We start from the raw sequence: 57,671 nt of genomic DNA on the forward strand, positions 1-57,671 counted from the left end.
AGTCCTTGGCGAACTCCTCGTCGCTCAGCAGGTTCTTGATGAAAGAGGTCAGCTTCTCGTAGGCATCGACGGCCATTTGTTGCTCCTCGGTTTCGGTGGGGCCCGTTCCTCGTTGGGCGTGTCACAAGGTTGCGCCGGGTGGCCACATCCGGGCATCGGGGAGACCCCCGTCACGATGGGGGACCGCTAGGGGGAAGTCGGTGATCGAGGTCGCGTGCGTCGAGGGGGCGCCGAAAAACCCGTGCGTGCCCGGACGGTCACGCTTGGTCAGCGAGGATCTCGCGGAGCGCGGCGAGCAGCTCGGCCCGGGAGGCGGCGCCGAGTTTGGTCCGGATTCGCGCCACGTGGTGCTCGACGGTTTTGGGTGCGATGTAGAGCTGGGCGCCGATCTCGCGGTGCGTGCTGCCGGCGAGGACGAGCTTCCCGACGGCGAGTTCGCGCTCGGAAAGCCCACCGGTCTGCACCGCGCCGTCCGTCTGGGAGTCCGGGTCGGACAGTTCGCGGGCCCGTTCGAGGAGCCGGCGAGCGGTGACCGGGTCGGTGGTGTGGATGGCCGCCTGCCCGGCGAGTCGGGAGGCCTCCCACGGGAGCTGTGCGGCGACCAGTTGCTCGGTGACGGCGAGGACCTGGTCGGGTGGGACGGGGGTGCCGGCGAGCACGGCGGACCAGACGGTGGCGGCCGCGCACTGGGCCGCGGCCCGGTGCCCGATCGGCCCGGTGTCCGCGGCGAGCCGCCCGAGCTGGTCCGCGGCGGCGAGCTCCGCGGGGTCCCTGGCCTCGCCGAGCCGGTCGAGTCGGTCCGCGGCCGGGTGCCCGGACTTCTCCGCCGGCGCGTCAGTGGCGGGTTCTCCTGGTCGCGGGGCCGGGCCGGCGGCCATCTCCCCCCGCCGCCGGGCCTGCGCCGTGATCTCGGCGAGCCGCCGGGCCTGGGCCGCCGCGGTGTCCTGGTCGTCGCCGGCGACGGCCACCTGCACCCGGAGCCAGCCGAGCGCCGCCGCCCACGCCGGTGGCCGGCCGAGCTGGTCGACGATCCGTTCGAGCAACTCCAGGATCGGCTCGATGCGCCGCCCCTGCCGCAGCCGCGCGGCGGCGACCAGGAGTTCCTCCACGGGTTCCAGCTGCCAGAGATCGACGGCCCTGCGGGCGAGCACCGGCTCCACACCACCCCACACCGCCCGCAGCCCGGCGATGTCCCCGCGCCTGCGCGCCGCGCCCGCGGCGATCGCCGCGCGCAACAGCCGCTCCCGGGCGGGCAGCTCTCCGCTGACGGGCCGTGCCAGCTCGGCGAGTGCGGTGTCGTAGCGGCCGGCACGCATCCGTGCCCAGGCGAGCAGCAGCCGGTGACGTTCGACCGCCGCCGGCCCTCCGATACCCGCGCGAGCGGCCCGGTCGAGGAGGTGCTCGGCGGCCGCCGTGTCCCCGGCGAGCACGGCGACGACAGCCCCGATGGCGTGCGGCGTGTCCGGGAGCACGGCGACCGGCGTGGCGCGTTCGGCCACCTCGGCCGCCTCTATCAGCAGCGGCACGGCGGCGTCGGGGTCACGAACCGCGGTGAGCACGGCCTCGGAGAACCGCAGCGCCGCCGGTGCGCCGTCGGGTCGGCAGGTGGCCGTCCGCGCGTCCGCCAGCCGACCGGTGCCCACCAGGACCGGCACGGCGAGCAGCGGTCCCGGCGGCGGCGCGGCGAACAGCAGGTCGGCGGCGCGGTCCGCGCGGCCGTCGTGGGCCGCGGCCGCGCCGGCGAGGCAGGCCACGCGGGCCTCGGCGCCCGGCGGCGCCGGCAGGTCGGCGTCGGGTGGCAGCCCGAGCAGCGTGCCGGCCTCGGCCCGGCCGGCGGCCACCGCGGACGGCTCGGCGCCCGCCTCGGTCGCGTCGTCGAACCAGGCCAGGGCGGCCGCCGGGTCGGCGAACCGGGTGAGCTCCCCGGCCTGCCGGTACACCTCGGCGGCGGCCGGGGTACGCACTCTCGCCGCCCGCAGTTGTGCCGCGGTGATCAGCGGATCCGCCCCCGCCGCGGCGAGCGCCCCGGCCGCGGCGTCGTGCAGGCGGCGGCGCTCGGCCGAGGACAGCTCGCCGAGCACCGCGTCGGCCATCGCCGGGATCATCCGCTCGCCGTCGGGCACGAGCATCCCCTCGTCGCGCAGCACGCGCAGGACGCCGGGCAGCTCCTCGGGCGGGATTCCGGCCGCGGCGGCCAGCACGTCGTCGGACAGTCCGAGCCGCAGCGCCAGCACCCGTGCCACCGCCCCGACGTGCCGCGGCAGCACCGCGAACCGCCGCTGTACCCGGGCCAGCAATGCCGGCGCCGGGACGCCGGACGCGGCACGGCTGGTGCCGGTCAAGGTGGAGGCCACCGCCGCCGCCACGACGGGCAAGCCCGCCGACATCTCGTGCACCGCCGCCGTGACCACCGGGGATGCCGGGTGCCCGGTGACCGCGGCCACCAGCGCGCCCACCCCGTCCCGATCCAGCGGCCCCAGAACCTCCACCCCGTCGGCGGCCGCCGCCTCGTCCAGGTCGGCCAACTCCGGGCTGCCGATCGTCGGTCTGCGCGCCACCAGCACCTGAACCCCGGATCGCGCCGCGGCCGTCAGGGCACGCAACACCTCCGGGGAGAGCCGGTGCGCGTCGTCCGCCACGACCGGGGTCCCGGCTTCCCGTGCGGCGTCGAGCCCGGTGGCCAGGTCACCGGAGCCGACCCACCACGCCCGCGTGCCGGAGGCGTTCACGAGTTGACCGAGGCGATAAGTCCGCCCGGAACCGTCGACACCCACCACCACGGTCACTGCGCCTCCCGGAGACCGGGTTGGTGCCGGAACCGTACAAACCCGTCACTGCTGACCGGTCCGTGCGCCACCGTAGGCACTGACTCAACCAAGCATCGAGCTTGCGGCATCCCGGTAGACCCGGCAAGCCGAGGCCGCCGGTGGGGTGCCGAAGTGGGCGAGACATACCTAAGCGGCTGTGTTGCGAGCAGCGCCCACACGAACTGACTAACTAAGGTAGCCCGTTCAGGTGACAACGTGCGGATTCGTCACTCGAAGTAACGTGAGTGCGAGAACGTTCGATAACCGATCATGCGAAGCGTTCGAAGCCGGACATCACCGCTGTAGCATTGCCGACCTGTCGGTAAGCAGGAAGCTTCAGCCCACCACGCCAGCAGATCGACACCGCTTCACCGAATGGAGACATGCATGCCGTTCTCGTCGGCCGACCTCGCGACCGAGCTGCGCACGCTCCGGAAGGGCCGCGGCATGCAGGCACCTCGAATCGGCGACGAGGTGGGCCCGGCGTTGCGCGAGCTGTGCGCGATCACCGAATCGGACTCGCACGCCTCGATCAGGGACAAGGTCGGCAACAAGCTCCACACCCTCAGCGAGAAGCTCCCGGACGACCTGCGCACGATCTTCCGCACCACTCTCGCACTCCACGGCGACACCCAAGGTCAATTCCTCAATGACCGGGTCAAGCTCCTCGCCAACAAATTCACGCGCGATGTCCGCACAATCCGCCGGAGAATGGACGAGGCGTTCGACCTGCTCGCCGAGAACGCGATCGCGACCGAGCCGCGCGGGCAGCGGTCGTCAGCGGGTCACGACTGGTACGTCCAGCGGTTCGAGGCCGTCCTCCGCCTGGACCGGACGACGCCGGAGTGCTTCGAGCGGCGCACGATCGTGGCCGAGCACGACGGGCTGGACCGGATCCGCGTGTCGATCACCCTGCCCCTGCCCACCGGGACGCACGGTCACGGACTGCCCGAGCTCCACGTCGAGCCGTACTTCGGCGCCGAACTCATCGGCAGGCAGCGACACCCGGGCAACAGGTTCGTCTTCGAACTCCGCCTGCCGGTGACCCTGTCCGCGGGCGAGAGCCACGAGTACGGGTTGGTCATGCGCCTTCCCGACGGCCAGGGCATGCGGCCCCACTACGTCTTCTTCCCGGAACGCCCGTGCGAGGCGTTCGACCTCCGCGTCCGGTTCCCGCTCACGAACACACCCGCCGAGGTGCAGTTGGTGCCGGGCGTGTTCCACCGGGCGATCGACGATCCGGCGTCCTCCGGCGGCACCGTCCCGGTCGACGCGGTGCACGAGGTGCACGTGACGTTCTCCAACCTCATGTCCGGCTACGGGTACGGCCTGCGCTGGGCCGAGTACGCGTGAGGGTGGGCCCGGCACCCCTCGGCCGCCGGGCCCACCCGTCCCACTCAGCCCGCCAACGCGGTCAGGGCGAAAAGCAGCAGCGTGACGATCAGGTGCGGCTCCATTGTCGGTCACCTCCTCCTCGGCTAATCCGCGAACACCGGCCGCACGGAACGGGCATCAGCCGCCGACGATCTGCGCACCGAGGCAAAAACCGGTCATGACGCCGATCGCCAGGCACGCGGCAACCGTCTTCACCGCAGCGGAAAAAGAGCAGAAGAAACTCATCATCGTGTTCCCATCCTTCTGACGCTTCAGAAACAGGTTGACGCCGGCGACTGAATCGACGACCGTTCCGCACTCAATCGATCATCAGTCGCCGGCAGGCTCACGAGAAGGTGTTGCCAACGTGACGGAAGGGCTGGAAACAGGAAACGGAACCACCGCGCACCGGAATCGGGTCGACCGGGATCCGGCACCCACCTGTCCACGGTCCGCAGTTTTGCGGGTTGCCCGTTGCCAACCGGTCGCCACGCCTTGCCCGGCGCCCGGCAATCGTGTGCACTGGCGCTGGAACCCCTTTGGCGAACGATTTCCACAGGAGCCGACATGGACAACGGAGAACCGTTCGGCTCGCTGTTGCGCACGCTGCGTATGGCCAGGGACGTGTCTCTGGGTGAACTGGCGCGCCGGACGCACTACAGCAAGGGCTACCTCAGCAAGGTCGAGATGGGACTGCGGCCGCCGTCGGAAGGCCTGGCCAGGCAGTGCGACGCGGCGCTCGACGTGGAGGGCAGGTTGATCGCCGCGGTCGCGGACCGGAGGACCACGTCGTCATCGGGCCGCCGCGACCGCGACGACCAGGACGAAGGGCGTTGGGTGATGCAGATGGACGACGACGGCTCGGTGTGGTTCCAGCCGGTGGACCGCAGGTCCGTGCTGGCCCTCGGCGCGACGTCGCTGCTCGCGCTGCGCACGGGCGGTCGGTCGCCGGTGGGCAACGCGCGCCACGAGGCGGCGCTGACCACGTTCGGCGAGCTCTTCCCCCAGCTCCGGCAGCTCGGGCAGCAGGCGTCGCCGGAGATCATGCTGCCGACCCTGATCACCCAGACGCAGACGCTCCAGCAGATCGCGACGGGCTCGGGCGGGCGCACCCGGACCGCCGCGTTCACCCTGGCCGCCCGGTACGCCGAGTACACCGGGTGGATGGCGCAGGAGTCCGGTCAGGACCCGGCCGCGCTGTGGTGGACCGAGCGGGCGGTGCGGCTGGCAGCGGAAGGCGGCGACGCGGAGCTGGCCGCCTACAGCCTGGTGCGGCGAGCGCTCATCACCCTCTACACCCGCGACGCCCAGCAGACCGTGGAACTGGCACGGCAGGCCCAGCGGCACCCCGGGGCCGGCGCGCGCGTGCGTGGTCTGGCCGCGCAGCGCGAGGCGCAGGGACACGCGCTGGCAGGCTCCGCGACGGCGTGCCTGCGCTCGTTGGAGAAGGCCCAGGCGCTGCTGTCCGCGGACGAGCCCAAGCAGGCCGGGCCGGTGCTCGGCTCCGGCACCGTGCGCAACCCGGTCGGTCTGACGACGGCGTGGTGCCTGCACGACCTCGGCCGGCCGGAAGAGGCGGCGGCGGCGTTCGAACGCGAACTCCGCGCGGTGCCGCCCGCCTCCCGCCGGTTCCAGCTCCGGTGGCGGGTGCGGCAAGCGCTGTCCTACGCGACCTCCGGCGAGGTCGACCAGGCCTGCCTGCTCACTTGGGACCTGCTCGGCGACCTCGCGTCGGTCGACTCGGCGACCTCGCGGTCGGACCTGGTCGCGCTGGCGCGGACGCTGTCGAGGTGGCTGTCCCACCCGCGGGTGCGGGACCTCTACCCGGCGCTGTCGGCCGCGCTGCACCCCGGCGCAGGCAGGCCCGCCTAGCCGGTGAGCGCGATCTTCGTGAACTTCCGCAACGGCGACGACAACTACGCCGCCGCGCTGCTGTACGACGAGTTGGCGACCCGGTTCGGCGCCGACCGGGTCTTCCGGTCGACCAACTCGCTGCGCCCCGGTGAGGACTTCACGGTGGTGCTGCTGGAGAAGCTGCGGCGCTGCCGGGTGGTGCTGGTGGTCATCGGTCCGCGCTGGCTGGGGTCGACCGACAGCGCGGGGCGCCGCCGGCTGTGGCAGCGGAACGACTGGGTGCGGCGCGAGATCATGTTGGCGTTGCGCGAGGACAAGCACGTCATCCCGGTCCTGCTGCACGACCTGCCGAGGCTGGAGCCCGGACAGCTGCCACCGAGCATCCGCCCGCTGGCCAAGCGGCAGAGCGTCAAGCTCGACCACCGCAGCCTGCGCGCGGGCCTGACCGCGCTGGTGCGCGACCTGTCGGAGCTCGATGAGCTCGCACCACCGCGGCCGAGCCGGACCTCCCGGCTCCCGGTGCGGCTGTGGGGAGCGGTCGACCGGCCCGCGTTGCTCGCACGGGTGGACGACGCCATGGCCGACGGAGCCGTCGTCGTCCTGCACGGCAGGGCCGGCGTGGGCAAGACGCAGCTGGCGGCCGAATACGCCCACCGGCACGCGCACGAGCACCACACGACCTGGTGGGTGTCCGGCGAGCGGCCCGAGCTGATCACCGAGCAGGTCGGCGAGCTGGCACGAGCGGCCGGTCTCGACCCCAGGTCTGGCATCGACCACCTGTGCCGCGAACTCAACCGGCGCGGGAGGTGGCTGCTGGTGCTCGACGGCGTCGACGACGTGCACGCGCTGGGCGACGTGCTCGCCGGGTGCCCGGACCGCGTGCTGGTCACCTCGCGCGACCACCGCTGGGCGCCACCCGCCGTCGTGGTGGACACACCGGGCCTCACCAGATCGGAGTCCGTGCGGTTGTTGACCGAACGGCTCGACCACCTGCCCGAGGCGCAGGCGAGCGAACTCGCCGAGGCGCTGGACGACCTGCCGCTGGCGGTGGCGCAGGCGGCCACGTTCCTGCGCGGGTCGACCATCGGCGTGCGGCGCTACCTGGAGTTGCTCGGCACCCGCGTCGGCCCGCTGCTCGACCGCGGCGGGTCTCCCACGTACCCCCGGACGTTGGGCGAGGTGTGGTCACTGGCGCTGGAGTCGCTGGAGTCGACCGACCCGGCGGGCGCGGAACTGGCGCGGCTGTGCGCCTTCTTCGCGGCCACACCGATTCCCGTCGACCTGTTCGACGCGGCGGCCACCGCTCTCGCGACGCCGCTGCGGGAAATCGCGACCGACCCGATCCGGCTGGACGACGCGGCGGCCGCGGTCGCCAGATCCGGATTGGTCGACGTGCGGACCGGGCACCTGCGCCCGCACCACCTGTTCCAGTCCTACGTCCGCGACCGGATGACAGCGGAGCAGTCCGCGCGCACCCGTGACGCCGCGCGCCAGGTGCTCGTGGCGCGCCACCCCGGGGACCCGCGCTCGGCGGAGTCCTGGGGGCGGTACGCCGTCCTGCTGCCGCACGTACTCGCGCTCGACCTCGTGCGCGGCGCCGATCCCCGGTGCCACCGGCTCGTGCTGGATGCGTCGCACTACCTGGTGGTGCTGGGTGACGCGAAAACCGCGCGGGACCTCGTCTCCGCCGCCCTCGCGCACTGGACGGCCGAGTTCGGCGAGCGACACCCGACCGTCCTGGCGGCGACCAGCCAACTGGCCGGCGCGCACTTCCGGCTCGGCGACTACGACTCGGCACGCGAACTGGACGAGCGCGTGCTGGCGCACCGGCGGCAGGCACTCGGACCGGACCACCCGGACACGCTGGCCGCCGAGCACGACCTGGCCGCCGTCGCGTGGGCGCTGTCCCGGCAGGACAGCAGGCACCGGCACGAGGAGGTGCTGCGCCGCCGTCGCGAGATCCTCGGCGGCGACCACCCGGACACGCTGCGCACCGCGCACAACCTCGCGGTGCACCTGCGCACGGTGCGGTCGGTCCGGGAGGCGTTGGCGCTGGACCTGGACACCCGCGCGCGGTTCGCGCGGGTGCTGGGCGAGGACCACGTCGACACCCTGCGATCGACCCACGCCCTGGCCGTCGACCTGCGGCTGCTGGGCTCGGCGGCCGAGGCCAGGGCGTGGAACGAGGACACGCTCGCCCGCTGCCGACGGGTGCTCGGCGAGGACCACATCGAAACGTTGCGGTGTGCGAACAACCTCGTGCAGGACCTGCGCGCGCTGGGGGCGCACGCCGAGGCGGACCGGCTGGAACAGGACAACAACGCCCGGCTGCGCCACCTGCCCGGCTAGCCGGCTCCGCTGCTCAGTCGTCCTCGCGGATCGGGGTGCCTTCGCCGTCTCCGGGGAACGCCGGGTCGACCGCCCACCGCTCACCGTCGAACACCAGGACCACGCCCTTGTCGGTGAACCTGCGATCGCCCGGCTCGGGCGGCCGCTCGTGCTCAGCCTCGGCCGTCACCGCACCCGGCTCCCTTCCCGAACACCTCGTCCAGCACCCGCAGGAAGTCGTGGGAGCGCCAGTACACCGAATGCGTCCACAGACCCCAGGTCGCCAAGTGGTCCAGCGCCACGTTCCTCGGCGCGGAACCGTCGTGCAGCAGGTAACGGTCACCGGTGACGAAGGCCAGCGGGTCCAGCGGCTCCCACACGTTCGTCCACCCGCCGACCGCCGGGGGCAGCACCACCGGACCCGTCTCGCGGTGTGCGGAGAACCGCGGGTCCACGAGGTCGAACAGCGGCCACTGGCTGCCGAACGTGACCAGCGACCGGACCCACACGGGCACGGGCGCGGTCGCGAGGTCCATCGCGATCACGCCGCCGAGGCTGTGCGCGAGCACCCGGACGGGATCGCCCTCGCCGCCGAGCGACCGGCCAGCCGACCCGATCACGTCGCGGACCCGCTGCTGGATCGCCGCCTGATGTCGTTGGTACACCAGGACGTCACCGAGGAACCGGCCGATGCCGGGCAGCAGGTGCGCCCGCAGCGAGGAGTTCATCCGCCCCGCGGTCGCCGTCTGGGTGGCTCCCACCAACCGGTCGAACCGGCGCAGGCAGCGCGCCAGCACCCGCCGGTCGAGCCCCCGCAGGTAGCCGTCGGGCGACAGGTCCACCACGAGGTCGGCGATCGCCTCGCCCACCTCGGTCAGCACCACCACGTCGTCGACCCGACGGAGGTTGTCCGCCTCAGGCCAGCACTCCTGGACCTGTGCCAGCAGCAGCGGCGCCCACCGGGTCGAGCCCACCTCCTCCAGCCTGCGCAGGACACCGGCCTCGACCGGGTCGAGGCCGCGGTCGAGGTCGACGCCTCCCCGGTGCCACTGCGGCGCGTCGGGGTCCTCGTCGTCGCGCAATCCTCCGCGCCCACTCGTCGACGGCACGACCGACCGGACGGTGGCCTCCCGTGCCGCGAGATCTCCCCAGAACACCGGGTGCAGCGCCAAGCCCGACGCGTCGGCCAGACCGGCGACGACCGCACCGAAATCGTCCTCGCGCCCCCGGTAACCCACTCCGTGCAGCACGAAGACCAGGTCCGTCACGACGTCTCCGACCGCTCGACCGCTGCGGACGGGTTGCCGTAGACGGTGTAGGCGAGCCAGGTCGGGTCGCCCTCGTCGACCATCACGGACTCCCGCGCGGTCATCGACGCCCTCCCCAACGGCTGCCCGCCGAGCAGCGCGTCGTAGAACGACTCGGCGAAGACCCGCGCGGAGGAGGACCGGACCGCCCACAGCGCGCCGACGAACGCGCCCGCACCCGCTCTCATGAACCGGGTGGCCCACCCGCTGGTGCTGGTGAGCGTGCGCGCTTCACCCGCGCTGCGACAGGCGTTGAAGAACACCAGCGGCCCGGTCGCCGCCAACACCCTGCGCTGCACGCAGACTTCGAGATCGACCGGCCGGAACGTGCCGCCCAGCAGCTCCAGCGCGGAACCGCTGTCGACGTCGAAGGTGTTGTGGCAGGCGAAGTGGAGCAGGTCGAAGCCGCCGTCGACGACGAGATCGCTGAGCTCGCCCCACTTCTCCACCACACCCCGGTCCGCGACCCGGGGACCGAGCTTCGCGCGGATCGCCGCGACCTCGGCGTGCGCGTCGTCGGGCGACGTCGGCGGCACCACGTACCCGGCGTTCGACAGTCGCAGCGTGCGCGGGTGTTGGTCCTGGCCGTTCACCCGGCGCACCACGGGGAACCACTCGACCAGGAACTTCCCCCGGTCCTGGTCCACGGGGTGCAGCAATTCCCAGGGGGTGGTGTCCAGGTCGCTGATCACCGACAACGAGGTGATGCTCGGCAGTTGCGCCCAGAACTGCTCCCGGATCGCGGACGGCACCGCGTCGACCCACAGACTCGCGCCGAGGCCGACCAGCCGTCGACGCACGTGCTTCGGGTCCTCGAAGGCCGACCTCCGCCCGGCCAGGTTCCGGATCTCCGCCGCGACGCGCTCGGCGACGACGCTGACGTCGTCGCCCAGCCTCCGGGACACCACCCGCTCGTACGGGACGTCGCAGACCAGCCGGAACGAGTAGCCGTCGGCGCAGGGTCCCACTTCGAGCGTCACCTCACCGGGCTCGCGCACGATCTGCCGCAGCTCCGCGCCGCGGACGCCGAGGTCCTGGGTCGGCACGTCCCGCTCCACGGAGATCTCGGCGCGGAACTCGCCGAGGCACGACCCGCCGAGGAACGCCCGGACGAACACCTCGTGCAGGCCGGGCGCGACGAGCACGAAGGCGAACCGGAGCTGGTCGGAGTCGGCCGCCACCGGCAGCAGGAGGTCCTGGTCGAGGTCGCCGATCCCCTGCAGGCCGGGACCGGCCGACACGCTGATGCTCAGCGTCTCCGGCTTGGTCAGCACGAAGGACCGCAACGGCGACGAGCGCCCGTCCACCGGCGCGCGGACCACTTGGACGATCATCGGGATCCGGGCACCGAGCGCGGCCCGGCCGGGGAAGTCGACGGCGAGGTGGCGCTGCGCCGAGGTGGTCGGCTGGTGGGCGACCCGGTACCCGTCGCGGCGCGCGTCACGCTGCCGCTTGACCCACGTCCGCAATTCCTGGTGGCCGACGATGATCCGCCGCAGCTCGCTCTTCGCCCGCTCCGGCGGCAAGGCCAGCGCGGCCGCCAACTCGCGCTCGACGGCCGCCGCCTCGACGGCACCCAGCAGCGTGCGCAGGTGCGGCGCGACGGCCACCGCCCACTCCCGCCACTCCCGTTCGTCCACCCTCGGACTCCTCTCCGCGCCCGATCACGCGCCGATGTGCTGAAAGGCCGCCCACGCGTGGACCGGCGACTCGTCCCGGTGCCGCGGTTCCCGCAGGGACAGCTCGTCGTCGAGGTGCTCGACGAGTTCCGCGGGCAGGCCCTCGGCGGCCCGCCACGCCGAGGCTTTCTCCGCGTTGGTGCTGTCGCGCACCCACCGCTGCGCTTGCCGGAGCGCCTGAGCCGGAGACAGCTCTCCGCCCGCCCATCTGCGGTGGAACTCCACCATCAGCATCGTGGTCGACAGGTCGTGCACCGCCCAGAGCGAGGCCACCACGCCCGCCGCGCCCGCCTGCAGCAGTCCCATCGGCAACCCCAGCGCCTCGTCCGGCAGGTCGGTGCCCGGCATGGCGGTCTCGCACGCCGACAGCACGGCCAGCCGAGCCGTCACCTTGAGCGCCAACAGATCCCTCAACGTCAGCGACTCGCCGTCCGCCAGCGCCAGCCGACTGTCCACAGGGGACAGCAGGTCCGCGATCCCGTGACAGGCGAAGTGCAGCACCTCGGCCGTCCGCAACCCGTCGCGGACCCGGTCGGCGGTCGCGTCCGAGCCCGCCAGGACCGAGGTCGAACCGGCCGACATCGCCATCGCCTCGAACCGCGCGGAGGGCAACGGTTCCAGGCCGGTCGACGTCGGGTCGGCCACCACGAGGGCCTTGCCGTAGCCGGCGCGCGCCGCCCGCTCCCGCGCGGTGGTGAGCGACCGCGCGTTCGGGACGTAGCTGATCGCCGCGCTGTCCACCGCGTAGTGCCTACCCGTGGCGGTCGAACTGTCCGGGCACCACGCGGCGTGCAGCGGGAGCAGACCGAGCAGGCCGCCCGCGACGACGGTGATCTCCTCCACGGCCCCGATCCGGTCGAGCACCGGGCCCATCACCGCGTCCCACAGCCACCCCGTCCGTGCGTCGAGGTCGGCGGCCCACCCCTCGAAGGCCGCTCCCCCGCTCGCCCGGAAGGCGTGATAACCGCCGAGGTGCGCGGAAACCGCGTCGTGCACCGCCGGTGCGCCCAGGCCGGGCAGCGCGACGTGGTCCACCTCGCCGTCCCGGACGACGAAGGCCGAACCGCCGTCGTCGGCCGCCGCCAGGTAGCACAGCGGCTGATCGGTCGCGGCCCGCGCGATGTCGTCGAACCGGGGCTCGGTCAAGAAGTCCCGGTACCCCGGCACCGCGCGGATCTCCGCGACGACGTCGTCGAACTCCCGCCGCGCGGCCCGCAGGTCGTCGAGTGGACTGCCGTGCACCGTGCTCATCTCCTGCCTGTTCCCGATCGGGGTCTGGTGAGTGCGACGAGCCGGTCGACGCCCACGCGGTAACGCTCGGCGAGGTCGGCTCGCCCCTCGTCCGCGAGCCCGTCGAGCTCGGCCGACTCGCGCGCCAGCGCCTCGGCCAGCACGAGCGCCCTGCCCTCCTCCAACGCGAGCACCGCGTCCCGGAGGTCGCCCATCCGCAGGCTGGTCACCGCGCTGTCCACGGCGAGACCCCTCGCCTGCCGCAGCCAGTGCTCCTGGTGCCGGCCGCGGTTCCGCGTGGCGGACAGGTGCAGCGCGGCCGCCCTGCCGAACCCGTGCGCCTGCGCCGCCTCGGCCCACGCGGCGCGGCCCATCGCCCACTTGCCCCAGTTGCGCGCGGCCAGCAGGCTCCACCGGATGTCCGCGACCGCGCCGGACTCGCACGCGGTCCGGAACACGGCGGTCGCCTCGGCCAGGTCCGCCGCGTCGGCGCGGACCCGGTACCTGTCCCCCAGCGCCACCGCGAGGTTGTTGGACCACCGGGCTCCACCGGCCACGTCCGCTTCGACCACCTCGCGGAGGATGTCCACGACGGAGTCCAGGTCGCGCTCGTCGCCGTGCTCGATCCAGCGGTGCCACAGCGCGCCCGCGAGGTTCGCGCGCACACGCGGGTGGTCGGGCGAGATGGCCAACGCGACCGAGAACGTGTCCACCGCGCGGTCCAACTGGGTGAGGTCGTCGTCCACGCGGTACCTGTCGATCAGGCAGTTGGCGAGGTTGTCGAGGTAGGTCGCGCGTTCGGGGGCGGTGGTGGCGCCGCAGTCCAGCGCGAGTCGGAACGCGGTGGTGGCCGACTCCAGGTCGGTGGACCGGCCGGTGAGCTCGAACCGCGCTCGCAGGCAGTTCCCCCGGGTGTTGAGCAGCCCGGCACGGGCGGGCGCGCCGGGTGGCGTCTCGGCCACGGCCTGCTGGAGGAGCGCGAGCGCGGTGTCCACATCGGACGCCTCTCCGTCGCGTTCGAACCGGTCGAGCAGCAGGCACGCGTGCTCGCCCCGGTACTCGGCGCGGATCGGCCCGGTGTCGTCCGCCAACGCGGCGACGCGGTCGAACAGGGCCAGGCCCTCGTCGAGGTCGGCGGGGTCACCGGTGCGGTCGTGGCGCAGTCGCACGGCCCGCGCGAGGTTGCCGAGGTAGCGCGGCAGGTCGGGTGAGCGCGGGGTGGTCAGCCGGACCGCGTCGCGGAGGTGTTCGACAGCGCGCGCGAGATCCGCCGGGTCGCCGCTGCGCTCGTAGCGGTCCCTGAGCGCCACGCCGAGGTCGTTGGACGCCACGGCCCTCGACGACGTGTCAACTCTTTCGATCACGGCTACAGTCTCTCCGCCAAATGGATTGGCGGTACCGGGCGGAACGTATTGACAATCAGTTGTCCATCAGTTGTCCAATCCACCCGACAATGCCCGTGAATTGACTACTCGACCAAGGCTCGCACACTTGTGCGCAATGCGCGGGCGTACCTAGACTCGGTCATCCTTCTCACCGGTCCGACGAATGTCCACTTCGCCGAGGAATACCCCATGTCAGCAGGTGCACCCGTTCCGTCGCTCCAGTCGTACTTCCCCGGCGACCAGGTCGACGAGCAGGTCCGCGCGGCAAGGGAAGCGCTGGTGAAGGCCGGCTCGAACCGGTCGAGGCGGGTCGAGGGGCTGATCTACCTGGCCGCCGCGCTGTACGGGCGACACCAGTACACCCATCAACAGGCGGAAGTCGACGAAGGCGTCGAACTGCTTCGCCAGGCGATTTCACTGACACCGGCTCGACACCAGCTCCGGGACAAGGCGGAACGGGTACTCGCTTTGCTGCTGTGCGTTCGGATGACCCCGGACGCGGTCGCCGAGTCGATCACCCTCACCGCCGGGTTGCTGAACCGGAGGGCACTGGAGTCGACGCAGGACGCGATGCTGCTGGTCCAGCTGGGAATGGCGTTGACGGCCGCGTCCAACCACGGGGGCAGCACCGGGCTGCTCGACGACGGGGTCGCCCTGCTCGAACGGGCGGCCGACACCACGACCACCGCCGGGTCCGCGATCAAGCGGCTGAAGGCCGATCTCGCGCGGTTCGCGCTGGCGATCGCGCTGACCGCGCGGTACTCGGTCCGGTGGTCGACCGACCCGAGGGACGCCGAACGTGCGGGCGAGCTGCTCGAAGGGCTGGACGTGGACCGGGTCGAGCAGACGCTCCCCGGCTTCGAGGACCTCCTCCGGCAGATGAAGCACGGGCTGGCGGCGGTCCGCGCGCAAAACGGCGGTGCCCCCGGGCAGCCCTCGCCCGACCCGGTGGTGGTGCCGAGAGCCACCTCCGGCCCGATGTCGGGGGCCATGGGCAAGTCCCTGCACACCACCAGGTCGCTCCTGGACGCCGGGATCGCCTACGGGATGACGAGCGACCTCGCCTCGTTCGACGCGTGGCTCGCCGACCTCCGCGAGGAGCTGCACGGCCTCGCCGACGACTCGCCCCTGCGGGAGAGTCTTCTGGTGTGCCTGGCGCAGGTGCACTCCCTCCGCTTCCGCAACCGGCAGCTCGCCGGGCTCGCGGACGCGCGGTGGGACCTGGACCAGGCGCTGTCGTTCGCCAGGGAGGCAGTCGCCCTGCCGGTCCGCGACGTGGACAGCATGGCCGACGGGGTGCTCGCCGTGTGCCTGCTCGACCGGTACATCCTCGGTCTCGGCACCAAGGCGGACCTGGAGGAGTCCGTCGAGTTGTTGCGCCACGCGATCGCGAGGTGCCGCGCCGACTCGCGCAGCGCGCTTGCGGTGAGCGGCACGCTCGCCGAGGCGCTGGTGGCGCGCGGCGCGGCCAACCACAGCCTGGAGGACATCAACGAGGCCGAGGACGTGCTCGTCACCTTCTACGAACGCCTCGCCCCGCAGTCGCCCGTCCGGCCGATAGCCGCGGTGCGGCTGGCGGTCTTCCTCCAGCACCGCTCCGCGCTGACCGGGGACACCGAGGACGTGCTGCGGGCATCGGCGGCGTCGCGTACAAGCATGGCAGCGGCTGCGGAGACCAGCATCGTCTGGGCCTACGACGCCGCGCTGCACTGGGCGCACTGGACGTGGGACTACGGGCCCGCGGCGGAACGGGCCGACGCCTACCAGCAGGTGGTGCGATTCCTGTACCGGCTGGCCAGGGCGCAGAGCGACCGCGGCCACGCGGAGTTCGCCCTGCGCCGGAGTTCGCAGGGGGTGCTCGCCCGCGCCATGCGGGCGCTCGCCGCCGACGGCCGGTTCACCGACGCCGTCGTGTCCGCCGAGACCGGGCGCGCGGTGCTGCTGTCCGCCGCGCTGGAGCGGGACGGACCGGCGCTGGACGACGCGATCCCCGCCGAGCTGCGGCAGCGGTTCTCGGACGCCGGCGAACGGCTGCGCGCCGCGGAGTCCGCCGCCGCCCAGGTCGCGGCCAACCAGCTCACCTCCGACCAGTTCCCGACCGACACGGCGAGGAGACGACCGTGACCGACGCGGCCCCCACCCGCCGGGACCCGCCGCGGCAGTCCGCGGCGACCCGCCGCGACGTCGCCGACCCGCGGGCCACCCGACGGGACCAGCCCGAGGCGCCGGATCCCGCCGTGGAGACCGGTGGCCTGCCCGCACCGCTGTTCGAGGAGTACGAACCGGTCAGCGGTATGCCGGCCGGCGGCGAGGCGCACCTGGTGATGCGGGTCCGCCACCGCGCGGACGGCTCCGACCACGTCGTCAAGCTCTACGGCAGCGCCATCCGACCCGATCCGGAGCTGCTGATGGCGTTGCAGCGGGCCGATTCCGATCACCTGGTCCGGATCACCGGCTGGGGCGAGCACACGGACCGCTTCGGCAACTCGACGAGCTGGGAGGTGCTGGAGCACGTCGCGGGTGGCTCGCTGCGCGACCTCGTCCGGACCGAAGGTCCCCGGCTGCCGGAGGCGCGCGTCCGCGAGATCCTGGTCGAACTCACCAACGCGCTGGAGCACCTGCACACCGGCGTCCGGCACGGGTCGTCCACCGGACTCGCGCACCGCGACGTCAAACCGGAGAACATCCTGGTGCGCACCAGGGAGCCGCTCGACCTGGTGTTCTGCGATTTCGGGCTGGTCGCGGAGATCAGGACGACCAGGATGACCACCCGCCAGGCGGGCACGGCCGAGTACCAGGCGCCCGAGACGTGGCTGCGCCGCAGCCGGGACGCCGAGCAGGACTGGTGGGCGCTCGGGGTCGTCATCACCGAGTTGCTGATCGGGCGCAACCCCAACTCGGGCATCATGGACGAGGCGATCGACGACGCGCACACGCTGTTCGAGCACCTGACCCAGCACGGCGTCGACCTCTCCGAGGTGACCGATCCCCGGTGGCGGATGCTGTGCGCCGGTCTGCTCACCTTCGCGCAGGACTACCGGTGGGGCGCGGCCGAGATCCGCTCCTGGCTCGCGGGCGGGTCACCCGCGGTCCACAGCGGACGCTTCGAGGAGCGGGCCGCCGCCGAGCCCGCGACGTCACCGATCGAGGTGGCGGGCCGCGCGTGCCGTGAGCCCGCCGAGGTGGCGCTGGCCATCAGCGAGAACTGGTCGGCCGCGACCCGGCTGTTCGAGTCGCGCGACCAGCGGCTGGACCTCGACGGGTGGCTCCGGGACAACTTCGCCGATGTCGTGCTGCCGAAGGACTTGTTCGCCAGGGACCCGGCGAGCCGGACGGAGGCGGCGCTGCGCGCGGCCCGCTTCATCTCGTGGGTGGCGCCCGAACTCCGGCCCAGCTTCCAGGGTCGGGCGGCGGATGCGGACGGCATCGCCGCGCTGGCCGCGTCCGCCGTCCACGACCCGACCGCCGCGACCCTGCTGGCGCAACTGGACGCCGCGGCGCTGAGGGTGTTCGGCAGACATCGCTGCACCGCGCACCCGCGGTGCGGCGACCGGTGCGAGGTGCTCGAATCCGCCGCGGACCGGTGGGACTCCGCCCGGCGCGCCCTCGACCTGCGTGCGCAAGCACTCGCGCCCCGACTGCGCCCCGCGCCGCTGTCGCCGTTGACCGGCGAGGAGCTGGCCGACGCACAGGCCACGCTGGTCCGCACGCTGGTCGACCCGGCGTTCGTCGACGGGTTGCGCCGGGAACTGGTGCGCGACCAGCAGGCGACCGGAGCCTCCTGGTGGCGTCAGCTCAGCACCGACGCGCGCCAGGGCACCTCGCCCGACCAGTTGGCGGCCCTGGTGCTCGCGGCGGCCACCACCGGTCGGGCACGGGCAGCGATGGCCGCCACGAGAGCGGCCGAAGCGGTCAAGGCCAAAGCGGCGGCGGACGCCGCCCGCGACGCCAGGCGGGAGTCGATCCGCCGGGCGACGGCGCGCCTGCGGCCGATCTCACGGGACCTGCTCGCCCTGCTGATGGCGCTCGTGGTCGCGTACTTGGCGACCTTCGTCGCGGTGCAGGGTTTCGTCCTGATCGACCAGGGCACCACGACCGACCCGACCGAACTGCAGGTCCGACTCGCGTTCCCGGTCGCCGTCCTGCTCGCCTGCGCGCTGATCAGACCCCGCGCCCCGGCGTCGGCGGGCAGGCGCGCCGTGCAGATCGCGCTGGGCTCCGCAGTGGTGCTGGCGGGCGCGCTGCCGACCGGCCAGCTCCACGTGCTCGTCTTCCCGATCGAGTGGCGAACCGGTGTGGCGGACGGACTGGTCGCCCTCAACACGCTGTTCACCGGCAACGCCGAGTCGATGCCCGTCACGCTCGGGATCGCGGCACTGGCTGCACTGGCGCTGTCCGGCTGGACCGTCGCCGTCGCCAGGCGCGGCGTGCGCAGCGATCTCCCCGGTGTGCGGGCGACCAAGCGGGCCCTCGTCTTCGCGGTCGTCGCGCTGTTCGCGCTGCGCGCCGCGCACCTGTGGTTCCACTGGGAGGTGCCGACGTGGCTGCCGTCGCCGATGTCCGTCTGGCTGACCATCTGACACCCACCACCGGAAGGGACTGGCGTTGAGCGGAATCACCGCGGTCACGTACGTCGTGGAGAGCAAGGACGAACAGCGCCGTCGTCGGCAGCGCGAGGAGTGGGAGCGCTACTCGGCGCGACGGGCCGAGCTCAGCGCGCTGCGCGCCGAGGCCGACGCGTACCGCACGGTGTTCGGCGCCGAGGTGGCCAAGATCCCCGCGGCGCCTCGGGCCCGCCCCGGCTCCGCGCCCGAACGGATCGCGGCAGCCGCCGAGGAGACCGGCGAACTGGTCGCGAAGCACCGGGAGCGGTTGCGGGAGTCGGTGGCTGTCGCGGCGAAGCGGGAGGCGCTGCGCACCGTCGCCGCCGCCGTGCCGGTCCCGGCCGCCGACCAGGGCGAGCGCGTCGCCACCGGCAAGTTCACCCGCAAGCCCACAGCGGACGAGGAACGGGAACGCGAACTGCGCGCGCGTTCGGAACGGGTGCGCCAAGGGCTGGTGGACAAGGCGACCGAGCAGCTGGCGCGCCTGCCCGCGTACGCGCCGGAGCAGACCCGGATCGCCTGCACGCAGGCCGTGGCCGAGCTGTCGACCACCCCGTCCGAGGCCAGGGCACGACTGCTCCTCGCGGACCTCGTCGGCCGGGTGCGCCGCGAAGTCGAGGCGGAGCAGGACGTCCAGGAGACGCACACCGCGTTGGAGGCGCTGTCCGCGAGGTTGGAGGCGGTCGCACCGGCCGACTCGGCCGGCCTGCGCCAGGAGATCGCGGCCCTGCTGCGGGCCCGCGCCCGCAAGGTGCCGGAAGCGTTGCCCGGCCGGGTCACCGCGCTGGTGGACGCCGCCGACCGGGCGCACCGCCGCAAGCAGGTCGCCGCCGCGCTGCGGTTGAGCCTGGAAGACCTCCAGTACCAGGTGACGGAGGGGTTCGAGACCGTGCTGGCCGCCGAGGGCTTCGCCTACGCCAGTCTGCCCGACCGACCCGGCTACGGCGTCAAGCTCCTGCTCGACGCGGGCCAGGACAAGATCCGGACGCAGGTCGTGCGGTCGGAGCGGCTGCGACCGGACGGGACCGCGGACGCCGACGCGGAGCAGGGCTTCTGCGCGCAGTACCCGACCCTGCTGAGCAGGTTGCGCAAGCACGGTGTCGAACCGGGCGACCCCGGCCTGCGTCCGCCCGGCCAGGGCACGGTCGCACCGGTCGCCGAAGAGCTGATCCCGGCCGCCGAGACCGGCCGGCACGAGTCCCACCAACGCCGGCAGGAGATGCGGTCATGACCACTTCGGACGACGAACGCCCCGCCTGGCTGCGCGAGGTCGAGCTGGCGCTGTGCGCGCACCCGCAGATCGTCCTCACCGGCAACGTGCACGACCTGCACCGGCTGCCCGACCCGGCCAACTCCGGCGCGGTGCGGTTCATGAACCTGGTGGAAGGCCTGTGGAGCGTCGCGCGGACCCGCGGGTTCGGGGCGATGCTCACCTATTCGACCGGCGTCGGCGTGCAGCTGTTCGCCGCGAGCAAGTCGCCGCAGCCACCCGAGGTCGCCGCCGTGCTGCGCACCGCCGGGGTGGAGCTGGGCCGCCAGCTCCCGCTGTCGATGGTGCGCGACGTGCTGACCGCGGTGGTGGACCCGCAGCGGCAGCGCGCGGACCTGCCGCCGGTCGCGCTGGTGCTCACCGACGCCGCGCGGCTGTTCTTCGGCGAGATGCTGTCACCGGAGGAACGGCTGCTGATGTCCGCCGCGGACCGGTTGGCCTACGCGGCGACGCCGGTCGGCGCGGCCTACAACACGGTGTTCTGGGTGCTGGACCGCAAGCACGACCTGCCGTCCTGGTTCGTCACCGGCAACCACACGCTGCGCATCACCGCGATTCCGGAACCGGATCTGGAAACGAGGCAGCGCATGGCCGGGGACCTCGTCGAAATGTTGCCCGGTGTTCCGGACGACCCCGACGCGCGGAAGCTGCTGGCGAAGCGGTTCGCCGACGCCAGCCACGGGATGCGGTTGCGCAGCATGCGCGACGTCGTGCGGCTGGCCAACGCGTCGGGCATCACGGGCGACCGGGTGGAGGACGCCATCCGCGCGTACCGCGTCGGCGTGCCGGACAACCCCTGGCAGAGCGCCGCGTTGCGGACGCGGCTGAAGGGGGCCGAGGAGTACCTGGGCGACCGGGTGCTCGGCCAGCCCGACGCCGTGCACCGCGTGCTCGACATCCTGGCCCGCTCGGTCACCGGACTCGCGGGCGCGCACACCGGCAGCCGGAACGCGCCACGCGGTGTGCTGTTCTTCGCGGGCCCCACCGGCGTCGGCAAGACCGAACTGGCCAAGGCGTTGGCGGAACTGCTGTTCGGCGACGAGAACGCCTACCTCCGGTTCGACATGAGTGAGTTCGCGGCCGAGCACACCGAGGCACGGCTGATCGGCGCCCCGCCGGGATTCGTCGGCCACGACGTGGGCGGCGAACTGACCAACGGCATCCGCCAGCAGCCGTTCCGGGTGGTGCTGTTCGACGAGATCGAGAAGGCGCACCCCCGGCTGCTGGACAAGTTCCTGCAGATCCTCGACGACGGCAGGCTCACCGACGGCCAGGGCGGCACGGTGTACTTCACCGAGGCGCTCATCGTGTTCACCACCAACCTGGGCATCATCGTCCGCGACGAGGACGGCAAGACCGTCGAGAACGTCAGTCCCGATTCGGAGCTGCCGGAGATCGAGGAACGGGTCCGGGCGCACATCGAGGCGTTCTTCCGGCACCTGCTCGGCCGGCCGGAGCTGTTCAACCGGGTGCAGCAGAGCATCGTGGTGTTCGACTTCCTCCGCGAGGAGGTCGCGGGCCTGATCAGCGACCGCGCGGTGCAGCGGGTGGTCGACACCGTCGCGCGCCTGTTCGAGACCACATTGGCCTTCTCCGACGAGGCCCGCGACGAACTGCGCGACCACGCCACGTTCGACCTGTCCAACGGCGGCCGGGGCATCGTGTCCGCGATCGAGAAGCACCTGGTGAACCCGTTGGCGCGCAGGCTGTTCCTCAACCCGCCCCAGCCCGGCGACACGGTCGTGGTCAAGCGGTTCGAGCAGGAGGGCCAGAACTGGAAGGTGGTGGTGGAGTGAAGCTGCGACTGTCGCGCGTGCACCACCCGGTGACCGCGCTCGGACCGGGCACCCGCATCGGCATCTGGACCAAGGGCTGCGCCATCGCCTGTCCCGGCTGCGCGTCCCGCGACACCTGGGACGCCGACGAACAAGACGAGGTCGACGTCGCGGACGTGCTGGCCTGGTGCGCCACCACGGACCCGACCCTGGTGACCGGGGTCACCATCACCGGCGGCGAACCGTCCGAGCAGCCGGAGGCGCTCACCGCGCTGGTGACCGGACTGGACGCGTTCCGCTGCGACCACGACTGGGACGTGCTGTGCTACACCGGCGTCGAGCACGACGAGTTCGCCGCGCGCTGCCCCGACGTGCCGGGCCTGATCGACGCGCTCGTCACCGGGCCCTACCGCGCGGGACGGCCGACCGACCTGGTGTGGCGCGGCTCGGCCAACCAGCGGCTGATCCCGCTGGGCGAGCGCGGGCACGACCGCTACCAGCGCTGGGTGGACGCCCGATCGGACCGGCCGTCGCTCCAACTGCACGTCGAGGACGACCGGGTGTGGCTGATCGGGGTACCGCGCGCGGGCGATCTCGCCCGGTTGCAGCGCACCCTCGGCAGGCGTGGAATCGCATTGGAGGGTCCGTCATGGCGACCTTGAGCTGCCCGGTGCACGGCCCCCAGGAGGACACCGGGCAGAAGTTCTGCCCCATCTGCATGGAGTTCCTGGTTCCCTGCGTGGAACCGCTCGCTCAGATGGCGTCGGCCGTGTGCGGTGAGCCGGGCTGTGGGATGCCGCTGGCGGACGGGCTGTGCCCCGTGCACTCGCTCGACGACTCCCCTCAGCCGCGCCGCACCACGCGTGATCCGGGCGTGGACAGTGCGACCGTGCTCTTCCCCTGGGGGCCGGTGGTGGTCGACGGCGAGGTGTGGATCGGCCGGGCGCCGGAGTGCGGCGCGCTGGCCGACCGGGTGGACCGGTACGACAACGTCTCGCGCAGGCACGCGGTGCTGCGACGCGAGGGCGCGGAGTTGACCGTGCGCGACCAGGACTCGCTCAACGGCACCTTCGTCAACGACCGCCGGCTGGAGCGAGGGGAAGCCAAGCGGCTCCGCGACGGCGACGTGGTCCGGTTCGCCGCGGACCTGACCGGGACCGTCCACCTGGGATCGGAGCGATCATGAACCTGGTCCGCGCGATGGCGCTCACCGGACGCGGCCTGGTCCGGTCGGCCAACGAGGACGCGGTGCTGGTGTTCGAATGGCTCAGCCAGGCACCGCGGCCGCACCTGGTGGAGCTGAGGACACCGAGCACGCCGCCGCTGGTGTGCGCGGTGGCCGACGGCATGGGCGGTCACGCCGCGGGCGAGGTGGCCAGCGCCCTCGCCCTCGCCGACGTGGCGGGGCGGTATCCCGGCTGGACCGACGCGGCGACCACGCGCGCGGGCCTGCTGTCGGTCAGCCAGGGCATCCACGACACCGCCGCCCGCGATGTCGAGACCGCGGGCATGGGCACGACCGTCGCCGGAGTGCTGCTGCTGGACGGGAAAGCGTTGTGCTTCAACGTGGGCGACAGCCGTGTGCACCGGATCACGGACGGCTACGTCGACCAGCTCAGCACCGACGACGCCGCGATCGGCCCGGACGGGGTGGCGACGAACATGCTCACCCAGTCGATCGGCGACCCGTCGGGACGGCTGGACCCGCACGTCGTGGAGGTGCCGCTGGACGGCGACCCGACGCGGTTCCTGCTCTGCACGGACGGCGTCACCTCGGTGCTGGACGCCGCCGCGTTCCGCAAGCTGTGCCGGGCCGACGAGCTCGACGAGCTCGTCATCGGGCTCCGGGACGCGGTGTACGAGGCGGGCGCCGACGACAACCTGTCGATCATCGCGATCGACGTGCCGGGACGCGCGACCGGCGAGTAGGGGGTGCCACGGCGGTCACGGCACCTCCACGGGGATACCCCAATCGTTCTCCCACTGGATCTTTTGGCCGGCCGCGGCGGTGTCGTCCAGCCTGCGGAGGTCTTCCCACGGCACCACGCCGGCCACCAGCTCGGACTTGGACCCGGGCTTCTCGGCCGGGTAGCTGTAGCTGATCTGCGCACACCACCACTGCTTGCGGGCGCCGTCCTCCTTTGGCACGCACGACTGCTGTGGGTAGTACGACCCGTCAACCCGGACGAACGCGTAGAGCTGGCGGTTCGCGTCCACTGTGGTCACCGGCACCGCGCGGCCTGTCGGCTCTGGCGAATCCGTCGGCTCCGGCGGCAACGCCACGGCCGACGTGACCTCGGTCGTCGACGCGGTCGGGGTCTGCTGAGCCGACTCGGGCGTGCCCATCGTGTAGCCGAGCGCGAACATCCCACCCAGCACGGCGAGCACCACCACCGCGGCCGCGATCGCGAGGGGCTTGTTGACGTCCACCCGTCCGAGCGGTCGCCCCGCTCGCCCCAGCTTGGACCGACGGTACCGGCCACGTCCGGGTTCCCACCGATCGATCGCGGCTACCGCGATCCCCGGCTCGCCGATGTCCCTCGCCGCCAAGCCGACGATCTTCGCGAGCTGCCCGGACTTGCTCTTCTTGATGAGATCCACCGCGTGCCGCTGCGCGTCTTTGTTGTGCCGGAGATCCTCAAGATCCGGCCCGTACACCGCGTGGAGCACGCCCCGCAGGCTTTCCTCGGCAGCGGCCTCCATCTCGTGCGCGATCTTGTCCAGCAGTTGCACGCCGACTTCCGCCCGCACCTCCCCGCGGACCCCGGGTCCCTGCATCGACAGCTGGCTCAATTCGGTCCGAAGCTTGTCGAGGGAGCCGGCGCTGTCGATCAGCCGCTTGCCCCATTGCTTGCCAAGGCTCTGCACCTCATGTCCGCTCCGCGTGCCCTCGACCGACACCGGCCGGCTCGGTCGCACGCTTTCACTCGGCTGGGGCCAGGGGCCGGCGCCAGCATTGTCGGTCACTGGGGGCGTCGGTGCGGGAACCGGGGCACCGTGCAGCAAGGCGTCGACGAGCCGGCACGCCAGAGTCCTGGACGGGCTGTCCTCAGGTTTACGGCGGAGATCGACGACCGTGCGGCGGGCGACCCCTCGCCCCGGGATCTCCGGCAGGAACACGATCTCCGGCAGGTCCTGGACGGTGTTGTCGTGGCGGTGCTCGTACGTCGAGTACGACCAGGCCCGCGGCCACCCTGCCAGCCGCAGGTGTTCGTCGGCCGCCGCACGGAGTCCCCACACCATCGCCAGCCGGTTCTCGTCCGGACAGCCGATGATGCTCAGCGGGACGGTGGGGTGGTCGAGCAACCGGGCGAGCACCTCGACCAGCTGGTCCTCCATCGGCTCGACCTGCTCCGCCGACCACCGCGCCCGGCGGGCGACCTCGGCGAGTTCCCGAGCGTTGATCGGGGCCATCGGCCCGGGAGGAGTGTCGGTCCGCCACCCGTCCCAGTCCGCCAGGCCGAGGGAAAGGGACACGTCGAGAACGGCGGTCGATCCGATCAGCACGTGCACGTTCCCGCGCCCTTCGGAGTGCCCGCGGGTGACCCTGCGCAGGAGCGCCGCCGACCCGTCCGGGAACTTGAGGTACGACAGGGCGCTCGACGGCAGCGCTCCCCCTTGGATCGGTTGGAGCCGGGCGTGCTCCTGGAGTCGGGCACGCCATTTCCTCACCTCGGGCTCGTAGAACGAGCAGGCGACGATGGTGTGCTTGTTCTCTCCGTAAACCACGCCGAAAAAGGCTTGGTGGACGTTTTCGTCCGGTTGAACCCCGGTCATGGCATGCCAACCTTCCTCGCCTCGGGACCGGTGATCATCCCGGTCATCGCGAGGATCGACACCAGGGGTTCGAGCACCCTGGTCGGGTGAAACCCGTGCGGGAAGTGCTTCTTCGACGGGACCTTCGGGTCGATGGGGACCGCGTCGCCCCCGCTCGCCGAGACGAAGTGCAGCGTGCACCGCGAGAACTCGTCGAACGGGCGCAAGGAGGCCGCGGCTCCGACGTGGTGCAGGTAGGCGTACACGTCCCTGGTCTCGGCGCGGATGCGGTCCGCGTTCAGGTCGGTCTCGTCCCCCCGGTGCAGCCAGCGCTCGGCCGGCGGCACGTACCTCAGCCGGTCGGACTTCGTCACCGCGATCACCGCGGGCAACTGGTTGCCGGACAACTGGCCGATGGCCTGCTCGAACGACCCGTTCTCGCTCGCCGCCGACGACTGCCCGGTCTCCAGCGGGTCCTCCGAGGCGTGGACGAAGATCACCGCCGTCGTCGCGATCAGGAACCGGTTGACCCGTGGGTCGGTGCTCTCCAGGTCTTCGCCCGCGACGTCGAAGAACGTCACCGGACGCTGACCGCCCGGACCGCGCAACAGCAGGATGTCCGCGGCTTCGACGATGCCGTTGCCCGTGCCCGCGAGCGCGTCACCCCGCTCGAACGGCACGATGAAGTCGTCGCGGAACGTCTTGTGCCTGCGGAAGTCCAGCGCGCTGACGGTAACCCCGTGCGCCGTGAGCCCGTTGAGGTAGGCCTGCCGGATCATCGCGGTCAGCAGGTGGGTCTTGCCCGAGATCGGGGCGCCGACGAGGCCGATCACCAGCGGATCACCGTAGTCGGCGTAGGTCGCCGGCAGGTAGTGCTCCGCGGTGTCCTCGGACGGGTTCGGGCACAGCCGATACCCCTTGCGCACCAGGTTGTCCCGCTTCGCCTGGGGCAACGCCGAGACGTCGACCACCTCGTAGCGGTCGTTGCGCTCATCGTGGAGCGAGATGAGGGGGTCGTCGGGCCACACGAACTCGTCCGCGCAGACAGGGCAACGCATGTGCCGAGGGGGCCGCCCCCGGAGGGGAGCAGTCATGTCAACACCACCACTCCGATGATCAGCACGCTCACCAGGAACACCGCCGCGAACAACTGGAAGAACCGCTTCCCACGCCAACCCGGCGGCGTGGGTGCCGCCGGGGGTGACTCGTTCGCGGACACGGTCGGTCCGCGCTTGCGGGCGCAGACCCGTTCGAACAACGCACGGCCGTCGGCGAACCTGGCGTCCGGGTCGACGGAGGGCGGCACGTGGTTGTCGGCGTGCATGCGGCCGAGCAGGTCCGCGGCGGTCGGCCGTCGGTCCACCGGGTTGTCGAAGACGGGATCGAGGAGTTCCCGCAACCGCTGCGGGTCCCGGCTGCGGTCCTGCCGTGTCCCGCCGATGTGCAAACCCCTGATCAGGAGGGCGGCGCCCCACAGGTCGTCGCGTTCGTCCACGACACCCGTCCCGGCGGCCTGCTCCGGCGAGCGAGCCCCCGAGGCGCCCCCGCGCCGTGGCTCACCGACGCGTTCGGCGGACTCGAAGTCGACCAGCTGCACGTGCCCGTCGTCCCAGCGCACCGAGTCGACGGTCACCGCGCCGTGCACGACACCCGCCTGCGCGGTCAGCTGCAAAGCCCGGAGCAGTCCGCTTTCGAACCGCCTGCGCTGGGTGTCGTCGAACCGGGTGATCTGCGGGGACGCCGGCGCTCCGACGTACTCGCGCAGCAGCACGAACGGTTCCTCGGCGTCGACGTTGTACGCCACGAGCTGCGCCAGCTCGGCCGGGTACCGCTCGGGGAAGACCTGGCCGAGCCGGGTGCCCGCACGGATCTCGTTGTGCAGCAGGTCGTACAGCCGGGGGTTGCGGCTGCCCGCCGCGCGCGAGACGTACTTGCGCACGTACAGCCGCCCGTTCACCTTGACCAGCCGCTGTTCCAGCGCGGCTCCCGGCGTGACGAACTCGTTGAGGTCCTCGACCTCGATCTCGGCCAACACGCCGGTCACGTACCGGCAGCGCACCACCTCGGTCATCTACCGCACACCACCCAACACCTGACGCACCGACTCGGGCCGCAACGGCAGCAGCCGCACGGTGCCGACGAAGTCCCCGCCCTCGCTCCACACCACGCCCGGGTCGGCGACGAGCGCCTTGTGCGCGCCGTCGCGTTCGAGCACCTGCCGCAATCGCGCCGGAGCGAATCGGACCAGGCCCGGCTCGGTCACGGTGCTGAGGTAACCGAGCTGGCCGCTGCGGCACAGCTGCGTCATGTCGCTGCTCCCGTCGGAGCGCAGCGCGGCCAGCGCGACCGGCGACTCCGACCAGACGCGCCCCATCAGCGCGTCCCGCGGCCCCGGGTCGTGGCTGAACCTGGTCGCGGTCATCAGGCCGTTGCGCCGGACGTCCCCGCCGTACTCGGCGAGCAGCCGGTCCAGCCGCTGGGCGTACAGCCCTTGCGGCGTGGGCATGACCGCCGCCGCGGCCGGCCAGGCGGGTTCCAGCGCGCTGCGGCAGACGTCGACCAGATCGCTGCGAACGACGGCGTACAACTCCTGGGGAACCGGCCGCACCATCCGGGCGTGATCGCCGGCCGAGACCTCCAGTGCCACGAAGAGCCGGTTGCCCGCGTCTCCGAGCGTGGTGGCGATCTCCTCCAGGCCGCCCGCGACCTCGGCGGCCGCGGCGGCGAGGGCCCGCCTGCGCTGCATCGGCAGCCACTCGCGTGCCGTCACCTCCTCGGCGGTCCGGGTCAGGTCACCGACCGCGGCGCGCAGTTGCGCCACCCTCAGTCGACCGCGCCAGTCCTGCACCGCCGAACGCCAGCTCAGCACGACGACCGCCGCGCTGAGCAGGACGGTGAGCACGGCGGCGACCGGGGTGACCCACGGCGGCACGTCCACCAGCCACCCGGCCAGCTGCACGGCGAACATCTGCCCCACGACGATTCCGAACACCGTCCCGAGAACGCCGGCGACCCCGTACGTGATCACGGCCGGGGGCAGTGCGGCCTCCAGACCGCACTCGGCCTCCGGTCCCGGCCGCCGCGCCAGCAGCAGCCAACCCGACCCGAACCACCCCGCGGCGAGCAGGCCGCCCGCCACCCAGCCCAGCCAGCCGGACCCGATCAGCAGGGTCAGCAGGGCACAGGCCACGAAGATCAGCGGCAAGGTCACCAGCGGGAGCGGCCAGGTGCGGAACCGCGGCATCTCCAGGCTCAGCGGGCCGCGCCGCTGCACCTCGTCCACCGCCGCCGTGCACCCCTGCGGACCGCTGTTCACGGCCACCAGCCGCAGGTCCTGTGCCAGCGCGGAAAGCGCGGCCCCCGCGTCGAGCCTGGCGTCGACGGCCTGCTTCAGATCCGCCGCGATCTCGCCGCCGTCGACCTCGCGGGGACGCGGCACTCCGAGCGCCACCACCTCCTCGAACGACGGACGCCCGACCTGGAGGTGGCCGTCCATGCGGTTGAGCAGCTCGGCCACCGCGCGGCGGTAGTTCTCCACCGCCTGACCCGCCCAGACCACCTGGCTGCCCAGTCGTTCGGTCGAGCGGGGCGAGTAGAGCAACGCCTTCGTCGTCCCGAGCGTGCGGGCCAACTCGGCGACTTGGTCCAGCCGCCGCAACGCCTCCGTCCGCGAGGTCTGCACCGGCCCGGACAGCACCGCGCCATCCCGGCTGCTCGGCAGGTAGGAGCGGCCGATCGACGCGCCGAGGTCGTGCGGCACCGAGTGCTCCGGCGCGCACAGCGACGCGACCGCCGCGGCCCGCGCTTCGGCGAGCTCCACCGGGTCGGCGGCGCTGGACACCAGCCGGATGCCGGGGTTGACCGCCGCACTGGACAGCCCCTCCGCCACCGCGACCACCTGGTCGAACAGTGTCGGCACCCGCAACGCGGCGACCAGGCTGTCCAAGGCGTCACCCGGCTGTTCGACCGGCCGCGGGACCGATCGCTCCGGCGCCCAGTCCACGCCCTGGGTGTCACCGACCCACAGGACGGTGGCGTGCCGCAGTGCCGGCGGCACGGAGAGCACCACCCCGTCGAGCGGGTTCTCCGTGCTCGCCTCGCCGACCGCGACGCACACGACGGCCGTCACCATGTCCTCGGCCAGCAGCGACAGGTAGGTCTCCGCGTGCTCCACCAGAGCACTGGCGTGGTCGATGACCACGACACCGCCGGCCACCACGTCCGGTGGCTCGGCATCCGGGTCGCGCAGGTCGACCAGAACGATCCTCGACGTGTTCATGCCGATGCGTCACCGCCCAGGCCTTCCGCGAAGTCCACCTGTTCGCGCAGGTCGAGCAGGTTCTTCGCGGTGGCGCCGACGTGCTGGTGCAGCGCGGCCGGTAGCGTCCTTGACCAGAACTCCCGGAAGACGGCGAGCTGCGGGTCCTGGCTGAGCACCCGGTTCTGCTCGGCTTCCTTGATCTTGAGCAGCTCCGGCCCGGCGAGGTCCACGATCGCGGCGAACTCCGGTGCGGGCGGCGACGGCGACCGGTCGGCCTGGGCAGGGATCGTCGACATGAGCCTGGACGCGAGACCGCGCCGGGTCGGGTTGTCGTCGGTGAGCACCCAGCGCTCGTAGGCCTGCAACACGCTGGCCCACGACGACAGCGCGCCGATCGGCGTCAGCTCCAGCTTCATCGACACCGCCTCCCGGCTGCCGATCAGCACGGTGATGTGGCGCGGGCTGGCGGGATCGCCGGAGACGAAGACCTTGCCGTCCCACGCCGCGCAGAGCAGCCGGTGCAGCACGTGCTGCCGGTCCTGCTCACCCATGAGCAGGTAGTCGCTGTCCTGGCTCAGCCTGCGCCGCCAGGCAAGGCTGTCCTGCGGCTGCGGGTGGCGCTGCGCCTCCGCCCAGAGCTTGATGACCCGGCGCAGCTCGGGCACCTCGGTGATGCCCATCGAACTGCGGTTGAGCACCACGATCATCGAGTCGGCCTGCACGGCGCGGAACTCCGGCTCACCGACCATGTCGATCGGCAGCGAGACCTCGCGGCGCAGGAACCGCTCGATGTCCGCGTTCTCCTGCGCGGACGGGTAGGTGAACAGCGCCTTGAGCGGCGCGTGCCCGTCCGGCGCGAAACCACCGGGCACCAGCTCCGCCAGCTTCTGCCGGAACCTGTTCAGATCCGGCTCGGCGACCGTGTTGTTGTCCCGCCGCTGCACGGCGTTCGCCAGCAGGTCCTCCATCCGCGGCACCAGCGCGGGCCGGGTGCGGTCGCTGGGACGCACGCGTTCGGCGACGGCCTCCTTGATCCGCTGGCGGACGCGCGCGACCGCGGCCTCCGGGTCCTTCTGGCCCGCGTCGAACGCCTCGGTCCAGCCGTCCCGCCCGAGGATCAGGTTGAGCAGGTGGCCCTCGTGCGCGTTCGGGCCGAGGTGCTGCGAGAAATCCTCCTTCAGCCGCAACAGCACCGTCTGGTAGAAGCCCTCCAGGCCGCGATCCTCCTGCGGCAGCAGGTAGGTGACGCCGACGCGCGACTTGTAGAGGTCCTGCGACCGCAGGTCGAACTGCGCGGGGTCGTTGCGGGCGTGCGTGACGAACGCGTCGTGGATCGCCCGGAACTCCTCGATGAACGCTTGCCACGGCCGGTCCCACAGCCGGTGGCTGTCGTTCCACGCCGCGTTCCAGATCCGCCGCGACTGCCAGGCGTACCAGGCGTCCTGCTGCCGCATCACGGCCTGCACGGGCTCGTCGGCGATCCGCAGCCGTTGCATGAACTTCTTCTGCAGGTTGTTCGGCAGCGGGGCGGAAGCGGAGTTCAGCCCCGGCGGTGCCGCGGGCGGCACCCGCCACGTCTCCAGCAGCGAGCGGAACCCGCCCTTGTCCAACGGGTCGGCGAGGTCGCGGTGGCCGAAAACGGTGCGGTGCAACCGGAACAGGTCCAGCTCCCGGAACAGAACCCTGGCGGCGGCCGACGGGTTGAACTCCTGCGCCAGCGTCGCGACCGGCCCGCCGAGTTTGTCCTTGTCGCGGTCGATGTTGGCGCCGATCGCGTTGGCGCGCTCGGTCAGCGCCGCGATCACCGGCCCGTAGCCGACCGGGTTGCCCTGCGGCGGGATTCGGGCGGGCGTCGCCTCCAACAACCGGTCCAGGCCCGCCGCGCTGATGAACTGCCGGATGTGCGCCTTGTTCGTCTCGGCGGCGCCCGGCGGCACGAGCAGCTCGTTGACCGCGTTGGCGAGCAGGTGCGAGCTGACCACGTCGGTCAACTCCAGCACCGGCGTGGTCAGCGCGGCCACCGCACTCGTGGTCACACCCCGGCGGCCGACACCGGTGTCCGCGGTGGCGTGGCGGTCCACCTTGCTGTTGATGAAACCGTCCGCGAAGGACTGGTAGGGGCGGTTGGCGCCGTCCTCGTCGTCGTCCTGCTCGGTGGGGCCCGCGCCGATCAGCGACGTCATCAACGAGACCATCGACCGGTTGAGGTCGTCGCGGCGCACCCCGCCGACCGGGCGGCCGAACAGGAACGCGGTCTGCACCGTGTTCGGCGCCAGCTGCACCTGGTCCAGCTTCGGGTAGCGCACGGACACGGCGCCGTGCGTTCCCTTGTGGTCCAACGCGTCCGGTGAGCCTTGCGCGTTCTGGTCGTCGATCAACCGGAACAGGTCGACCAGCGCGGAGCCCGCGTTGAGATCGGCCGGACGGCCGCCGCCCTGCCCGTCGTCGAACGCCGACGGCATGAGCACCAGCGGGTAGATCTCGGCCTGCTTCCCGCCGCGCTGCATCAGGTCGCCGATCAGGTGCAGGTAGTCGTAGAAGATCCCGCTGCCGGTGCCACCGGCCACCGAGAACACCACGAACACGATCACCGTGTCGACCCGCTGGGTGCGCTTGCCGCTCACCACGTAGAGGTCGCCGGCGGACTCGTTGATGTCCGCCAACGCGGCCTTGATCCCGAGCAGCGCCGTGTCCGGGTTGCGCCGGATCGTCTCGAACAGCACGCCGCGCCCGACGGTCGGCAGCTGGCCCGCGCCGCGCACCAGCGGACCGATCCGCGGGTCGCTCTCCTTGGAGGGCAACCAGCGGATGGCGTCCTCGTCGATGTTGATCCGCAGGCTCTGCGCCACGTCGGCGGAGTTGCCCAACCGGGCCGGCACCAGGTCGGCGATCTGGTGCATCGTCTTCTGCGCCGCCTGCTCGTGCTCCCGTCCGGGGACCACCTCCCGCCGGACGCGTTGCAGCTCGTTCGCGCTGAGGTCGGCGTACACGAACTGCAGGCACGACGGCAGCTGGTACGGCAGGAAGTTCGGGTTCTGGATGTCGGCCAGCAGCCTGGTGCCGTCCGGACCGCAGAGCTCCTCGCGCAGGCGCTTCTCCAGCTCGGCGCCGACCTTGCAGCCCGTCCCGCCGAGTCCGACGAACATCATCGGTTGATAGATCCTCATTACGGCATCGTCCTCACGGTCGCAGGCCGGACAACTGTGTTGGTCATTGGCTCTTCCCCCGACTCTCGATCACTTCCAGCAGACGACGGACGGACTCGGTGACCTCGTGGAAGAGGCCGTCCTCTGTGGACGGGGCGGTCCGTTCGACGCCCGTGCCGAACACCCGCATGCCGAACGCGCGGCGCAGTTCCTCCCCGGTGTCGCCGAGCGAGTCGGCGTAGTCGGGCAACGAGCGCATCTCGATCGCGAGCTCGTGCGCCCACTTCGCGGACAACCGGTGCTTGGACGACTCGCGCGCGAGATATCCGGCCAGCACGGCGATCGGGATGGTCACGGACAGCCTGAGCAGCTCGGCGGCAACGGAAGCGGCGTCGCCGAGGAGGTTGATCACGATGCCGGCGCCCGCGATGAGCACGAGGAGTCCGGCTACCACGACCCGCAGCAGGTCCGCTCTCTTGGTCTCGTTCTCACCGTGGTCGGCGTAGTAGCGACCGAGCTCCTTGAGCGCGGCATTGCCGGCGGCCTTCCGCTGGTCCGCGCGCACCCGCTTGACCAGCGCCCGCTCGGTCTGCTCGAAGAGCTTGCGGGCCTTGAGCTGACGGGACGCGTCCTTCGCGACGAGCAGTGCGTTGGCCCGCGCCTTCGCGTGGCCGGGGTCACCGGCGGTTCGTTCGACCACGGCGACGAACGTGTCGACGGCCTTCTCCAGGTCCTGCCGCAGGGTGCTCGCCAGACCGGTCAGCCGGTCCACCAGGTGGTCGACCGATCCGCTTCGCTCCTCGTCCGGTGACCCCACTCTGTCGATGGCGACCATGCACGCGCCGAAGTCGTCGATCGTCGAGTGGATGCGGGCGAAGGCTTCGACGTACGTCTTGTCCTTCCGCACCGCCGCACTGACCACCTCGGCCACCTCGGTCTTGCGCAGGCACCGGTAGACGAACTCGGCGACCAGCCCCACGTCGCCACAGGCCAGCTGCACGCGTTCGTCCGGCACCGTGCTCCAGTCGGCACGGATGCGGGCGTCGAGCTTCTCGACCGCGTCCGCCGCTTCGCGCAGGGTCCTGGCCCAGGAAAGGCTCGGATCGGCCGGGTCGCCGCCGTTGGGCGTCATCGGCTACACACCACCTTCCCGCTTGAGGTACTCCGCGGCCGGAATCACGCCCTTGGCGCTGCGCTCATCCCATTCCGCCTGCTCGTTGATCAGCTCTTTGAACGCGGGCAACTCGACCGGACCGCCGCACACACGTCGGACCACCCACTGAAAAGCCAGCACGTCGACCAGGAAGTAGGCGCCGAGCGTCCCGAGCGCCACACCGGCCGCTTGTTGCCGCTTGTGCTGATCGACCGAGGAGAACGCCGACAACTTCGTGCGCACCTGCGGGCGTGGGCCGAGCTGCTCCAGTTGATCCTCGATCTCACCGGCGCGCTTCTGGGCGTCGTTCCGCTCCCGGGTGAGGCGATCGAACTGTCCCTGCGCGGCGGTCCGCGCGTTCGCGAGCTCTCCCTCGGCCTTTCCGATCTCGCTCTCCAGCCGCTCCCGACGCCCTTTCTTCTCGCGGTAGGCGTCGCCTCGGCCCTCGTCCATGGTCCCGCAACTGCCGTCCAGCTCGCACAGCTCGTTGTCCCACGCCACCACGAGTTGGGCTCGCAGGTCGGTGAGTTGCTTGGTGAGCCGCTCCACTTCCGGGTCCCGCTCGGTCGGCCGCACCTCCCGATTCGCGATCTCCCGCACGCCGTCGAGCTCGTCGTGCAGACGACCGGACTCCTTGTCCCACTTGCCGGGCGCCTCCAGTCCCCGAGCCGCCTCGACGTCACTGCCGAACACCCACAAGGTCACCGAGAACGCCACGAAGAACGCCGCGCACAAGCCGAGCGCGCGCCGCGGACGCGGCATCTCCGGCGGTCGGACACCCCGGTGCATCCGGCCGACGGTCCAGCGGTTCAGCAGCCACAGCGCGACGAAGACGACGGGAATCGCCACCACCGAGACCCACAGCGGCGCCTGCAGCCCGTAGAAGATCGACAGACCCACCACGGCCGTCGAGACGAAGGCGAACAGGCGGGCGGATCGGCGCAGGGCCTTGAGCTGAGCGTGGGAACCCTGGCGCCTCCGGCCGGCCTCGGCCTCCTTCCTACGTCGGGCCGAGCCGCCGAACATTCGAGAGCTTCGCATGATCGCCGCACTCCCTGGTCACGCGAACGGGTTGTTCGGGTCGACGGAGGAGCTGCGGTCCGGCGCCGGTGTGTGGTTCGCCGTCCCGCCGGAAGGGCCGGCACCGAACGGGTCCGTCGGCACCGAGTGCGACACCGTCGGCGACGACGCGAACGGGTCGCTGTGCGAGCCACCGAACGGGTCGGGCGGTGGCACGGAGGACGGCGGCGAAGCGTTGACCCCCGCGAACGGGTCCGAAGTGGACGTTCCGAACACGTCGGTGGGCGGTCCGGCGACGGCACCGCCGACGGTCCCGAGCTCATCGGTGACGGAGACGGCCAAGTCCTTGCCGACGTCCCGGCGTTCGCCGATGGCCAGCAGCACCGGCCGCTCCCCCGGCGCGGTGAGGCTGATGTTCCGGCCGACGCGCCGCACCTCGTACACGTTCACCTCACCCTCACCGGCGTGCTGCAGCTGCAGCCCGGTGAAGTCGTCGTGCAGGACGAACCGGAACACCTTGCCGTTCGGGTCGCGCGGCGCCAGCTCCGAGGCGGGGAACCCGCCCTGCCACAGCTGGGCGAGCAACCCCCGCGCCTTGCCCGCCTCGCTGCGGGAGCGCAGCCTCAACAACAACCAGGCCGTCGCGACCAGCAGCAGCACCGCGAGTGGGATCCACAGCCAGAGGTACTTCTCCAGCAGCCCCGGCTCGGGCGTGACCTCGATGGCGAACAAGCGCTCGGCCACGGGCGCGTTCGCGGCGTCGACCAGGCGCAGCTTCGCGCCGCCGGCACCGAGCTTGGTGTCGGCGCCGAACCGCAGCGTGAACGGCATCTCGGTCTTGCCGGGGGCCGCCTCCACGGTGGCCGGGTCCACGGTCAGCGTGGTGTCGGGCGAGAGGTCGTCGATGTTCAGCCTCAGCCGGGCAGGCCGGCCGGAGTTGTTGGTGACCGACACCGTGCCGGTCACCGTGCCACCCGGCGACACGGTCGCGCGGTTGCTGTCGAACAGGATCTGCGCCTGGACCTGCGCCACGCCGGCGAGCACCCTGGTCGACAGCACGCGGGTATCCCCGCCGACGCCGATGCCGGTGACCTGACCGGTGAAGGTGAGCTCACCCGACGCGCCGTCGGGCACCCTGAGCCGCCCGGCGAACGTGCCGTCGCCGTCGGGATCGGCGAGCGTGACCCGCTGCTCCGGAAAACCCGAACCACCGGTCATGGCCGTGACGAACGTCAGGCCCTTCAGCGTCTCGGGGTCGATGACGGCACTTCCGCGCGCCCACACCTGCATGTCGACCTCGACCTCCTGCCCCGCCGCCGGCTGGGGCGGGGTGGCGGTCAGGTTCGCCTTGACGGCGGCCTGGTAGACGACGGTGGCGGCCACTTCCTGCGCGGGAACGTCGGCCGAGGACAACCGGACGGTCCAGCGCCCCGGCTCCGGGTCGGTGATGCGCAACGACTCCGTCTCGGTCGACTGCCCCGCGAACTCGAAGTCCGAACCGCCCGCCTTCGGCGCGGGCTCGCTCGCGCTCGGCGCCCGGTATTCGACCTGCACTCGCGCGTCGCGCTTGTAGACGAGGATGGACGCGTCGCTGGCAACGGCCGGGATGTCGACCACGAGTTCGACCGAGCCGCCGGTGGGCAGGGTTCCGCCGACCGGCGGGTTGATCTTGACGCAGCTCGCCGAGCTGAGCGCGTTCGCGACCGCTGCCCTCAGCTCCGCGATATCGGGGACGACCCGTTCCTGCGGATCGGGCGCGGCCGGGGTGCAACTCGCGCCCTTCGCGAAACCACGCAGGGCATTGACGTCGACGTCACCGAATCCGAGCGGCCACACCTGGGCTCCCGCTTTGTCCAGGTCGCCGAGCACTTCCTGGACTTTCGCGGCGGCCGCGCCATTGCGCCGGTCCGCTGTGTCACCCCAGGACGGGCTGCCGGAAACATCGAGCTTGCCGTCGGTCAGCAGGAAGACGACCTTCTTGGCCGGCTCGGCCGCCCCGACGAATGCCAGAGCCTGCTGCAACGCGGTGGCGTGGTCGGTTCCGTCGCCCTCGTCGTCTTTGCGCTTGCGCAGGTTGCCAATGCACTTCGCGAGTGAGTCGCGCTGCTGCCCCGAATCCAGTCTGGTCGGCTGGCACACGACGTCGACCGCGCTCTGCCCCGGCCGCTCGGAGCTGCCGAAGCCCACCACGGACACGACCGAACCCGGCGCCAACACGCTCGCCGCGATCGTCCTAGCAGCCTCTTTCTCCGCGACGACGTCCTCGTCATCGAGGCTGCCCGACTGGTCGACGAGCACGACGACCTGGAGCGCGGGCAGCGTGGCAGGCGAATCCTGTTGGGCCGCGGCATCGGATGCCACAAACGGCGGCGTCAACGTGCAGATGCCGACCGCCGTCGCCAACAGAGCCCGTCGAAACGTGTTCTTCCCGCGATATTCCATGCGGCCCTGCCAATCCACACTCGTACTTGCGTCAACCGCGCCCTATCGGATACAGCCCAGATCGCGATGCGGTCGGTGACCGTTACACCAAAGTCAGCAGATACTCCGCCGAGAACGTAGTGCAGTCAGCCTACGGAACACAGCCGGCTGGATCAGCTGACAAAAAGTAGTCAAAGAGGACACCATTCTGACCAGTTTTTGACCACTCCGCGGTCGACGACTTCCCGGGACCCTAAAAATGCGGCCGCGCCGAAGGACTGCGGCGCCCGTGCTTGAAGTGTCGCGACAGACCTCCGGGCCGGTACGAGCTTCACCCGATCGGATCATTGATCGACGGTTCGGGCGGGGTTCGACGACACGGTGTCGACCACGCGGTCACAGCGCTTGATCGACAGATGCGGTCGTAACCCGGCTGACCGATGTGGAAGAGCGTCCCTCGAATTCCTCAAGCGGTAGAACCGAAGGAGGCGATGCCAAGCGCCACGCGTAGCGCTCAGCGCATGAAGGCGAGGGCGTTGCGGATGCCCTGTTCGAGGACCTGGTCGGAGAGCTCCGGGTCGGCCAGGGCGCGCGACAGCTGCAACGATCCCACCACCATCGTGAACAGCCCCAGCGCCTTACCGTGCGCGGACTTCGGGTCGCCGGGAGCCAGATGGGCCGCGATCCCGTCCACGATCGTCCACGCGCCGTCGGTGTAAGCCCGCTTGGTCGCCGCCGTGCGACGCCCGATCTCGTCCAGCAGCGCGGCGGAGGGGCAGCCAGTGGCCGGGTTGTCCCGGTGCTCAGGCGTCAGGTACTGGCGCACGAACTCCTCCAAGCCCGCCAGACCGGGCGCCAACGTCCCGTACTTCGCGGCCTGAGTGCGCAACTGATCCGCGACCACGGTGGCGACGAGATCGTCCTTGGACTCGAAATGCGCGTAGAACGCCCCGTTGGTCAACCCCGCATCCGCCATCAACGTCGCGACACCCGAACCGTCAATGCCGTCCTGCTTCAACCGACGACCGGCCGCCTCGACGATCCGCTGCCGCGTCGCCTCCTTGTGCTCCTTGCCGTAGCGCGCCACCCGACTCCTCCATCCGCCCCGGCAAGGCCATCGCCCCGCGCCCCAGACCATGGTCTGACGCACATAATATTAACAAGGGCTGGGACCTGTGGCCCGTCCTGGTAGCGCTGCGCCAGTGGGGCGAGACGTACGCCCCGACCCCGAAGGCCCCGTGCTGGACGTCCGCCACACCGACTGCGACGCCCCGATCCGCGTCGTCGTCGAGTGCTCGGCGGAGCACTCCGCCCTCACCCCCGGGGACGTCACCGCCCGACCTGGACCGGGCGCCCGCCCGCGGTCGTGAGACATCAACCGGCCCTACCCTGCACCCTCGTTCACGACCGTGCGGGGACGCCGTCCATGACGTATCGGCACGGGAGTTCGAAGAACCAGTTCGTCGGCTCGTGATCCAGGCGGCCGACCGGGCTGCCCCCGGCGCATTGCGCCCGCGCCCTCGCGAGGCTGTCGTCCCACGGAATACCGGTCAGCACCACCGTGGCCGAGCGGAAGTGCAGGAGAACACTCGCGACCACGACGAGCGCGATCGTCGACCGGCCGGCCACCACCGTCAGCCGCTCCCACCGCCGGGCGGGCACGGCATCGAGACCCACGGCGATCGCGGCGAACAGGAACAGGCACGGGGCGATGCTGTAGCGCTGCCCGGCCGTCACCACCGTCGGGTGCTGCACCTGCAGGACAGCGCTCCAGTTGGCGGTCAGGGACACGACTATGACGAGTGCGCTGTACCCCACACCGAGCAGCACCAGCAGCCTGCCCGCCCGGTTGCCCCACCGCAGGCCCGCCGCGATCGGCACCGCGGCGAGCACGAGCGCGGCCAGGATCGGCAGGTTCCCGTACTCCGGGTAGATCCGGGCGACCTGTTCCGACCCGGTGAACGCCACCACCGGCACCCGCAGCAGACTCGCGAGCGCCACCTGCACCGGGTCGACCGCGTCTTGCGAGTACGGGGTCCGCTCGGCGAACAGCATCGTCACGCCCTGCGCCAGCGTGCCCACGAGGAAGGCGATGGGCACCTCCTTGCGCGGCAGCGCGAACCGCAGCAGCGCGATGGGCGTCAACGCGAGCACCAGCGGGCTCGACACGGCCGCGAGGAACACGAACAGCATGACCGGCAGGCGTGGGGCGTTGCGCCACAGCAGGGCCCAGAACGCTCCGTAGAGCAGGAACCAGTGCAGGTTCGCCATGTTGTTCAACGGCTCGGAGTTGCCGGCGGGCAGCACGACCACCAGCGCCGCGAGTGCGACCCGCAGTGGCATCGAGCGCAGGTACGCGCCGGAGGCCGCGAAGGAGATCAGGGCGACCACGGCGCGCAGCACGGCCGCCGCGACCGCGAAACCCGCGGCGGTCCACTCCAGCGGGAGCAGCGCGACCAGTTCGGCCACCAGCCGGGGGAACGTGTGCAGGTAGCCGCCGTAGGGCTCCACCAGGTTCGAGAACGCGGGCAACGTGACCGCGTCCACCATGAACCGTGCGCCGTCCTCGGCCCACAGGTGATCGAGCCGGGCCCAGCCCGCTGGGGTGAGGAGCAGAAACCCGAGCGCGGCGGCGAACCCGAGCAGGTAGCCCGCCGCGGTCCGCGACCGCGGCGCCGACTGTGCGGGCAGCAGGGGGAGCAGGCGGTCAGCGAGCGTGCGCAGCCTCGGTTCGCCGGCTCTCGCCTGGTCCTCGTTCGTCACCGTCACTCAGCGGCCCTCCCCCAACGCCGTGAACCGGGTAGCGGGAAAATACCCGTCCGCCGTCAGTGGCCGTGCGCCGGTGCCCCTGGTGTCCCCGGTGCCTTCCGGCGGTTCCTCGACCAGGTCGAGCGCCCCGATCACGGCCATCTGTGAGCCGCCGGCGCGGGACTGCTCACGGCGAGAGTGCCGCGGGGATCAGCCTGCTACGAGTTCCGACCGGCGCTTGTAGCGGGTCCACTGCTCCGCGGTCACGTGCTTGATCGGGGACGAGTTCAGCGCCGCCACCTCGGCCGAGCCGACGATCCACAGCTCGTCGTCCAGCACCAGCCCGACCGCGCCGTCGGGGGCGCGCACCGCCTGCGCGCCCGCGGGCACGCGAACCGCAACCGGCAGCGAGTCCACCACGACCGGCCGTTCCTTCAGCACGCCGCGGGAGAACTTCGCGGCCACCGAACGGCGTTCGAAGCGGATCACCTCGTCGCCGACCACCACGTCGGCCGTGTTCTCCGGGGACGGCACGGCGTAGCCGTCCAGCGCGCTGGCCTCGGCCGTCGTGGCGCAGCCCCGCATGCCGACCGCGTCGAGGCCGAAGTGCCTGATGTCCGTCGGCGCGTTCGCGGCGCCGATCACGGTGGCGCGCAACACGTCCAGTGACACCCGGCCGCACGGGTCGGTCGGGTGGATCGGCGCGTGGCCTTCGGCGGTGCGCACCAGACCCGGCCCCTCGCGCCACACGCCGGGGATCAGTACCGGGTCGAACGGCTGACGGGTGAAGTCCTTGTCCCAGAACGTGATCGTGGTGCCCGCATCGGTCTCGTGGGCGATCGCGAACGCCGACACGGCGTCGATCCACATCCAGTCCGCGCTGAACGCCTCGACCACCGAACGGGTGCGTGGCTGGTTCGTCGCGGACACCGGTGCCATCCCCGCACTGCCCAGCGCGTCGACACCCTTGCCGAACAGGGGGTCGCGGGAGCGGAGCACGTACTGACCGGCGCCGTTCCGGTGGGACGCGCGGCCCGTGGTGTCGGTGAACATCAGGTAGAACCAGCCGTCGACGTACACGACGGACTGCTGGCCCGCGCCGTAGGTGTTCTCGCGGATGACGTCATTGGACGGCACGACGATCGGCTGACCGTTGTTCGCGCGGGTCCAGGTGATGCCGTCCGGGCTGGTCGCGACACCGACGGCGCTGCCGTTGGCGTGGTTGTCCCGCGACGCGGCCGTGTAATACATGTAATAAGTGCCACCGACGCGGATCACCGACGGGTCGCACACGTGCATCGCGTCGAACCCGCTGGAGCTGCCGGAGAAGACCGGGGACGCCGCGCTGAACGCCCCGTCCAGCGTCGACCCCTCGCTGTACAGGATGTCGTCGCCGCCCGGCTGCGCGATGCTCATCTGGCTGCACCACCACGCCCGGATCCGGCCGCCCTCGCTGAGCACGGAAGGCGCGTAGTTGTACGGCGCGTCCCCGGCGCCCTGCACCACGACGCCGGGACTCTGCCGCGGCTTGTCCACCGCGAGCACGAGCTTCTCCGGAGGTGGTACCGATGTCGGCGCCGGTGCCGGTGACGTGGTCTTCCGCACCGAGGTGGGGCCGACCGAGCCGCTCGCGACCGAGCTGTCGCACCCCGCAACCGCGCCGACGAGCACGGACGCAGCAAGCAGTACGGGTAGCCGTCGACTCGGGGACACCCCGCCCACTCTAGTGGTCAACTAATCCATGTGGGTGAGGAACGATGTCACCAACCGTCTATGAGACCACGAATTTCGATCTCGAACCAGGGTGTGACGGCCCGACCGGTCGACGGCGGTGGGCGAGACCCGGCCGATCGAGCAGTGCGTCTCACGGGTCAGCCGTCGGTGGCGATCCGGGCCAGCACGCGGTGGAACACCCGGGTCAGGACCTCGACTTCCTCGGTGGACATCGCGTCGAACACGTACCGCCGCACGGTCTCGACGTGCGCGGGGGCGGCGGATTCGATCGCGGCGCGGCCGGCGGGTGTCAGGCGCACCATCGAGCCCCGGGCGTCCTCCGCGCAGTCCTCGCGGGTGACCAGGCCGCGCTTCTCCATCCGGCCGATCTGGTGGGACAGCCTGCTGCGCTCCCAGCCGACCAGCGTGCCGAGTTCACGTGAGCGCACTACGCCGTCCGGCGCTTCGGACAGGGGGGCCAGCAAGGCGTAGTCGGCGTTGGACAAACCCGCGTCGCGCACCAGCTGCCGCTCCAACGCGCTGTGCAACTCGCGGTTCACCGCGAGGTAGGACTGCCACACCCGCGCCTCCCGCTCGTCCAGCCATCGGGGTTCCTCCATGCGCTCAAGCTAGCAAGATGTTGACGTGTCATCAATCCCTGCGCTAGGTTGTTGACGTGTCCACAAACGGAATGCAGCTCGGGGTCTACAGCTTCGGGGACCGGCACCCCGACCCTGTGACGGGCGAGCAGGTCTCGGTCGCCGACAAGCTGGCGCAGACGCTGGAGCGGATCAAGCTGGCCGACGAGCTCGGCCTGGGCTTCTACGGCCTGGGCGAGCACCACCTGCCGGACTACGCGATCTCCAACCCCGGCACGGTGCTGGCCGCCGCTGCGAGCATCACCTCGCGGATCACGTTGAGCAGCGCGGTCACCGTGCTCAGCACCGAGGACCCGGTGCGGGTGTACCAGCAGTTCACCACCCTCGACCAGCTCAGCCGGGGCCGCGCCGAGCTGCTGGCGGGGCGTGGGTCGTTCACCGAGTCGTTCCCGCTGTTCGGGGCGAGCCTGGAGGACTACGACGAGCTGTACGAGGAGAAGCTCGCGCTGCTGCTGCGCCTGGACCGCGAGGACCCGATCACCTGGTCCGGCAAGTTCCGCGCGCCGTTGGAGAACGCGCACGTCTACCCCCGTCCTTACGGGGAGCGGCTGCGGATCTCGGTCGGGACCGGCGGCAACCCGGAGTCGTCGATCCGCGCCGGACTGCTCGGACTACCGGTGGTGTACGCGATCATCGGCGGCGAGCCGGAGCGCTTCGCGCCACTGGTGGACCTGTACCGGCGTGCGGGCGAGGCCGGTGGGCAGGACCCGAAGGACCTGAACGTGACGATGAGCGCCATCGGGCTGATCGCGCGTCGGTCGCAGGACGCCAAGGACGCGTTCTACCCGTACTGGCTGGAGACGATGAAGTACGGGGCGCGGGCACGTGGGTGGGCGGTGCCGTCGCGTGGCGACTACGACGAGTGGACGCGTGGTGCGCGGTCGATCTTCGCGGGCAGCCCGGAGGAGGTCGCCGAGCGGATGATCTCGGTGGGCGGGTTGGTGAACGCCGACCGTTACGGGATGCAGATGGACTGGTCCGGCGTGCCGCACCGGTTGGTGATGGACGCGATCGAACTGCTCGGCACCGAAGTCATGCCCTTGGTGCACAAGGAACTCGGCTCGACGGGCGTGGAGGGCGAGTGAGCTGAAGGCGGTCAGGTTCTCCCCGTAAGGCGGCCCCGAGGCGGTGGAGGTGTGTGGACGACCGCTTGCGGTGTGCCGGAAGTCGTGTGACACGACCCACTTGGGGTGACAGTTGGGCGACGAGTGAGTGAATGACGGGTAAAGTCGCACGTCGGCGGTTTCGTGGTTGTGATCGCCGTCGGCTGCTTGACCGGTCCCCGACCGGGTGCGGAGCAGCGATTCCCACCCCTCGGAGGACTTCACAGTGCGTCTGCGTTCTACCGGTGCCCGCCGGTGACTCTCGCTCCCTACACCGCTCCTGATAGCGCTTTTCCGGCGCTGGTCGAGGCTTCGGCGCTGTTTCGCGCCGGTGCGGCCGCGGCTGAGCGCACGCTTGTCGACGTGCTTGCCGACACTGCGCGCCTGCACCCCCACTCCCCCGCGTTGGACGACGGCACGACCTCGTTGACGTACCGGGAACTGCTGGACGAAGTCGGTACGCGGAGGCGTGTGCTGGCGGCGGCCGGTGTCGGCGTCGGCGACCGGGTCGGTATCCGTGTCCCGTCGGGCACGGTTGAGCTGTACGTGGCGGTGTTGTCGGTTCTCGCGGCCGGTGCGGCGTATGTGCCGGTGGACGCCGACGATCCGGATGGGCGCGCCGAGCTGGTTTTCAGCGAAGCCGATGTGTGTGCCGTGATCGGCGATGAGCTGCACATGCGTGGCACGCCTATGGGGCTGCTGGGGTCGCCCGGACCGGACGACGACGCGTGGATCATCTTCACGTCCGGGTCGACGGGCAAGCCGAAGGGCGTCGCGGTCTCGCATCGGGCGGCTGCGGCGTTCGTGGACGCGGAGGCTCGACTGTTCCTGCCGGACGAGCCGATCGGGCCGGATGACCGGGTGCTCGCGGGGCTGTCCGTCGCCTTCGACGCCTCGTGCGAGGAGATGTGGCTCGCCTGGCGCAACGGCGCCTGTCTCGTCCCGGCTCCGCGTGCGTTGGTGCGCACCGGTTTCGACCTCGGCCCGTGGCTGGTCGAACGTGAGGTGACGGTGGTGTCCACCGTGCCGACGTTGGCCGCGCTGTGGCCGGTGGACGCGCTGGACGACGTCCGACTGCTGATCTTCGGCGGCGAAGCCTGTCCGCCTGAACTGGCCGAGCGGCTGGCCGTCGACGGTCGCGAGGTGTGGAACACCTACGGCCCCACCGAGGCCACTGTTGTGGCGTGCGCGGCACGTCTGACCGGTGAGGGTCCGGTGCGCATCGGGCTGCCGCTGGACGGCTGGGAACTGGCCGTGGTCGACGTGACCGGCACGCCGGTGCCGATGGGCGGTTCCGGTGAGCTGGTGATCGGTGGCGTCGGCCTGGCCCGCTACCTCGATCCGGCCAAGGACGCCGAGAAGTTCGCGCCGCTGCCCGCGTTGGGCTGGGACCGCGCCTACCGCAGCGGTGACCTGGTCCGCGCCGAACCCGAGGGCCTGCTGTTCCTCGGCCGGGCCGACGAGCAGGTCAAGTTGGGTGGACGGCGGATCGAGCTGGGTGAGGTGGACGCGGCGTTGCAGGCGCTGCCCACTGTCGCGGGCGCGGCGGCGGCGGTGCGCACGACCAAGGTCGGTAACCAGGTCCTGGTCGGGTACGTGGTGGCGGGCGAGGGTTTCGACCAAGCCGACGCGTTGGCGCGGTTGCGGACGGCGTTGCCGGCGGCTCTCGTGCCGCTGCTCGCCGTGGTGGACACGTTGCCCACCCGCACGTCCGGCAAGGTGGACCGGGCCGCGTTGCCGTGGCCGCTGCCCTCGCTGGACACGGGCGTGCCGGTGCAGGAGATGACCGGCACCGAGGCGTGGTTGGCCGAGCAGTGGTCGGAGTTGCTGGGCTCGCGGGTGAGCAGCACCGACGCCGACTTCTTCGGCCACGGCGGCGGCAGCCTGGCTGCGGCGCAACTGGTCTCGACGATCCGGACCCGTTACCCGAGCGGTTCGGTGAACGACATCTACCAGCACCCGACGCTGCGGGCGTTGGCCGCGCGGCTGGACGAGCTGAGCGGTCATCACGGTGCGGCGCGCGAAGTCGTGCCGACGCCGCGGCGGGCCGGGGTGATCCAGTCGTTGCTGCTGGTTCCGCTGATGAGCCTGGTCGGCCTGCGCTGGTCGGTCGCGCTGGCGGCGGTCGGCAATGTCGTCGGTTTCACGACGCCGGTGTCGTGGTGGTGGGTCGCGGCCGGTTGGCTGGCGTTCGTCAGCCCGCCCGGCAAGGTCGTGATCGCGGCGGGCGGGGCGAGGCTGCTGCTGCGCGGTCTGCGTCCCGGCACGTATCCGCGCGGCGGTGGTGTGCACTTGCGGTTGTGGACCGCCGAACGGCTCGCCGAGTTCAGCGGTGCGACGAACCTCGCCGGGTCCTGGCTCACGCATTACGCCCGCGCGTTGGGCGCGAAGATCGGGCCGGACGTCGACCTGCACTCCGCGCCGCCGGTCACCGGCATGCTGAAGCTCGGCAAGGGCAGCGCGATCGAGCCCGAGGTAGACCTGTCCGGGCACTGGGTGGACGGTGACCGGCTGCACATCGGCCGCATCCGGGTCGGCGCGGGCGCGGTGGTCGGTGCGCGCACCACGCTGTTCCCCGGCGCACGGGTCGGCAAGCGGGCCGAGGTCGCGCCCGGTTCGGGTGTCACCGGTTCGGTGCCGACCGGGCAGCGGTGGGCGGGCGTGCCGGCGACGCGTGACGGCAAGGCCGGTCGTCCCGGTCCTCGTCCGCCGCGGTCGTTGTGGTGGAAGCTGGTCTACGGGATGACGACGTCCGCGCTGGGTCTGCTGCCGGTGGCGGCGGCGCTGCCCGCGTTGCTGCTGGTCGTGCGGGAGCCGTTGACGTTGGGGTCGGCGTTGCTCGCGGTGCCGTTGGCGACGGTGGTGTGGATGGGCGCGTACGCGCTGCTGGTCCTGGTCTCGGTGCGGCTGCTCGGTGTCGGGCTGCGGGCGGGGACGTACCCGATCCACAGCCGGATCGCGTGGCAGGCGTGGACCACGGAACGGCTGATGAACATCGCGCGGGTCGCCCTGTTCCCGCTGTACGCGAGTCTGTTGACGCCGGTGTGGCTGCGGGCGCTCGGGATGAAGGTGGGGCGCCGGGTCGAGGCGTCGACCGTGCTCGCGTTGCCGAAGATGACCACGATCGGTGACGGCGCGTTCCTCGCGGACGACACCATGGTGGCCTCGTACGAGTTGGGCGGTGGGTGGCTGCGCATCGCCGCGGCACGGGTCGGCAAGCGGGCGTTCCTGGGCAACTCGGGGATGACCGCGCCGGGCCGTTCGGTGCCGAACCGGGGTCTGGTTGGTGTGCTGTCCGCGACGCCGAAGCGGGCCAAGGCGGGTAGTTCGTACCTGGGGATGCCGCCGATGAAGCTGCCGCGGGCGGCCGAGCAGGGTGACCAGAGCCGGACGTTCGCCCCGCCGCGGCGGCTGGTCGTGGCGCGGGCGCTGGTCGAGCTGTGCCGGATCGTGCCGGTGATGTGCCACGTGGCGCTGGTCGTCGGGGTGGTGTTCGCGCTGCGCGAGGTTGGGCCGTTGTGGGCGGGGCCGGTGCTGCTCACGGCTGGTGTGCTGGCGTGCGCGGTGTCGGCGTTGGCGAAGTGGCTGCTGGTCGGCCGGTTCCGGGCGCGGGAGCACCCGCTGTGGAGCGGGTTCGTGTGGCGCAACGAGTTGGCGGACACGTTCGTCGAGGTGCTGGCGGTGCCGTGGCTGGTCGGTTCGGCCGGTGGGTCGCCGGTGATGGCGTTGTGGCTGCGGACGTTGGGCGCGCGGATCGGGCGCGGCACGTGGATCGAGTCGTACTGGTTCCCGGAGTCGGACCTGGTGCGGCTGGGTGACGGCGCGACGGTGAACCGGGGGTGCGTGGTGCAGACGCACCTGTTCCATGATCGGATTCTGCGCATGGACCAGGTGGAGTTGGCGGACGGGGCCACGCTCGGCCCGCACGGGATCGTGCTGCCGGGTGCGACGGTCGGCGCGCACGCGACGGTCGGACCGGCGTCGTTGGTGATGCGCGGCGAGCACGTGCCTGCCGGTACGCGCTGGCTGGGCAACCCGATCTCCGCCTGGCGATGACCGGCCCGTACCTCCCGGACCACGGTGACGGCGGTTACCGGGTCACGCACTACGAGCTCGACCTGGACTACAAGCCGCACACCGGTCGGCTGGGCGGGCGGGCGACGCTGTCCGGTGTCGCTTCGGCGCCGTCCACGCGGGTGGTGCTGGACTTCGGTGCGCTGACCGTGAACCGGGTGTCGGTGGACGGCAAGCCCGCCCGTCACGCGCACGGTGGCGGCAAGCTGCGCGTCCGTCCGGCGCGTGCGGTGGACGGGCCGTTCACGGTCGAGGTCCGGTACTCCGGTGTTGCGCGGCCGATCCGGACGCGGCACTGGGGCGAGTTGGGGTGGGACCAGCTCGCCGACGGGGCTTTGGTGGCCAGTCAGCCGATCGGTGCGCCGTCCTGGTTTCCGTGCAACGACCTGGTGCGGGACAAGGCGACGTACCGGATCTCGGTGACGGCGCCGTCACCGTACGCGGTGTTGGCGAACGGTGTGCTGGTCGATCGCCGTAGTGGTGGAAGCAGCACGACGTGGGTGTACGAGCAGGCCGAGCCGATGGCGACGTACCTGGCGTCGGTGCAGGTCGGGCTGTACGAGCGGCTGCCGTTGGCCATCGGTCAGGACGTGGCCGCGCCCGCCCGCCTGCTGCGGGCGGCCCGGCACGACTTCGCGCGTCAGCCGCAGATGATGCGGGTGTTCGAGGAGCTGTTCGGCCCCTACCCGTTCCGGGCTTACCAGGTCGTGGTGACCGACGACGAGCTTGAGGTGCCGGTCGAGGCGCAGGGCATGTCCGTGTTCGGCGCGAACCACGTGGACGGTCGGCGCGGGCACGAACGGCTGGTCGCGCACGAGCTGGCGCACCAGTGGTTCGGCAACAGCGTCGGCCTCTCCGACTGGCGCGACATCTGGCTCAACGAGGGTTTCGCCTGCTACGCGGAGTGGCTGTGGTCGGAACGCTCCGGCGGCCCCACCGCCGCCGTCCTGGCCTCACGGGCGCACGCCCGTCTCGCCCGGTCACCGCAGGACCTCCGGATCGGCGACCCCGGCGTGGCCAACCTGTTCGACGACCGGGTCTACAAGCGTGGCGCGCTGACGTTGCAGGGCCTGCGGACCCGCCTGGGCGACGCGGCCTTCTTCGCCACCCTCCACCAGTGGACCCACACCCACCGCCACGGCACCGCGACCACAGGCGACTTCGTGGCACTGGCCCAACGCCACTCCCCCGACCCCCTGACCGCGTTCTTCCGCTCCTGGCTGGCCGAGCCACGCCTGCCGTCGATGTGACGCGCCGGTGATGTGACGCAGGGCACGCAGCACTCACCGCCCGGCGTCCTCATCCCTGGCATGACAGAAGCTTCAACGGAGTCGATCGAGGTGTTGGCGTTGGACGACGCCCCCGGTGTCGGTCCACCTCCCGAGTCGGACGCCGAGCTGTGGCGCGCCATCGCGGCCGACGGGCCGGAGGCGCACGCCGCGTTCACCGAGTTGTTCCAGCGGCACGCCGAGGCGGTGTGGAACTACGCCTACCGGCTGACGGCGTCGTGGGCGCAGGCCGACGACCTGCTGTCGACCGCGTTCCTCAACGCCTGGCGCACGCGGGGCCGAGCGGTGCTGACGCGGGACTCCGCGCGCCCGTGGCTGTTCACCGTCACGGCCCGGCTGGCCCGGGACGAACGACGCACCGGCGCACGGCTGGCCGCGCTGCGGCAACGGCTGTCCCGCACGACCCCCGAACGCGATCACGCCGACGTGGTCGCCGATGGCGACTTCGCCGAACGCCGGCTGCGCCGCGTCGTCCAGGCCGTCGACCGCCTGCCGCGCTCCGAGCGGGAAATCGTGCGGCTGTGCCTGCTCGGCGAGGTCTCCACCGCCGACGCGGCCCGGCTGATCGGCATCGCCGAGGCCAGCGTCCGCGCCCGGATGTCCCGTGCCCGTGCCCGACTCCGTGTGCTGATCAAGGAGGACTCCGATGACTGACCTGGACCTGCCACCGAACAGCCCGCTGCCCGACGGGGTGCGTGCCGCCGCACTCACGCGCCTGCGGGCGGGGTTGGACGCTCCTCCCCCACGTCACCTGCCGCTGAAGGTCGCCGCCGTCGCGGTGGCCGTGGCCACCGCGACGACCGTGGCCGTGCAGTTCACCGATCGTGGGGACGACACGGCGTCGACCACGCCGAGCCCGACCGAGATCCCCGAACTGCGCCACCACGACGCCGGTCTGTTCTACAACGTGCGCGAGGGGTCCGCCCCGGACGGCGCGGCGCAACGCTGCCAGGCCCGGTCGACCGACCTGCCCGCGCCCGAGCGGTGGACCGCGATCGCCACAGCATCCCGGCACCGGGTCGACCTGATGGCGTTCGAGACGACCGCGGGGATCGTGTTCTGCGAGACGACCCCCATGTCGGTCACCGTGTCGTCGCCGCAGGCCGATCCCGGCACGCTCGCCGTGGCGTTCACCACGGCCACGGGCTCGATGGCGGGGTTCAACGGCGCCGACCCCCGCCCGTTCGCGCTCGCCGCCCGGACCGACGAGCCGGGCGAACGCGCGATCGTGGCGCGCTCGGGCCGGCTGTTCCTGATGCCCAACGGCTTCGTCTCCGACGGCGTGGTCGCCCAGCCGGAAGTGGCGTCCTCGGCCGAACTCGTGCAGAACTTCGAGCTGACCACACCTCCGCTCACCGGCACGGTGGTCGACCGACCGGTCACCCCCGAGGACCGCGACGGCGCCGAAGGGCGCAGGTTGGGCGAATGCCTCGCCGACCAACCGCAGCCGATCCCGGACCCCTCCGCTTGGCGGGCCGGGCAGGCGTCCGACCTGACCCCGACCGAGTCCGTGCAGTTGGGCCACTACGGGGACCTGTTGCTGGTGTGCCGGGAAGACCGGACCGTCGCGGTGTACGACTTCAGCCGGGCCGACGCCCCGCAGCGGCCCGGGATGCTCCTGCTCGGCAAGACGGTGCGCGGTGTGCGGGTGTATTACGACTTCGTCCAGGTCACCCAGGACGGCACCACGTTCACCAGCTCGGACACCGAAGCCCTGATCGCCGAGGTCACCGACGCGCGGGTCGCGACCGTGACCCTGGTCAGCACCGGCAACCCCGACATCACGGCCGCACCCGCGGCGGGCTCGGTGGTCCTGCCCGGCCTGAAGGCGAACGACCTGGGCGCACGGCAGGCGCGGATCGTCGTCCGGGACGCGTCCGGGACCGTGCTGGAGGAAGTGCCGCAGGAGTTCTGAACCGTGATTCGATCACGGCGGAACGGGTAGGTGTCCGTTATGACGGGTCGAGTAGCGGTGTTCGCGCCGTCGCCGCAGTTGACGGTGACGATCGAGGAACTGGACGGGGCGCCGGACATCCACATCCACGCGGGTGGCCAAGGGGTGTGGCAGTCGCGCATGATCGAGTCGCTGGGTGCGGAGGTCGTGTTGTGCGCGGCGCTCGGCGGGGAGACCGGGCAGGTGTTGCGGCACCTGATCGGGGTGGAGTTGAAGGTCCGTGAAGTGGCGGCCCGCAACGGTGCGTACGTGCACGATCGCCGTGACGGCGGGCGGGACCAGGTGGTGCGGATGGCGGCGGACCACCTGTCCCGCCACGAGTTGGACGACCTGTACCAGCTCACGCTGGTCGAGGCGCTGAACGCGGGTGTCGCGGTGCTCAGCGGCCCGGCCGAGCAGGACCAGCCGGTGCCGGAGTCCGTGTACGAACGGCTCACCAAGGACCTGAGCGGCAACGACTGCCAGGTGGTCGTGGACCTGTCCGGCGCACGGCTCGCCGCCGCGCTCGCGGGCGGCCCCACGGTGGTGAAGGTCAGCCACGAGGAGATGGTCGAGGACGGTCACGCCGCGTCCGACGCACTGCCGGACCTGGTCGAGGGATGCCGGGAGATGGCGTCCTGCGGTGCCCGCGCGGTCGTGGTGTCACGGGCGGCGGAGGAGACGCTGGCGTTGGTCGACGGGACGCTGTACCTGGTGGAGGTGCCCGCGTTGAGCCCGGTCGACACGCACGGCGGCGGTGACTCGATGACCGCCGGGTTGGCCGCCGGACTCGCGCTGGGCGGGTCGATCGAGGACTCGCTCAAGCTCGGCGCGGCGGCGGGCGCGGTGAACGTGACGCGGCACGGATTGGGCACCGGAAGCGGTGACGTGGTGCGGGAACTGGTCGATCGGGTGCGGCTGAAGCCGTGGGAGGACGCATGAGGGTGCTCATCACCAACGACGACGGCATCGACTCGCCGGGGCTCGTCGCCCTGGCGCGCGGCGCGGTGGAGCACGGGTGGACGACGGTGGTCGCCGCACCCGCCCACGAGTCCAGCGGCACCAGCGCCGGACTCACCGCCGCCGAGGACGACCGGCAGGTCAAGGTGGAACGCCGTGACCTGCCCGGACTGCCGGACGTGCCCGGCTACGCGGTGGCCGCCCACCCGGGCCTCATCGCCCTGGTGGCGACCCAGGGCGCGTTCGGGGACCCACCGGACATCGTGCTGTCCGGCGTGAACCGGGGCGCCAACATCGGCCGCGCGATCCTGCACTCCGGCACCGTCGGCGCCGCCCTGACCGCCGGCATCAACGGCGCACGCGCGATGGCGGTGTCCCTCGACGTGGGGCTGGACCTCGCCGTCCACCACCACTGGGACACCGCCATCGCGGTCGCTTCAGGGCTGTTCGACCGGCTCGCCGCACTGCCACCGGGCGCCGTGCTGAACCTCAACGTGCCCAACCGCACCGAGACGCGCGAAACCCGACGGGCGAGCCTCGCGGAGTTCGGCTCGGTGCGCAGCCGGGTGCAGAACTCCGACGACGGCACGATCGGCCTCACCGCCGTTCAGGTCGAGGGCGAGTTGCCACCGGGCAGCGACGCCGCGCTGCTGGCCGACGGTCACCCGACCGTCACTCCTCTGCGGTCGGTGACCGAGGACGTCGACCTCCCATTCGAACCACCCTGGTCCTAGTCGTCGTCCGCGCGCTCGGCGGTGGCCGGCTCGCCCTGCTCGACGTTGGACCTGCCCAGCGCTTCCTCCGCGCCGTTCACCAGGTCGGGACCGCCCCACTGTCCGCCGTCTGCCTGGCCCAGTCGGTGCTTCGCCATGGTGTGCACTCCCCTCGATCGCCGGACAAGTACCCATTTCCGGGCGGTCTCACACGCGCGTATGCCATGTCATACGGAGAATGCCGGTGGCCCGCTCCGAAAATTCCGAACGGGCCACCGGACGTCACCGCGTCATCACCGGGCGTAGTACACATCCGGCCACGGCGGGGTCGCCATGCCGTTGCCGATGTGGAAGCTCGGGTGCGGCGGCTGGTTGTAGGCGGTGTTCTGCCACGCGATGGCGACGCGGTACATGGTGTCGTGCATCAACGTGGGGATGCGGCGGTCGGTCTGGTTGGGCGTGGAGTAGATGCGCAGCGCGGTGTTGTCCGAGGTCCGCCAGACGACCTCCTCGCGCCAGTCGCCGAACAGGTCGGCGCTCAGCGCGGGCGTGGCCTTGGTGCCGTTGTTCGAGGCCACCCCGGAACCGGTGAGCAGGCGGGTGTCGCCACCGGTGCCGTACTTGTCGATCCGGGTCTGGTCGAGCAGTTCCCGGGTCGGGTCGCCGTCCCACCAGGCCAGGAAGTTGATCGAGGACGGCTCACGGCCCAGCGCCGCGCCGGTGGTGCTGCGCAGGCTGGTGTCCATGGCCGACCACGATTCCGCGCCGGGGCTGCCGGCGTAGATGTCGCCCGCCACGCCACGCCCGTTGTCGCCGCCCGAGGCCGTGGTCCACAGCCGTGAACCGGTGCGCGCGTCGGCGAACCAGGAACCCGGCTGGCTGGTGCTCTCCGAGACCTTGAAGTACTCCAGGCCCGCCCGGGACGGGTCGAGGTCGCCCAGGTGCCCGGCGTCGCCGTGGCCGAGACCCGTGGTCCACAGGCCGCGCCCGTTGTCGTCGATGGTGGCCGCGCCGTAGACGATCTCGTCCCGGCCGTCCTGGTCCACGTCGCCGATGGACAGCGAGTGGTTGCCCTGGCCCGCGTAGCCGCCGTTGCCGGAGGCGTTGGAGTCGAACGTCCACCGCTTGGTCAACTGGCCGTTGCGGAAGTCCCACGCCGCGATCACCGCACGCGTGTAGTAGCCACGCGCCATGATCAGCGAGGGCCGGGCGCCGTCGAGGTACGCGGTGCCCGCCAGGAACCGGTCCACCCGGTTGCCGTAGGTGTCACCCCAGGAACCGACGTTGCCGCGCGGCGGGTCGTAGTTCACCGTGGACATCGCGGCGCCGGTCTGACCGTTGAACATGGTCAGGAACTCCGGGCCGGTCAGGATGTAGCCGCCGGAGTTGCGGTGGTCGGCGTTCGCGTCGCCGATCACCGTGCCCCGGCCGTCACGCGTGGCGTCGGCGGTCTTCATCGCGACCTCGGCCTTGCCGTCGCCGTCGTAGTCGTAGACCTGGAACTGGGTGTAGTGCGCGCCCGCCCGGATGTTGCGGCCCAGGTCGATGCGCCACAACCGGGTGCCGTCGATCCGGTAGGCGTCGATGTAGACGTTGCCGGTGACGCCGGACTGCGAGTTGTCCTTGGCGTTGTCCGGGTCCCACTTGAGCACGAACTCGTAGTCGCCGTCACCGTCCAGGTCGCCGACGCTGGCGTCGTTCGCCACGTACCCGGTGCCCGGCGACTGGATCGGCACGTCCCGGTAGCCGGCGCCGAACACGAGCGACGCCGGGGACGCCGGCTGCTCGGTGCCGTTCACCACGGCGCGCACGGTGTAGGACGCGTCCGCCGCCGCGCCGCTGTCCAGGTAGTTCGTCGAGGCCGTGACGGGCGAGGCGTTGACCTTGGTGCTGCCCCGGTAGACGTTGAACGACACGTTCTGCGGGTCACCGGCCAACAGCCGCCAGCTGACCAGGTTGGCGCTGCCCGACCGCACGCTGATCACGCCGCGGTCCAACCGCTCCACCTGCTTGCGGCCGGTCGGGTCGGACGGACCGGGGCCCGGGTTCGAGGTAGTCGTGGTCGTGGTCGTGGTGGTCGTCGTCGACGTGGAGGTGGGGCTGACGCCGCCGGTGCAGGTGGTTCCGTTGAGCGTGAACGTCGTGGGCACGCCTACCTCGGTGCCGGTCACCGTGCCGTTGAAGCCGAACGACGCCGTGCCGCCGGTCGGGACGGCCCGGTTCCAGTCCACATTGGACGCCGTCACACTCGCACCCGAGGCGGCGAACGTCGCGTTCCAGCCCTCGGCGACGCGCTCGGAGCCGGGGAACGACCAGGTCAGGGCCCACCCGTCCACCGGGTCGCCGAGGTTGGTGATGGTCACGTTCGCGGAGAACCCGCCCTGCCACTTGTTCTGCACCACGTAATCGACCCCGCAGCCCGGAGCCGCGGAGGCCACGCCGGCGACGACCAGGCCGCCGGTCAGTGCGCTGATCGCCGTGGCGGCAGCGATCGCCCGCACCCTGAACGAGTTGGTGAGCACCATTGCTCCTTCGTCGCTGATTCTGGGAGCGCTCCCAGATGTGATCCGGGTAACGCCCTCGCCCGCCACATGACAGCACCGCGACAGAGCCGCCGTCAAGGCATGAAACGATTCACCACATCGCCGGCCGGGTGCCGGAAAGTGCTGTATCAGCAGGTCAAGCGGGAGCTGAAGCGGTTCAACGGCGACGTGCGCGCATGCTCGACTCGCGGACCACCAGCTCCGGCGCGAACAGCACGTGCTTGTGCTCGTGTTCGGTCGGAGTCATCGTCTCGGCGATCACCAGCTCGGCGGCCGTGCGGCCGATCAGCTGGCGCGGCTGCCGCACCGAGGTGAGCGGCACGGCCGCGGCGGCGGCGAAGTCGATGTCGTCGTAGCCGACGATCGCGATCTCCTCCGGCACCCGGACGCCGGCGCGCACCAGCACCTGGAGCACGCCGAGCGCCAGCAGGTCGTTGGCGCAGAACACCGCGTCCGGCCGGACCGAGCGGGCCAGCAGCTGTTCGGCCGCGCGCTGCCCGGAGACCACGTTGAGCGCCGGGACCTTCAGCTCCTCCAGCACACCCTCGTCCCGGCCCGCCTTGCGCACCGCGTCCACCGCGCCCTCGTGCCGCTGGCGGGCCTGGTGGATGCGCGAGGGCCCGTTGACCATCACGATCCGCTCGTAGCCCTCGGCCAGCAGGTGGGTGACCGCCAGCTCGCCGCCCGCCCGGTCGTCCACGGCCACCGCGCACAGGGTCGGGTCCGTGGTCGGGTGGTCGAGCAGCACCACCGACATGCCGCGGTCGCGCAGTCTGCGCACGGCGGCAAGGTCCGTGTCCACCGGCGTGATCAGCACGCCGTGCACCCGCTGCTCGGCCAACAGCTCCACGTGCCGGGCCTCGCGCTGCGGCGACTCGTCGCTGTTGCACAGGATCACCGCGTGCCCGGCCTCGCTCGCGGTGTCCTCGACACCGCGGGCGACGTCGGTGAAGAACGGGTTGCCCACGTCGAGCACCACCAGCCCGATGGCGCGCGGCGTGCCGGAACGCAGCTGGCGCGCGGCGTCGTTGCGGACGAACCCCAGTTCCTCGATCGCGCCCATGACCCGCTCCCGGGTCGCCGGGGCGACGACCTCGGGACGGTTCAGGACGTTGGAAACCGTGCCGACGGACACCTTCGCGCGTGACGCCACGTCGCGGATGCTCACCGGTGAAACCACCGCGCCTCCTCGGCGGACTGAAGGTGTTGGTAAAAACGGAGTCTATCGACCGGAACCGTTCGGCGGACCCGTATGACCGATCACCGTGCTCACCGCAGGAAGGCGGCGGCCACGCCCGCGTCCACGGGGATGTGCGCGCCGGTCGTGTGGGACAGTTCGCCGGCGGTCAGCGCGAACACCGCGTTGGCCACGTGCTCGGGCAGCACTTCCCGCTTGAGCAGCGTGCGCTGGGCGTAGAAGGCGCCCAACTCATGCTCCGGCACCCCGTACACGGCGGCACGCTGCGCGCCCCAGCCGCCCGCGAAGATGCCCGACCCGCGCACCACGCCGTCCGGGTTGACGCCGTTGACCCGGATGCCGTGCCCGCCCAGTTCGGCGGCCAGCAGCCGGACCTGGTGCGCCTGGTCGGCCTTGGCCGCGCCGTAGGCGACGTTGTTCGGTCCGGCGAAGACGGAGTTCTTCGAGGCGATGTAGACGATGTCGCCGCCCATCCCCTGCTCGATCATCGCCTTCGCCGCCGCCTTGGCGACCAGGAACGAACCGCGCGCCATCACGCCGTGCTGGAGGTCCCAGTCGCGGGCGGTGGTCTCCAGCAGCGGCTTGGAGATGGACAGACCGGCGTTGTTGACCACCAGGTCCACCCCGCCGAACGCCAGGCACGCCGCGCCGACGGCGGACGTGACCGCTTCCTCGTCGGTCACGTCCGCCACCACGGCCACCGCCGTGTCCGCGCCGAGTTCGTCGGCCACGGCCCGCGCCGCGTCCGCGTTGACGTCCGCCACGACCACGCACGCGCCCTCGGCGGCCAGCCGCAGCGCGATCGCCTTGCCGATGCCCGATCCCGCGCCGGTGACGAACGCGACCCGGGTGGCCAGCGGCTTGGGCGCGGGCATCCGCTGGAGCTTGGCCTCCTCCAGCGCCCAGTACTCGATGCGGAACTTCTCGGCCTCGTCGATCGGCGCGTACTTCGACACCGACTCGGCGCCGCGCATCACGTTGATCGCGTTGACGTAGAACTCGCCCGCGACCCGCGCGGTCTGCTTGTCCTTGCCGTAGGAGAACATGCCGACGCCGGGCACCAGCACGATCGCCGGGTCCGCACCGCGCATCGGCGGCGAGTCGGGCGACGCGTTGCGCTCGTAGTAGGCGCGGTAGTCCTCGCGGTACGCCTCGTGCAACTCGCGCAGCCGGGCCGTCACCTCGTCCAACGGCGCGGTCGGCGGCAGGTCGAGCACCATCGGCCGCACCTTGGTGCGCAGGAAGTGGTCCGGGCAGGACGTGCCGAGCGCGGCCAGTCTCGGGTGCCCGTCGTGCGCCAGGAAGTCCAGCACCACGTCGGTGTCGGTGAAGTGGCCGACCTGCGGGCGGTCCGTGGACGCCAGGCCG

Annotated in this window: 41 protein-coding genes (1 of these 41 running past the window's edge); 18 read left to right on the plus strand and 23 right to left on the minus strand. The window is 71.6% G+C overall.

The genetic code is table 11. The features are described 5' to 3' along the window. Positions 1 to 257: 257 nt before the first annotated feature. Entirely contained in the window at positions 258 to 2,786 is a 2,529-nt protein-coding gene (locus tag ALI22I_RS28685; protein WP_077008686.1) for a helix-turn-helix transcriptional regulator, read from the minus strand. Between the two features lie 408 nt (positions 2,787 to 3,194). On the opposite strand from ALI22I_RS28685, the gene ALI22I_RS28690 reads away from it, so the two are divergent. From ALI22I_RS28690 to fxsT, 3 genes are all read left to right on the plus strand, one after another. Next, a complete protein-coding gene (locus ALI22I_RS28690; protein ID WP_077008687.1) occupies positions 3,195 to 4,160 on the plus strand; it encodes a hypothetical protein in 966 nt (321 codons plus the stop codon). A 588-nt stretch (positions 4,161 to 4,748) separates the two neighbouring features. After that, positions 4,749 to 6,053 (plus strand): helix-turn-helix domain-containing protein, encoded by a 1,305-nt coding sequence (locus tag ALI22I_RS28695; RefSeq protein ID WP_077008688.1) that lies wholly within the window; start codon positions 4,749 to 4,751, stop codon positions 6,051 to 6,053. 3 nt (positions 6,054 to 6,056) lie between these two features. Continuing rightward, positions 6,057 to 8,384, plus strand: a complete 2,328-nt coding sequence (gene fxsT / locus ALI22I_RS28700; RefSeq protein ID WP_077008689.1) for an FxSxx-COOH system tetratricopeptide repeat protein — start codon at positions 6,057 to 6,059, stop codon at positions 8,382 to 8,384. Between the two features lie 13 nt (positions 8,385 to 8,397). Here fxsT and ALI22I_RS51245 read toward each other — a convergent pair whose 3' ends face one another. The 5 genes from ALI22I_RS51245 to ALI22I_RS28720 are packed head-to-tail and all read right to left on the minus strand — an operon-like array spanning position 8,398 to position 13,943. After that, a complete protein-coding gene (locus ALI22I_RS51245) occupies positions 8,398 to 8,553 on the minus strand; it encodes a hypothetical protein (protein WP_179118396.1) in 156 nt (51 codons plus the stop codon). Beyond that, complete coding sequence (locus tag ALI22I_RS28705) at positions 8,537 to 9,631, minus strand: hypothetical protein (protein ID WP_077008690.1); 1,095 nt, start codon at positions 9,629 to 9,631, stop codon at positions 8,537 to 8,539. The genes ALI22I_RS51245 and ALI22I_RS28705 overlap by 17 nt, the downstream gene beginning before the upstream one ends. Beyond that, entirely contained in the window at positions 9,628 to 11,310 is a 1,683-nt protein-coding gene (locus tag ALI22I_RS28710) for a CHAT domain-containing protein (protein WP_077008691.1), read from the minus strand. The genes ALI22I_RS28705 and ALI22I_RS28710 overlap by 4 nt, the downstream gene beginning before the upstream one ends. A 24-nt stretch (positions 11,311 to 11,334) precedes the next feature. Beyond that, positions 11,335 to 12,600, minus strand: a complete 1,266-nt coding sequence (locus ALI22I_RS28715; RefSeq protein WP_077008692.1) for a CHAT domain-containing protein — start codon at positions 12,598 to 12,600, stop codon at positions 11,335 to 11,337. Next, on the minus strand, positions 12,597 to 13,943 hold the full coding sequence (locus tag ALI22I_RS28720) for a hypothetical protein (RefSeq protein ID WP_143532484.1): 1,347 nt from the start codon (positions 13,941 to 13,943) through the stop codon (positions 12,597 to 12,599). The genes ALI22I_RS28715 and ALI22I_RS28720 overlap by 4 nt, the downstream gene beginning before the upstream one ends. Before the next feature lie 210 nt (positions 13,944 to 14,153). Between ALI22I_RS28720 and ALI22I_RS28725 the strand changes: the two genes are divergently transcribed. From ALI22I_RS28725 to ALI22I_RS28755, 7 genes are read left to right on the plus strand one after another with little or no spacing between them, the layout of a single operon-like run. Next, positions 14,154 to 16,088, plus strand: coding sequence for a hypothetical protein (locus ALI22I_RS28725; protein WP_077008694.1), 1,935 nt, complete (start codon positions 14,154 to 14,156; stop codon positions 16,086 to 16,088). Continuing rightward, positions 16,085 to 18,544, plus strand: coding sequence for a protein kinase domain-containing protein (locus tag ALI22I_RS28730; RefSeq protein ID WP_077008695.1), 2,460 nt, complete (start codon positions 16,085 to 16,087; stop codon positions 18,542 to 18,544). Before ALI22I_RS28725 ends, ALI22I_RS28730 begins: the two co-directional genes overlap by 4 nt. Positions 18,545 to 18,569: 25 nt before the next feature. Beyond that, positions 18,570 to 19,799, plus strand: a complete 1,230-nt coding sequence (locus ALI22I_RS28735; RefSeq protein ID WP_077008696.1) for a hypothetical protein — start codon at positions 18,570 to 18,572, stop codon at positions 19,797 to 19,799. Continuing rightward, positions 19,796 to 21,634 carry an AAA family ATPase gene (locus ALI22I_RS28740; protein WP_077008697.1) on the plus strand — a complete coding sequence of 613 codons (1,839 nt, stop codon included), beginning with the start codon at positions 19,796 to 19,798 and terminating at the stop codon, positions 21,632 to 21,634. The genes ALI22I_RS28735 and ALI22I_RS28740 overlap by 4 nt, the downstream gene beginning before the upstream one ends. Then, complete coding sequence (locus ALI22I_RS28745; protein WP_179118397.1) at positions 21,631 to 22,275, plus strand: 4Fe-4S single cluster domain-containing protein; 645 nt, start codon at positions 21,631 to 21,633, stop codon at positions 22,273 to 22,275. Before ALI22I_RS28740 ends, ALI22I_RS28745 begins: the two co-directional genes overlap by 4 nt. After that, on the plus strand, positions 22,263 to 22,799 hold the full coding sequence (locus ALI22I_RS28750; RefSeq protein WP_077008699.1) for an FHA domain-containing protein: 537 nt from the start codon (positions 22,263 to 22,265) through the stop codon (positions 22,797 to 22,799). The genes ALI22I_RS28745 and ALI22I_RS28750 overlap by 13 nt, the downstream gene beginning before the upstream one ends. Beyond that, entirely contained in the window at positions 22,796 to 23,542 is a 747-nt protein-coding gene (locus ALI22I_RS28755) for a PP2C family protein-serine/threonine phosphatase (RefSeq protein ID WP_077008700.1), read from the plus strand. Before ALI22I_RS28750 ends, ALI22I_RS28755 begins: the two co-directional genes overlap by 4 nt. A 15-nt stretch (positions 23,543 to 23,557) precedes the next feature. Here ALI22I_RS28755 and ALI22I_RS28760 read toward each other — a convergent pair whose 3' ends face one another. The 9 genes from ALI22I_RS28760 to ALI22I_RS28800 all read right to left on the minus strand — a co-directional run bounded on the left by ALI22I_RS28760 (position 23,558) and on the right by ALI22I_RS28800 (position 38,457). Beyond that, positions 23,558 to 25,390 (minus strand): hypothetical protein, encoded by a 1,833-nt coding sequence (locus tag ALI22I_RS28760; protein WP_077008701.1) that lies wholly within the window; start codon positions 25,388 to 25,390, stop codon positions 23,558 to 23,560. After that, a complete protein-coding gene (locus ALI22I_RS28765) occupies positions 25,387 to 26,463 on the minus strand; it encodes a hypothetical protein (protein WP_077008702.1) in 1,077 nt (358 codons plus the stop codon). The genes ALI22I_RS28760 and ALI22I_RS28765 overlap by 4 nt, the downstream gene beginning before the upstream one ends. Continuing rightward, a complete protein-coding gene (locus tag ALI22I_RS28770; RefSeq protein ID WP_077008703.1) occupies positions 26,460 to 27,440 on the minus strand; it encodes a hypothetical protein in 981 nt (326 codons plus the stop codon). Before ALI22I_RS28770 ends, ALI22I_RS28765 begins: the two co-directional genes overlap by 4 nt. Then, positions 27,441 to 29,648 carry a hypothetical protein gene (locus tag ALI22I_RS28775; RefSeq protein ID WP_077008704.1) on the minus strand — a complete coding sequence of 736 codons (2,208 nt, stop codon included), beginning with the start codon at positions 29,646 to 29,648 and terminating at the stop codon, positions 27,441 to 27,443. Next, the gene (locus ALI22I_RS28780) at positions 29,645 to 32,797 is read right to left on the minus strand and encodes a tubulin-like doman-containing protein (RefSeq protein WP_077008705.1); all 3,153 of its coding nucleotides are present in this window, start codon (positions 32,795 to 32,797) and stop codon (positions 29,645 to 29,647) included. Before ALI22I_RS28780 ends, ALI22I_RS28775 begins: the two co-directional genes overlap by 4 nt. A 43-nt stretch (positions 32,798 to 32,840) precedes the next feature. Next, the gene (locus tag ALI22I_RS28785) at positions 32,841 to 33,908 is read right to left on the minus strand and encodes a hypothetical protein (RefSeq protein ID WP_077008706.1); all 1,068 of its coding nucleotides are present in this window, start codon (positions 33,906 to 33,908) and stop codon (positions 32,841 to 32,843) included. Between the two features lie 3 nt (positions 33,909 to 33,911). Beyond that, the gene (locus ALI22I_RS28790; protein ID WP_083752091.1) at positions 33,912 to 34,970 is read right to left on the minus strand and encodes a DUF4407 domain-containing protein; all 1,059 of its coding nucleotides are present in this window, start codon (positions 34,968 to 34,970) and stop codon (positions 33,912 to 33,914) included. An 18-nt stretch (positions 34,971 to 34,988) separates the two neighbouring features. Then, on the minus strand, positions 34,989 to 37,310 hold the full coding sequence (locus tag ALI22I_RS28795) for a vWA domain-containing protein (protein WP_179118398.1): 2,322 nt from the start codon (positions 37,308 to 37,310) through the stop codon (positions 34,989 to 34,991). Between the two features lie 574 nt (positions 37,311 to 37,884). Then, complete coding sequence (locus ALI22I_RS28800) at positions 37,885 to 38,457, minus strand: TetR/AcrR family transcriptional regulator (protein WP_077008709.1); 573 nt, start codon at positions 38,455 to 38,457, stop codon at positions 37,885 to 37,887. A 115-nt stretch (positions 38,458 to 38,572) separates the two neighbouring features. Here ALI22I_RS28800 and ALI22I_RS28805 point away from each other — a divergent pair, with 115 nt between their 5' ends. Beyond that, a complete protein-coding gene (locus ALI22I_RS28805; RefSeq protein ID WP_202971090.1) occupies positions 38,573 to 38,740 on the plus strand; it encodes a hypothetical protein in 168 nt (55 codons plus the stop codon). Positions 38,741 to 38,771: 31 nt separating this feature from the next. Here ALI22I_RS28805 and ALI22I_RS28810 read toward each other — a convergent pair whose 3' ends face one another. From ALI22I_RS28810 to ALI22I_RS28820, 4 genes are all read right to left on the minus strand, one after another. Beyond that, complete coding sequence (locus ALI22I_RS28810) at positions 38,772 to 40,139, minus strand: hypothetical protein (RefSeq protein ID WP_077008710.1); 1,368 nt, start codon at positions 40,137 to 40,139, stop codon at positions 38,772 to 38,774. Continuing rightward, positions 40,140 to 40,280 (minus strand): hypothetical protein, encoded by a 141-nt coding sequence (locus ALI22I_RS51250; protein ID WP_179118399.1) that lies wholly within the window; start codon positions 40,278 to 40,280, stop codon positions 40,140 to 40,142. A gap of 48 nt (positions 40,281 to 40,328) precedes the next feature. Beyond that, positions 40,329 to 41,831 carry a beta-xylosidase gene (locus ALI22I_RS28815; RefSeq protein ID WP_143532486.1) on the minus strand — a complete coding sequence of 501 codons (1,503 nt, stop codon included), beginning with the start codon at positions 41,829 to 41,831 and terminating at the stop codon, positions 40,329 to 40,331. A gap of 158 nt (positions 41,832 to 41,989) precedes the next feature. Further along, positions 41,990 to 42,451 (minus strand): MarR family winged helix-turn-helix transcriptional regulator, encoded by a 462-nt coding sequence (locus tag ALI22I_RS28820; RefSeq protein WP_077008711.1) that lies wholly within the window; start codon positions 42,449 to 42,451, stop codon positions 41,990 to 41,992. Positions 42,452 to 42,522: 71 nt separating this feature from the next. Here ALI22I_RS28820 and ALI22I_RS28825 point away from each other — a divergent pair, with 71 nt between their 5' ends. From ALI22I_RS28825 to surE, 7 genes are all read left to right on the plus strand, one after another. After that, positions 42,523 to 43,575, plus strand: coding sequence for an LLM class flavin-dependent oxidoreductase (locus tag ALI22I_RS28825; RefSeq protein WP_077008712.1), 1,053 nt, complete (start codon positions 42,523 to 42,525; stop codon positions 43,573 to 43,575). Between the two features lie 273 nt (positions 43,576 to 43,848). After that, positions 43,849 to 47,649, plus strand: coding sequence for a Pls/PosA family non-ribosomal peptide synthetase (locus ALI22I_RS28830; protein ID WP_077008713.1), 3,801 nt, complete (start codon positions 43,849 to 43,851; stop codon positions 47,647 to 47,649). Beyond that, entirely contained in the window at positions 47,646 to 48,917 is a 1,272-nt protein-coding gene (locus ALI22I_RS28835) for a M1 family metallopeptidase (protein ID WP_077008714.1), read from the plus strand. Before ALI22I_RS28830 ends, ALI22I_RS28835 begins: the two co-directional genes overlap by 4 nt. A gap of 60 nt (positions 48,918 to 48,977) precedes the next feature. Then, positions 48,978 to 49,610, plus strand: coding sequence for an RNA polymerase sigma factor (locus ALI22I_RS28840; protein WP_083752174.1), 633 nt, complete (start codon positions 48,978 to 48,980; stop codon positions 49,608 to 49,610). Then, positions 49,603 to 50,871, plus strand: a complete 1,269-nt coding sequence (locus ALI22I_RS28845; protein ID WP_077008716.1) for a hypothetical protein — start codon at positions 49,603 to 49,605, stop codon at positions 50,869 to 50,871. The genes ALI22I_RS28840 and ALI22I_RS28845 overlap by 8 nt, the downstream gene beginning before the upstream one ends. 39 nt (positions 50,872 to 50,910) lie before the next feature. Beyond that, the gene (locus tag ALI22I_RS28850) at positions 50,911 to 51,831 is read left to right on the plus strand and encodes a PfkB family carbohydrate kinase (RefSeq protein ID WP_077008717.1); all 921 of its coding nucleotides are present in this window, start codon (positions 50,911 to 50,913) and stop codon (positions 51,829 to 51,831) included. Beyond that, positions 51,828 to 52,583, plus strand: coding sequence for a 5'/3'-nucleotidase SurE (gene surE / locus ALI22I_RS28855; RefSeq protein WP_077008718.1), 756 nt, complete (start codon positions 51,828 to 51,830; stop codon positions 52,581 to 52,583). Before ALI22I_RS28850 ends, surE begins: the two co-directional genes overlap by 4 nt. On the opposite strand, the gene ALI22I_RS51255 is transcribed toward surE, so the two are convergent. The 4 genes from ALI22I_RS51255 to ALI22I_RS28870 all read right to left on the minus strand — a co-directional run. Next, positions 52,580 to 52,720, minus strand: coding sequence for a hypothetical protein (locus ALI22I_RS51255; protein ID WP_179118400.1), 141 nt, complete (start codon positions 52,718 to 52,720; stop codon positions 52,580 to 52,582). The two genes, surE and ALI22I_RS51255, sit on opposite strands and share 4 nt — an antisense overlap. Before the next feature lie 135 nt (positions 52,721 to 52,855). Next, positions 52,856 to 55,087 (minus strand): rhamnogalacturonan lyase family protein, encoded by a 2,232-nt coding sequence (locus tag ALI22I_RS28860; RefSeq protein WP_077008719.1) that lies wholly within the window; start codon positions 55,085 to 55,087, stop codon positions 52,856 to 52,858. Positions 55,088 to 55,262: 175 nt separating this feature from the next. Continuing rightward, complete coding sequence (locus ALI22I_RS28865) at positions 55,263 to 56,285, minus strand: LacI family DNA-binding transcriptional regulator (RefSeq protein WP_077008720.1); 1,023 nt, start codon at positions 56,283 to 56,285, stop codon at positions 55,263 to 55,265. Positions 56,286 to 56,374: 89 nt separating this feature from the next. Beyond that, positions 56,375 to 57,671: the 3' portion of a bifunctional rhamnulose-1-phosphate aldolase/short-chain dehydrogenase gene (locus tag ALI22I_RS28870; protein WP_077009270.1), read on the minus strand. 728 nt of this gene lie beyond the right edge of the window; the window shows 1,297 of its 2,025 coding nt (coding positions 729-2,025); its start codon lies off the right edge, out of view — the gene reads right to left on this strand; its stop codon occupies positions 56,375 to 56,377.

This window comes from Saccharothrix sp. ALI-22-I, from assembly GCF_001984175.1.
In the GTDB taxonomy this organism is placed as follows: Bacteria; Actinomycetota; Actinomycetes; order Mycobacteriales; family Pseudonocardiaceae; genus Actinosynnema.

Excerpts from the sequence above, each read along its gene's own strand:
- ALI22I_RS28780 (WP_077008705.1), bottom strand. The coding sequence starts at position 32,797 with ATGAGGATCTATCAACCGATGATGTTCGTCGGACTCGGCGGGACGGGC.
- ALI22I_RS28695 (WP_077008688.1), top strand. The coding sequence starts at position 4,749 with ATGGACAACGGAGAACCGTTCGGCTCGCTGTTGCGCACGCTGCGTATG.
- ALI22I_RS28760 (WP_077008701.1), bottom strand. The coding sequence starts at position 25,390 with ATGACCGGGGTTCAACCGGACGAAAACGTCCACCAAGCCTTTTTCGGC.
- ALI22I_RS28835 (WP_077008714.1), top strand. The coding sequence starts at position 47,646 with ATGACCGGCCCGTACCTCCCGGACCACGGTGACGGCGGTTACCGGGTC.
- ALI22I_RS28740 (WP_077008697.1), top strand. The coding sequence starts at position 19,796 with ATGACCACTTCGGACGACGAACGCCCCGCCTGGCTGCGCGAGGTCGAG.
- ALI22I_RS28790 (WP_083752091.1), bottom strand. The coding sequence starts at position 34,970 with ATGCGAAGCTCTCGAATGTTCGGCGGCTCGGCCCGACGTAGGAAGGAG.
- ALI22I_RS51255 (WP_179118400.1), bottom strand. The coding sequence starts at position 52,720 with ATGGCGAAGCACCGACTGGGCCAGGCAGACGGCGGACAGTGGGGCGGT.
- ALI22I_RS28690 (WP_077008687.1), top strand. The coding sequence starts at position 3,195 with ATGCCGTTCTCGTCGGCCGACCTCGCGACCGAGCTGCGCACGCTCCGG.
- ALI22I_RS28750 (WP_077008699.1), top strand. The coding sequence starts at position 22,263 with ATGGCGACCTTGAGCTGCCCGGTGCACGGCCCCCAGGAGGACACCGGG.
- ALI22I_RS28785 (WP_077008706.1), bottom strand. The coding sequence starts at position 33,908 with ATGACGCCCAACGGCGGCGACCCGGCCGATCCGAGCCTTTCCTGGGCC.
- ALI22I_RS28850 (WP_077008717.1), top strand. The coding sequence starts at position 50,911 with ATGACGGGTCGAGTAGCGGTGTTCGCGCCGTCGCCGCAGTTGACGGTG.
- surE (WP_077008718.1), top strand. The coding sequence starts at position 51,828 with ATGAGGGTGCTCATCACCAACGACGACGGCATCGACTCGCCGGGGCTC.
- ALI22I_RS28770 (WP_077008703.1), bottom strand. The coding sequence starts at position 27,440 with ATGACCGAGGTGGTGCGCTGCCGGTACGTGACCGGCGTGTTGGCCGAG.
- ALI22I_RS28840 (WP_083752174.1), top strand. The coding sequence starts at position 48,978 with ATGACAGAAGCTTCAACGGAGTCGATCGAGGTGTTGGCGTTGGACGAC.
- ALI22I_RS28820 (WP_077008711.1), bottom strand. The coding sequence starts at position 42,451 with ATGGAGGAACCCCGATGGCTGGACGAGCGGGAGGCGCGGGTGTGGCAG.
- ALI22I_RS28755 (WP_077008700.1), top strand. The coding sequence starts at position 22,796 with ATGAACCTGGTCCGCGCGATGGCGCTCACCGGACGCGGCCTGGTCCGG.
- ALI22I_RS28765 (WP_077008702.1), bottom strand. The coding sequence starts at position 26,463 with ATGACTGCTCCCCTCCGGGGGCGGCCCCCTCGGCACATGCGTTGCCCT.
- ALI22I_RS51250 (WP_179118399.1), bottom strand. The coding sequence starts at position 40,280 with ATGGCCGTGATCGGGGCGCTCGACCTGGTCGAGGAACCGCCGGAAGGC.
- ALI22I_RS28725 (WP_077008694.1), top strand. The coding sequence starts at position 14,154 with ATGTCAGCAGGTGCACCCGTTCCGTCGCTCCAGTCGTACTTCCCCGGC.
- ALI22I_RS28845 (WP_077008716.1), top strand. The coding sequence starts at position 49,603 with ATGACTGACCTGGACCTGCCACCGAACAGCCCGCTGCCCGACGGGGTG.
- ALI22I_RS28825 (WP_077008712.1), top strand. The coding sequence starts at position 42,523 with ATGCAGCTCGGGGTCTACAGCTTCGGGGACCGGCACCCCGACCCTGTG.
- ALI22I_RS28715 (WP_077008692.1), bottom strand. The coding sequence starts at position 12,600 with ATGAGCACGGTGCACGGCAGTCCACTCGACGACCTGCGGGCCGCGCGG.
- ALI22I_RS28775 (WP_077008704.1), bottom strand. The coding sequence starts at position 29,648 with ATGAACACGTCGAGGATCGTTCTGGTCGACCTGCGCGACCCGGATGCC.
- ALI22I_RS28860 (WP_077008719.1), bottom strand. The coding sequence starts at position 55,087 with ATGGTGCTCACCAACTCGTTCAGGGTGCGGGCGATCGCTGCCGCCACG.